This is a genomic window from Roseivivax marinus (assembly GCF_900109705.1).
GTDB classification, from domain to species: Bacteria; Pseudomonadota; Alphaproteobacteria; order Rhodobacterales; family Rhodobacteraceae; genus Roseivivax; species Roseivivax marinus.
Window position 1 is genome coordinate 108,003 of record NZ_FOAI01000009.1, and the last position, 54,675, is coordinate 162,677.

Consider the following 54,675-nt stretch of genomic DNA (forward strand, 5'->3'; position numbering starts at 1 on the left):
AGGTCATCGACGACCTGCGGATCTGCGAGCGTCGATGTGTCGCCGAGCGAGCCGTAATCGTCCTCGGCGATCTTGCGCAGGATGCGGCGCATGATCTTGCCCGAGCGGGTCTTGGGAAGGCCCGGCGCCCACTGGATCAGGTCTGGCTTGGCGATCGGGCCGATCTCCTGCCGCACCCAGGTCTGGAGTTCCTTCTTCAGGTCGTCCGATGGCTCGACCCCGTTCATCAGGGTCACGTAGCAGTAGATGCCCTGACCCTTCACGTCGTGGGGATAGCCGACCACCGCGGCCTCGGCGACCTTCTCGTGCGCGACAAGGGCCGATTCGACCTCTGCGGTGCCCATGCGGTGGCCCGATACGTTGATGACGTCGTCCACGCGGCCGGTGATCCAGTAGTCGCCGTCCGCGTCGCGCCGGCAGCCGTCACCCGAGAAGTAGTAGCCCTTGTACTGCTGGAAGTATGTGTTCTCGAACCGTTCGTGGTCGCCCCAGACGGTCCGCATCTGGCCGGGCCAGCTGTCCTTGAACGCGAGGACGCCGGAGGTCTCGGTTTCCTCGATCTCCTTGCCGCTTTCGGCCTCAAGCACCACCGGCTGGACGCCGAAGAACGGCTTCATCGCCGCGCCGGGCTTGGTCGCGTGGGCGCCGGGCAGGGGGGTCAAAAGGTGGCCGCCCGTTTCGGTCTGCCAGTAGGTATCGACGATCGGGCAGCGTCCGTCGCCCACGACCTCGTTGTACCAGGCCCAGGCCTCGGGGTTGATGGGTTCGCCCACCGTTCCGAGGATGCGGAGGCTGGACAGGTCGGATCCCTTCACGGGGTCCTCGCCCTGGCCCATGAGCGCGCGGATCGCGGTCGGCGCGGTGTAGAACTGCGCGACCTTGTGCTTTTCGCAGACCTGCCAGAAGCGGCCGGCGTCGGGATAGGTCGGCACGCCCTCGAACATCAGGGTCGTCGCGCCGTTCGCGAGCGGCCCGTAGACGATGTAGCTGTGTCCGGTGACCCAGCCCACGTCCGCGGTGCACCAGTAGACCTCGCCGTCATGGTAGTCGAACGTGATCTGATGCGTGATCGCCGCGTAGACGAGGTAGCCGCCCGAGGTGTGCACCACACCCTTGGGCTGGCCCGTGGAGCCCGAGGTGTAGAGAATGAACAGCGGGTCCTCGGCATTCACTTCGGCGGCAGGGCAGTCGGTGTCGGCCTCGGCCATCGCCGCCGTCAGGTCGACGTCGCGATCCTCGTACCAGGTGGTCTGACCACCGGTGCGCTTGACCACCAGACACTTCACGCGGTCATCGCAGTGCAGCAACGCCTTGTCGGTGTTCGACTTCAGTGCCGTCTTGCGGCCGCCGCGCGGGGCCTCGTCGGCGGTGATGACGACCTTGGCCGAGCAGCCGTTGATCCGCTGGCCGAGCGCGTCGGGCGAGAAGCCCGCGAACACCACGGAGTGGATCGCGCCGATCCGCGCGCAGGCCAGCATCGCGTAGGCCGCTTCGGGGATCATCGGCAGGTAGAGCACCACCCGGTCGCCTTTGCCGACACCCTGATCGCGCAGGACGTTGGCCATGCGGCAGACGTTCTCGTGAAGTTCGCGGTACGAGATGTGCTTGGCCTCGTCGCCCGGCTCGTCCGGCTCCCAGATGATCGCGGTCTGGTCGCCGCGGGTCTCGAGGTGACGGTCGACGCAGTTTTCGGCCACGTTGAGCGTGCCATCCTCGAACCACTTGATCGACACCGAGCCGTGCTGAAAGTTCACGTCCTTGATCTTGGTGGGCGCCTTTTTCCAGTCGATACGGCCGGCCTCGTCGCGCCAGAAGCCCTCGGGGTCGTCGACCGACCTCTGGTACATCTCGGCGTAGCGGTCGGCATCGACATGCGCCTTGGACGCCAGCGCGTCGCTCGGGGGGAATACGGTATCCTTCATGTGTGCCTCCTCCTGATTGTATCGAAACGCTGCTTTCTCGCGCCGCGTTCCTCTGTTCGGGGTCAGACAACGATCGGCCCGCGCGTCGCGCCACCCGACCGTCGCTCGGTCAGATGGCGAGGTATTCGGCGCGCAGCTCCGCGTTCTGGAGAACCTCCTCGGCGCTACCGTCGTAGACCACGGACCCGGTGTCCAGAATGATCGCGCGGTCGGCGAGTTGCAGCGCACGTACGGCGTTCTGCTCGACGAGGATCGTGGTCATGCCCTGTTCCTTGATGTGGCGCAGGGTTTTCTCGATCTCGTCGACGATCACCGGGGCCAGTCCCTCGTAAGGCTCGTCGAGCAGCAAGACCTTGATATCGCGGGCCAATGCCCGTGCGATGGCCAGCATCTGCTGTTCCCCGCCCGAGAGCGTCACGCCTTCCTGCCTGCGGCGTTCGCCGAGGCGGGGAAAGAGGTCGTACAACCGCTCGATCGACCAGCCGATGGGCGGCTGGATCTGGGCGAGCTGAAGATTTTCCTCGACCGTCAGGCCGGGAATGATGCGCCGGTCCTCGGGCACGAGGCCCAGCCCCGCCTGCGCCGCCTCGTAGCTCTTCATGCGGTGCAGCGGCTGGTGGTCGAGCCAGATCTCGCCCTTCTGGACCTGCGGGTTGTCGAGCCTCGCGATCGAGCGCAGCGTCGTCGTCTTGCCGGCGCCGTTGCGCCCGAGCAGCGCGAGGATCTCGCCCTCGTGCACGTTGAAGCTGATGCCCTGCACGATGTAGCTCTCGCCGTAATAGGCGTGCATGTCCCACACCGAAAGGAACGCGGGCGCGGTCTCGGCCTGGTTGGCGTTTTTGGAAAAGTCGGGACGGACGTTCATGTCTTGGTCTCCTTACGCCGCTTCGCCGAGATAGGCTTCTTTCACCTTCGGGTGGCCCTTGATGTTCTCGGGCGTGTCCTCGACCAGCGGGGTGCCCTGCGCGAGCACCGTGATCCGGTCCGCGAGCGAGAACACCACGTGCATGTCATGCTCGATGATGCACATGGTGATGTCGCGCTTGGCCTTGATCGTCTTGAGCAGGTCGATGGTGTTGTTGGTGTCCGCGCGCGCCATGCCGGCGGTCGGCTCGTCCAGCAGCAACAGGCGTGGGCGCTGGATAAGGCACATCGCCATCTCGAGCCGCCGCTTGTCCCCGCGCGACAGGGCGCCGGCGTGGAAGTCGCGCTTCTCGAGCATGTTGACTTCGTCGAGCATCGCCTCGGCCTCCTGCGTCAGGCCCCGCTCCGAGCCGACGCCCTCGAAGGCGTGAAGCCGGAACGACCCGTCGCGCTTGGCGAAGAGCGGGATCATCATGTTCTCGAACACCGAGAGATCGGCGAAGATCTCGGGAGTCTGGAACACGCGGGAGATGCCCATCTGGTTGATCTCGTAGGGCTTGCGGCCCAGCACCGACTGGCCGTCGAACATGACCGAGCCGGTGTCGGGGATGAGCTTGCCTACGAGGCAGTTCAGCAGCGTCGACTTGCCCGCCCCGTTCGGCCCGATGATCGCGTGGACGGTGTTCTCCCTGACGGAGAGGTTCACGTCGCCGAGCGCCTGCAGACCGCCGAAGCGCTTGTTCACGTCCTTGACTTCGAGAATGCCCATGGCTTGCGTCCTCACTCGGCGGGGGTGTGTTGATGCGCGCGCTCGGTGTCGGGCGCGGGCTTGCGGCGGAAGAGGCGCGCGATGCGCTGGCCGCCCTCGACGAGGCCGCCGGGCAGGAAGATCACCACGGCCACGAACAGCAGGCCCAGCGTCAGGTGCCAGCCCTTGCCGATGAACGGGTGGACGACCGCGACCAGCGCATCCTCGATCCCGTCGGGCAGGAAGGCGAACCAGCCGTGCAGGACGTTGTCGTTGATTTTCGAGAAAATGTTCTCGAAATACTTGATGAAGCCTGCCCCGAGGACCGGGCCGATCAAGGTGCCGGCGCCGCCGAGGATGGTCATCAGGACGACCTCGCCCGAGGCGGTCCATTGCATCCGCTCGGCCCCCGCGAGCGGGTCCATCGCCGCGAGGAGGCCACCGGCGAGGCCCGCGTACATCCCCGAGATCACGAAGGCCGCCAGGGTGTAGGGCCGTGCGTTCAGGCCGGTGTAGTAGAGCCGCTGCTGGTTCGACTTCACCGCGCGCAGCATCATCCCGAAGGGCGAGCGGAAGATGCGGATCGCCAGGTAGAAGGCGATCAGCATGAGCAGCGCGCACAGGTAGTACCCGGCCGAGAACTGGAACTGCCACGGCCCCATGTTGACCACCTCGGTCGCGCGCATCTCGAGGCCGAAGAGGTGTGTGACCGGGATCGAGCCGTCGGCGGTCTGCGACACGCCGAGAATGCGCGGATCGTCGAGCGCGATCTGAAGCCCGGTCTCGCCGTTGGTGATCGGCGTCAGCACCGAGTAGGCCAGCGCGAAGGACATCTGCGCGAAGGCGAGCGTCAGGATCGAGAAGTAGATGCCCGAGCGCCGAAGCGAGATGTACCCGATCAGCAACGAGAACACCCCGGCGATGAGCACCGACAGGATGATCGCCGGGATCACGTTCATGGTCAGCAGCTTGAACATCCACACCGCCGCGTAGGAGCCGACGCCGAGGAACGCGGCGTGGCCGAACGAGAGGTAGCCGGTCAGGCCGAACAGGATGTTGAAGCCGATGGCGAAGATCCCGAAGATCACGAACCGCTGCATCAGGTCGGGGTAGCCCGCGTTGAACTGCGCGAGGCTGGAATCCGACGGGAACGGGTTGAGGATGAACGGGGCGAGCAGCGTCAGCAGCGCCACGATGACCAGAAGGCCGAAGTCTTTGCGTCCGAGTCCGAGCATTGGCTTATTCCTCCATCACGCCCTTGCGGCCCATGAGCCCGCGCGGACGGGTCAGCAGCACGATGATGGCGACGACGTAGATGATGATCTGGTTGATGCCGGGGATCAGGTTGATGACCTGCGTCATCGACGCGAAGCTCTCGAGTATGCCCAGCAGGAAGCCCGCGAGCACCGCGCCCGGCAGCGATCCCATGCCGCCCACGACGACCACGACAAAGGACAGAACGAGGAAGTCCATGCCCATGTGGTAGTTGGGCGAGTTGATCGGGGCGTACATCACCCCGGCCAGCCCCGCGACGCAGGCGGCGAGGCCGAACATGATGGTGAAGCGCTTGTCGATGTTGATGCCCAGAAGGCCCACGGTCTCGCGGTCGGCCATGCCTGCGCGGACGACCATGCCGAAGGTGGTGAACTGCAGGAAGGCGAAGACCGCACCGATCACGAGGGCCGCGAAGGCGAAGTAGACCAGGCGCCAGTAGGGATAGATGATGACGTTGGGGTCCATGCCGAGCAGCGCGCCGAAGTCGAACGATCCGGTCAGCGCGTCGGGCGCAGGTGTCGGGATCGGGTTGGCGCCGTAGAAATACTTGATGATCTCCTGCAGCACGATGGCGAGGCCGAAGGTCACGAGGATCTGGTCCGCGTGCGGGCGCTTGTAGAAGTGCTTGATGAGCCCGCGCTCCATCGCGAAGCCGATCAGCATCATCACCGGGATCGAGAACAGGATCGCCAGCGGGACCGACCATTCGATGATCCCGGCGCCCACATCGGGGCCGAACCATGCCTCCACGTAGGGGGTCTCGATCTTGGCGGGATTGCCGAGGAAGTCGGTGCGGGTCTCGTCTAGGGTGGTGTAGCTCGCCGACAGCAGCCGCTGCAGCGTCACCGCGCAGAAGGCGCCGATCATGAACAGCGCGCCGTGCGCGAAGTTCACGACGCCCAGGGTGCCGAAGATCAGCGTCAGGCCGAGGGCGATCAGCGCGTAGGCCGATCCCTTGTCGAGCCCGTTCAGGGTTTGAAGAATGATGGCGTCCATGATCCGGCCCGATCCGTTGATGCAGGGAAGGGGTAGGCCCGACGCGCGGGAGAAGTCGCGCGCCGGACCGTTGTAGGAACAGGCCTCAGTGGGTGCGGGCCGGTCCCGTCTCGGTGGTCAGGCGATCAGGCGCCCGGGTTGCACGAGCCCAGCGAGCCGCCCGAGAACATCGGGTGATCGGGCTCGTAGGTAACCGCGTCGGCCGGCGTGACCTCGACGATCTCCACGAGGTCGAACTCGTTCTCCGGGTTCTCCTTGCCGCGCACCACGACCACGTCCTTGAAGCACTGGTGATCGGCGCCGCGATAGGTGGTCGGGCCGTTGCCCAGCCCGTCGAACTCGAAGTCCTGCAGCGCCTCGGCGACGGCGCAGGGGTTGAACGAGCCCGCGCGGGTCACCGCATCGGCATAGAGCAGCGTCTGCGCGTAGCAGGTGTGCGCCGCCTGGCTCGGCGGGAAGCCGTACTTCTCGCCGAAGGACTGCACGAAGGCGTTGGTGCCGGTGTAGCGCTCGCCCAGCTGGTTCTCGAGTTTCCAGTCCCAGTTCTGGGAGCCGGGGATGCCGGCGATGTTTTCGCCCGCGCCCCGTGCCATCAGCTCGGAGTAGAGCGGCACGACGATCTGGAAGTCCTTGCCGTTGGCCTGGGCCTCGCGCAGACCGAACTGCACGGCGTTGGTCAGCGAGTTGACCATGTTGCCGCCGTAGTGGTTCAGGACGAGGACGTCCGCACCCGACTGCAGGACCGGCGCGATGTAGGACGAGAAGTCGGTCGCCGCGAGCGGAGTGAGCACGTTCTCGACAGTCTCCCAGCCGAGCGCCTCGGTCGCGGCCTGGATCGACTCCTGCTGGGTCCAGCCCCAGGTGTAGTCGGCGGTCAGGTGATAGGCCTTGCGGTCCGCGCCGTAGAGGCTTTCGAGCACCGGCGCGAGCGCCGCGGCGGACATGTAGGCGTTGAAGAAGTGACGGAAACCGTTGGCCTTCTTGTCCTTGCCGGTGGTGTCGTTCGAGTGCGTCAGGCCGGCCATGAAAATGACGCCCGCCTCCTGGCAGAGGCCCTGCACGGCCACCGCGACGCCCGACGACGATCCGCCCGAGATCATCACCGCGCCGTCCTTCTCGATCATCGAGCGGGCCGAGGCGCGGGCGGCGTCGGACTTGGTCTGGGTGTCGCCGGTGACGTACTCGACCTTCTTGCCGAGGATGCCGGTGCCGTCGAGGTTCTTCTCGGAGAAGGTCTGCAGCATGCCGCCGTCGCCGCCACCGTTCAGGTGCTCGACCGCCAGCTCGAACGCGCGCAGCTCGTCCGCGCCCTCGTCGGCATAGGGGCCGGTCTGCGGCACGTTGAAGCCGAGCGTCACCGTGTCCCCGGTGGGTGCGTTGGTGAAGCCTTCGTGCTGTGCGGCGCGCAGATAGGTCGGCAGCGCCAGGCCCGCGCCGGCAACCGCACCGGTCCGGAGCACGCCGCGGCGCGTCACGTTGGTCTTGGTCATGGTATCCTCCCTCAGGATGTCTGGCGACCGGCGGAACTCCTCCCTCCGCGTGGCCGCGGCACGCAGAACGTGCAAAGCCACTATGGCGAGTGGCTGGAAAATCACGCAACAACGTGCTTGCGGCGAATGATTTTTTTGTAAATGAATGCACAGAGGTGCATCGGTTTTGGTAAACAAATTATTCTGCGCCGCGGAAAGCGCCTGATTTGACGGGAGAAAGCCCATGCCACGGGACACGCTGACCGGCAGTCGCATCCGCGAGCGGCGGATCATGGCGGGCATGAAGCAGGCCGAGCTCGCCCGTGAGGCGAATATCTCGGCCTCGTATCTCAACCTCATCGAGCACAACCGTCGCAGAATCGGCGGGAAACTGCTGGTCGATCTTGCGCGGATCCTGGACGTCGAACCTACCGTCCTGACCGAGGGCGCCGAGGCCACGCTCATCGCCGCGCTGCGCGAAGCCGCCGCGGCACGCAGCGCGCTCGGTCCCGAGCTTGACCGCATCGACGAGTTCGCCGGGCGCTTTCCCGGATGGGCCGGCGTTCTCGCGGATGCCTACAGGCGCACGGTCACGCTAGAACGGACGGTCGAGACCCTGTCCGACCGGTTGACCCACGATCCTCACCTTGCGGCGGCCTTGCACGAGATGCTGTCGACAGTGACAGCGATACGCTCCACCGCCGCGATCCTCGCCGAGCCGGGCGACATCCCCGCCGACTGGCAGCGCCGCTTTCACCGCAACGTCCACGAGGACAGTGCGCGGCTTGCGGAATCCAGCCAGGCGCTGGTGCGATTCCTCGACACGGCGGCAGAGACCGGGGATGCCGCCGCCGCCCCGCAGGAGCAGGTGGACGCGGTGCTGGCGGAGGCCGGGCACGCCTTCGCCGCGCTCGAGCAGCCGGGGGTGGAGCCGGCCTCGCTGGCGGCCGAGGTCGGCGCGGATTTGTCGGCGCCCGCGCGCACCGTGCTGGAAGCGATCTTTGGCCGCCACGCCCGCGACGCGGCGGCGTTGCCGCTCGACCGGATCGAGGCGGCACTGGGAGAGGGAGCGCCGGACCCGTTCGCGCTGGCCGCCGCGCTCGATGCCTCGCCCGCACGGGTGATGCGGCGGCTGGCCACGTTGCCCGAGGGGATACTGCCTGCACCCGCCGGCCTCGCGATCTGCGACCGCGCCGGGGCGCTGGTCTATCGCAAGCCGCTGCCGGATTTCCCGCTGCCGCTTTTCGACGCGGGGTGCCCGCTCTGGCCGCTCTACGCGGCGCTGGGCCAGCCCATGCGACCGGTCTCCGAGACAGTCGTGCCAGCGGGCCGGACCCGGCGGACGTTCCGCGCCCATGCCGTCGCGGAACCGGCGGCGCCGCTCGTGCCGGGGCGGCCCGCGCTTTTCGAGGCGCACATGTTGCTGGTCCCGGTGGAGGCCGCCGCGCCGGACATGCCGGCGCTCGACGTGGGCACGAGCTGCCGCATCTGCCCGCGCGAGACTTGCCCGGCGCGGCGCGAACCCTCGATTCTCGGGCCCGCCTCGTCCGGAGCGCAGCCGCCGGAGGCCCCGGCGGGTGCGGCGGACTGACCCCACCCGGCCAACGCTTTTGACAGCCGGTGCCCGATTGCCCATAACTTTTCCATTCACGCGGCCGGCGGCGCCCGCCGCGGACCGAAGCGACCAGGGGAGGAGAGTCGCGGATGGGGCGGGAGTTGCTGCTGATCGAGGATGAGCCCAACATCATCGAGGCGATCAGCTTTCTGTTGTCGCGCGAGGGCTGGCGCGTGCGGAGCCATTCCAACGGGCTCGACGCGGTGGACAAGGTGCGCGCGGTCCGCCCCGACGCGGTGATCCTCGACGTCATGCTGCCGGGCCGCTCGGGCTACGAGATCCTCGCCGAGCTGCGCGCCGAGCCGGACTTCCGCGACCTGCCGGTCATGATGCTCACCGCGCGCGGCCAGAACCGCGACCGCGAGCTGGCAGAACAGTCGGGCGTCAGCCGCTTCATGACCAAGCCCTTCGCCAATTCCGAGATGCTCGAGGCGGTGCGGGCGCTCGTCGCCGCGCCATGAGCGGGCCGGACGGCACCGGTCCGGGCCGGGGCACGCCGCCCGGTGATCCGGCGACGCCGCCAATCTTCCTGGAGCGCCGCAGCTATCGCCGCCGCCGGGTGCGCGACGCCGCGCGGCTGCTGCCGGTGCTGGGCCTCCTGGGGTGGACCGTGCCGCTGCTCTGGCCACTGGGCGCGGCGGCGCCGCAGGTGTCCTCGGCTCTGGTCTACCTGTTCGTCGTCTGGGCCGTCCTGGTCGCCGCCGGCGCGGCGCTTTCGGTGCTGCTGGCTCGAGGCGAGGTCGAGGAGGACCGCGATCGCGCGGCCCGGCGGGCGCCATGACCACCCTCAACGCGCTGATCGCGGTCTGCCTCGTCTACGTGCTGTTCCTCTTCGCGATCGCCTTCGTGGCCGAGCGGCGTGCCCGCCTCGGTCATGTGCGCTGGTTGCGCTCCCCGGTGGTCTACACGCTGTCGCTGTCGATCTACTGCACAGCCTGGACGTTCTACGGCGCGGTCGGCTCGGCGGCGCGGTCGGGGCTGGAATATCTCGCCATCTATCTCGGCCCGAGCATCGTGATGATCGGCTGGTGGTGGGTGGTCCGCAAGCTGGTGCGGATCGGCCGGGCGCAGCGCGTGACGTCGATCGCCGACCTCGTCTCGGCCCGCTATGGCAAGTCCAACCTGATCGCCATCGGCGTCACCGTCCTCGCGGTCGTGGGCACCACGCCCTATATCGCGCTGCAGCTCCAGTCAGTGACGCTGAGCTTCGAGGTCTTCGCCAGCGCCGATGGCGGCATCGAGCTGAACCCCGCGGTGAACCCCGACAACACCACGGCGTTCTGGGTCGCCGTGGGCCTCAGCCTCTTCACCGTCGTCTTCGGGACCCGCAATCTAGATGCCAACGAACGCCACCACGGCGTCGTCATGGCCATCGCCGTGGAGGCGGTGGTGAAGCTGGTGGCGCTCCTGTCGGTGGGCATCTTCGTTGTCTGGGGCATCTCGGGAGGTCTGGGCGAGACCCTGGCACGCATCGACGCCTCAGGCCTCGGGCAGTGGCAGGTGGATCGGGGGCGCTGGGCAGGCATCGTGATCCTGTCGGCGGCGGCGTTCCTCTGCTTGCCGCGCATCTTCCAGGTGCTGGTGGTCGAGGCCGGAGACGAAAGCCAGCTGCGCACGGCGAGCTGGGCGTTCCCGGGCTACCTCATGCTCATGTCGCTCTTCGTTGTCCCGATCGCGGTCGTGGGCCTCGATCTCCTGCCAGAGGGCGCGAACCCCGACCTTTTCGTTCTGACGGTGCCGCTGTCGGAAGGGCAGAACGGCCTCGCGGCTTTGTCCTTCCTGGGCGGCTTTTCCTCGGCCACGTCGATGGTGATCGTCGCGGCCATCGCACTGTCGACCATGGTGTCGAACCATATCGTCATGCCGATCTGGCTGCGTCTCACCGGCGGCGGGGCGAGCGTGTCGGGCGACGTGCGCCACGTCGTGCTGACCGCGCGGCGGGCCTCGATCGCGGGCGTGGTGATGCTGGGGTACCTCTACTACTCGCTCTCGGGCGGCGGCAGCGCGCTGTCGGCCATCGGCCTCGTGTCCTTCGCGGGTGTGGCGCAGGTGCTGCCGGCGCTTCTGGGCGGCATCTTCTGGCGCGGCGCGACCCGCTCGGGCGCGGTGGCGGGGCTGAGCCTCGGCTTTTCCGTCTGGCTCTACACGCTCTTCCTGCCGTCTATCGGTGGCGGCGGGGTGCTGTCCGACGCCGTGCTGGCGGCCGGGCCGGGCGGGATCGCGTGGCTCCGGCCGCAGGCGCTTTTCGGCATCGCGGGTATGGATCCGCTTCTGCACGCGCTGTTCTGGTCGCTGGCGCTGAACGCCACCGCCTTCCTCGTGGTCTCGCTCTCCAGCTTCCCCGGCCCGATCGAGCGGCTGCAGGGCGCGCAGTTCGTCAACGTCTTCCAGCACGCGCCGGGACCGCGCAGCTGGGCCGGCGGGGCGGCGCAGGTCGAGGACCTGATGATCATGGCGCAGCGCCTGCTTGGCGCGCCCGAATCGCAGGCGCTGTTCCGGCGCGAGGCGCGCCGGCAGGGCCTGCGCGGCGACCTGCCAGAGCCCACCCCCACCTTCCTCGAGGCGCTGGAGCGCGAACTCGCGGGCTCGGTCGGCGCGGCCACCGCGCACGCGATGGTCGGCCAGATTGTCGGCGGCATGTCGGTTTCGGTCGAGGACCTGATGGCCGTGGCCGACGAAAGCGCGCAGCTCATGGAATATTCCGCCCGGCTCGAGACACAGTCGGCCGAGCTGTCGCGCACCGCCCGCCAGCTGCGCGAGGCCAACCGCAAGCTGACGCGGCTTTCCGTGCAGAAGGACGCCTTCCTCAGCCAGATCAGCCACGAGCTGCGTACCCCGATGACCTCGATCCGGGCCTTCTCGGAGATCATGCGCGACGCGGGGACCCTCGCGCCCGAGGAACAGGTCCGCTTCGCCTCGATCATCCACGACGAGGCCGTGCGCCTGACCCGGCTGCTCGACGACCTGCTGGATCTGAGCGTGCTCGAGAACGGGCAGGTCAGCCTGAACCGGCGACCGGGCAGCGTGGGCGAGGTTCTGGACCGGGCGGTGGCCGCCGCGGGGGCGGGGACCGCGGGCCGGCTTGACATCGTGCGTGACCCGACCCGCGAGGAGGTGGTCGTGGATACCGACCTAGACCGGCTGTCGCAGGTCTTCATCAACCTGATCTCCAACGCCGCGAAGTACTGCGACGCGGCAGAGCCGCGGCTGGAGATCTCGGTGTCGGTGGACGGGGCGCAGGTGGTGGTGGACTTCGTCGACAACGGCAGCGGCATCGCGCCCGAGGCCCGTGACACGATCTTCGAGAAGTTCAGCCGTGTGGCCGAGCACAAGGCCGGCGGGGCCGGGTTGGGGCTGGCCATCTGTCGCCAGATCATGACCAGGCTGGGCGGCTCCATCGGCTACCTGCCGGGGCGGCGCGGCGCGGCGTTCCGGGTCGAGCTGGCCCACGCCGCGCGCCTCGCCGCGCAGTGAAGCGGGGCGGATTTCTGCCCGACCCGAAAGCCCTTGGTAACCTAATTCGCCGATAACCCCGAGGCGTGGGGGCACAGCGACGATTCCGGGCGAGGCATGGCGGACACCGCGGCTGAAAAGGTTCTGAGCCGCAAGGCAAGCGCGGCGCGTCGCGCCGTGGAGGCGCACGGAATGTCTGTGGAGAAGGCCTTTCGCCGCGCGCTCGCCCGCACCGCCGAAGAGGCCTGGAATCTCGCCCTGATCGCGCGCAACGCCCGACAGGCCCGCCGCGATCAGGACGAGACCGCCGCGCTTCTGGACAGCGGCGAGATGATCCTGCTGCTCGATGGTCCAGACGAGATGACCGGCTTCGCGCTGCTCGACCGCCAGACCGTCACGGCACTGGTCGAGGTGCAGACGCTGGGGCTCGTCACCGACCTCGATCCCGACGACCGGCGGCTCACGCCGACCGATGCCGCGATATCGGCGCCGCTGGTCGACGGCGCGCTCGAGCGGCTGGCCGATTACCTCGTCGACGATCCTGCCGGTGCACAGGTCGCGGGCTACGCTTTCGGAGCGATGATCGACAGTGCGCGGATCGCGGCCAACCTGCTCACGGCCCCGTCCTACCGGGTGTTCGAGGCAGAGCTGGAGCTTGCGGGCGGCCTGCGCCGCGGCCGTATCGCGTTGCTTCTGCCCGAACGCGCGCCGGCGCGGCGCAGTGCCCCCGCGGCCGGCCCCGCGCGTCACGAGGACCTGATGCTGACGCTGCCCGCGCGGGTGGACGTGGTGCTGGCGCGGGTGAAGATGTCCTTCGCCGCAGCCTGCGAACTGGCGCCGGGCAGCCTGATCCCGCTGCCGGCGGAGGCACTTACCGGGGCCGAGATCGTGGCCGGCGGCCGCCACCGCGTGCTGACGGGAACGCTCGGGCAGATGAACGGCCAACGTGCCTTCCGCGTCGGAGAGCGGACCGGCGCCGGGACGTCCGAGACCGCGCCCGGCACCGCAGAGCCCGGGCCGGACCGGGCCGCGGATGCCTCCGCGCCCGACCCCGCCACGCCTTCGCCCGCACCGATGGACTGGCCGACGGACGAGATCGCCGCCGGGCCTTCGCCAGAGCCGGCCACCGCCACGCCCTCCGTCGCGATGGATTTCCCCGATCTGCCACCGCTCGACTTCGACGAGGCGAACGTCGCCGACGAGGATGCCGACCCGCTTGCAGGCTTCGCGAGCCCGCTCGACGATCTCGACCTGTCGCAGGATTGACAGGCGGACGCCTTGGGCTGCGGGGCCTCACGACCCTCGGAATCGCATTGGCAAAATCCGTGCCGGTGGCATCCGACACCGCGGTGCGTGGACCGCCGACCGGTCGGGCAACCGCGTCAGCTAACGGCGTGCGCGCGCAGGATCACGGCGGCAGCACCGCTCGCCGGACGTTGAGAAGGTTCCCGCCCTACGGCTCACTGGCCGTTGGCGCGGGCCTCCAGCGCCGGGCGCAGGCCCGCGAGGTCGTAGCCGGCTTCGGCCGCAGTCGCGAGGATCTCGTCCACCGGGCGTGTGCCCGCCTGACCGAGCGCCCAGACCACCGTGCAGCGGGTGCCCGATGCGCAGTACGCCAGGACCGGACCGTCGGCTGCGTCCACCAGTTCGCCCTGCCGCGCGACGTTCTCGGGCGTCATGGTCTGGTGGGTGAGGGGCAGCACCTCGAAGTCCAGTCCCTCGGCCTCCACCGCCTGGCGGATCGCGTCGGCCTGAAGCTGTGGCGGCACCTCTCCGTCGGGGCGGTTGCAGACCACGCGGCGGAAGCCCGCCTCGCGCAGGGCGGCGGCATCCTCGGGCGCGATCTGCGGCGAGACGTGGTAGCGGTCGGTGATCTGGCGAATGTCCATGTGCGTTCGATAGCCCTCCGATCGGGCAGTGTCGAGAGCCGGGCGGCCTCGGGGCGCCGGGAGGGGCGGTTGCGCTTGATCGGTGGTCGGGGCCGGGGCAGGATCCGAGTCGCGCATAAGGCGAGTCGTTCGCGGTCGTCTCGTGCGCCTGTCGCCGCGTCCGCCCGACGGCCGCGGCCGCCTTTGGGGAGGAGGCTGCCATGACGACACGTTTCGACACCGATATCGACTCCGAACTCCGCGCGCGTCTCGACGCGCTCGGTCACGACCTGGCCACTTTGCAACCGCATGTTCGCAACGCCGCACTGGCGCGCGTCTGTCGCGTCGCCGGGGCGGTCAGCCCGTTGCGTCCGGTCGGGGCGGCCCGCGCCGGCGACGACGGCGACGAGTCCGCCTTCGACAACGTCCCGGTCTGAGGGCGCCGCACGCAGGCCACGCCCCGGCTCCCTTCGCTGCCCGACGCCTTGCCTGACCGGTTCGGCTCGTATCCAATGTGCGCCACGCGCCCGCGAGAGGCGCGCGGGTCAAGCGCAGAGCGGTCGGGGACGGGCAGATGGCGGGGCAGGTGCACCTGAGCGTGACGGGGCGCATTGCGCTGGTGGAGATCGACAATCCGCCGGTGAACGCGCTGACGCCGACGATCCGCGCGTCACTGGCCGACCGGCTGGACGAGATCGAGACTGGACCGCAGTCGGACCACATCGACGGCATCGTCCTGACGGGCCGGGGGCGCATCTTCTCGGCCGGGGTCGAACCGTCCGAGCACGACGCCCCGGTCGCCGCCAGCGCCCCGGACCTTGCCGCGCTTTGCCGCCGGATCGGGGACAGCCCGCGCCCGGTAATCGCCGCCCTGCACGGCACCACGCTGGGCGGCGGTGCCGAGATCGCGCTGGCCGCGCACGACCGCATTGCCACGCCCGAGGCCCGGGTGGTCTTTCCCGACATTCGTCTGGGCTTGCCACCGCAGGGCGGGGCGACCCAGCGCCTGCCGCGTCTCATCGGGGCGGAGGCGGCGCTGGACCTCCTGCTGACCGGCGCGCCCCGCGCCGCGGTGCCGCTTCTGGCGACCGAGGCCGAGGGCCCGCTCGTCGCCGCGGCGATAGCGGCGTGTGAGGCACGCGTCGCGTCGGGCGCTCCGGCGGAGGAGGCGCTGCCGCCCGGTCTCTCCGACCCGCAAGCCTTCCAGGAGGCCCTGGCGCGCGCCCGAGCCAAGCTCGGCGCGGGCATAGCGGGCGTCGCCGGCCGCATCGTCGAGGCGGTGGAGGCCGCGCAACTCCTGCCGCTCGAGGCCGGTCTTGCGCTGGAGCGCGAGGCCTTCGACGAGGCCCGCGCTAGCGATCGGTCGATCGCGCTGCGCCACGTGTTCACCGCGGAGACGCGCGCCCGGGATTTCGGCGAAGATGCCGGACCCGGCTCCGCCCCCCGGATCGACACTCTCGCGGTGCTGGGCGGGGGGCTACTGGCCGCCCACGTCACCATCGCCGCGCTCGATGCCGGGCGCCACGTGCGCTGGGGCACCCGCGATCCCGCGGCGCTGCGCGACGGGGTGGAGCGCATCCGGGCCGAGTACGAGCGGCGCGTCGCGCGCGGTGCACTGAGCGAGGCGGCGGTGGGGGCGCGGCTCGACCGGCTGGAGGTCGGCGATCGTTCTGCCATGGTCGAGGGGGCCGACGTTGTGCTTCAGGCCGCGCGCGGCCAGGCCGACCTGCGGCTGCCCGAGGGCGTCGTGCGCCTGAGCGCCGTGCCGGGCTGGGTCGAGACGGTCGGCCTGCGGTTCTCGGCGCCGGCCACGACGCATCCGCTGGTCGAGATCATCCTGGGCCCGCTGGCCGATCCGGTCGAGGTCGCAACCGCGCGGACGCTCGTTCTGGCCCTGCGGAAGGTTCCTCTGCGCGTGGTCACCGAAGGACCGAGCGCGACCGGTCGCCTGACCGCGGCGCTGCACCGGGCTGCCGACGCGATGGTCGATCTCGGTGCGGCGCCGCACGAGGTGGACGCGGCGATCCGGGCCTGGGGCTGGACCCGCCCGCCGTTCGAGCTGCGCGACGCCACCGGCCTCAAGACGCTGGCCGGGGCGCCGCGGGCCGAGGGTGCGATGAACTGGTCCGACCGGATGATCGACGCGGGCCGGGGCGGACGCGCCGAGGGACGCGGCTTCTACGACTATCCCGACAACGGAGGCGCGCCGCGCCGCTCCGAGGCCGCCGACGCGCTGATCGACGGCCTGCGCCCGCGCGCCGCGCTCGACCCCGAGGACATCGTGTGGTGGAGCCTCGTCGCGCTCGCCAACGAGGGCGCGCGGATGATCGAGGACGGCACCCTGCGTCGCCCGCTCGAGGTCGACGTGGCCGCCGTGCTGGGCCTGGGGATGCCGCGATGGCGAGGCGGACCGCTGCTGGCCGCGGACCGCGCCGGGCCGCTCGCCGTCAAGCGCACGCTCGAGCGCATGGCCCACCCCGACGCCGCGTTCTGGGAGCCGCGACCCGTGTGGACAGAATTTTCGAAGAACGGTCGGCGCTTCCGCGACCTGAACGGCTAGGCGTCGGCCGGCACCGGATCGACAGGCACTCAGCCGAGGAAGATCCCCACGATCACGATCATCAGGCCGATCATCGACAGGAACAGCGCGGCCATGTTCAGCGGCACGACCTTGCGCACCGCCTCGCGCAGCGCTTCGTCGCCAAGATTGGCGCGGCGCGCGCGTGTGACCTTGAGGATGCACAGCACAAGGCCCACGAGACCCGCCACCGACAGGATTGCCCCGCCCCAGACCAGAAGCTCTGCCATCACCCGTCCTCCGTGCTGATCGGCGGACCGGCGGTAATCCATCGCCGGTCGCCGGACAACCCCTTGATGGTCGCGCCCGACCCGGAGTATCGGGGGGCTTCTCCGAGGGCGAGGGACGACAGACATGCAAGACAGTGCACCCGATTCCGACAGCTACGGCATCGCGGCGGGCGAGCTGCGCCAGTTCATCGAGCGGTTCGAACGGCTGGAACAGGAAAAGCAGGAAATCGCGGACCAGCAAAAGGAGGTCATGGCCGAAGCCAAGGGGCGCGGCTACGACACCAAGGTCATGCGCAAGGTGATCGCGCTGCGCAAGCGCGAGCCCGACGACATCGCCGAGGAAGAGGCGGTGCTCGAGATGTACAAGTCCGCGCTCGGCATGGGCTGACGGACCAGGGGCGCCCGGATCGGTCCGGGCGCCCCTTTTTCGTTGCGCGATCAGGCCGCGCCGGTCTCGGCGGTGATCTCGTAGACGAAGTCCTGCGGGGACAGGGAGTCGAGGCGCGTGCCGTCGATCTCGGCCTGCGGATACATCAGGAACGGCACCACCCCGTCGCCTTCCTCGGCGCCCGGCAGCGGCACGTCGTGGGCGTCGTTGTAGGCGATCCAGTTGCCTTCCCACGCGCCGAAGAGGCCCGCGCGGGCATCGACGACCTTCGGGTTGTCGAGCGACAGGTCCTTCGGCGGCTCTTCCAGCATGACCTTGCGGACATCCGCGGGATCGACCGGGACCCAGCCGTAGTCCGACAGGAACACCTCCGCGCGGCAGTGCTGCGCCTTGGTCACGTCGGACGATCCGGCGCCGAGGCTCTTGTAGCCGAACTCGGACGGGGCCACGCGCAGGCCGTAGAGATCGCGCGCGGGCAGGCCCGCAGCGCGGGCAAGGCCCACGTAGAGCGCGTTGAGATCGGCGCACTTGCCTGTCAGGTCGCGCAGCTTCAGCATCGAGGCCACGTCGCCCAGGCCGCAACCGCGGGTCTCGGGGTTGCGGGCGGTGTTCTCGACGATCCAGTCGTAGATCGCGCGCGCCTTCTCCAGTTCGCCGTCGATGCCCGCGACGATCTGGTCCGCGGTGTCCTTCACGATGCCATCGGTGGGCACGAGTTCGGTTGCGGCAAGATATCGGGTGCGATCCGCTTCGCTCAGCTGCGCGTCGTCGCGCGGGGCCGAGAGATCGACCGCGCGGTCGCGTGTCGCGACGCGGGTGCTCAGTTCCAGCGTCCGGGGCGTGTCGCCGGCCTGCCAGGTGGCGTGCAGGAACTGCGCCCCCGAGTACGGGTCGGTCTTCAGCTCGGCGGTGTCGGCGGTGGTGGTCCACTCCGGTGCCTCGGGGCGCTGCCAGTCGTCCGCCTCGAGCGCGGCGACCGGCACCCAAACCTGCGCGGCAGGGCCGGTTTCGGACAGTCGGATACGGGTGGTCAGGACGTGCTCGGCCCAGTCGCCCGGCTGCGGGGCAAAGGCCGCGCGCCCGACGCGCGGCATCGCCGCGACGGCGGCGGCAGCGGCCGACAGGCTCAGCACGGTTCTGCGGGTGAGGCTCATCTGCGATCTCCGTTTGTGGCGCCCCGCTGTAGGACCAGTCGGGATGCGGATCAAGCGCGTGGGTCCGCACCGCAGCGTCGCGCTCCGACGTAAATTATGCAAGAATTTGCGGTTACGTGCCGGTTGGTTGATCGGTGGCAGGGGGAGAATCGATACGATTTCCCTTGAAATCTCTGCAACCCCGCGCATTCTCCGACACAAGAGGACGTCAGAAGGGCCGGAAATTTTGCAAGACATGGGAGAAGCCCTCGCGCTCGCGATTTCGCTGGTGGCCTCCGGCGACGCCGATCTTGCCGAGATCGTCGCCCTGTCCCTGCGCGTCAGTCTCAGCGCGACGCTGCTCGCCGCGGCCATCGGTCTGCCGCTCGGCGCCCTCGTCGCGGTTGGGCGCTTCCCCGGGCGCGGCGCGGTCCTTGTCGCGATGAACGCGCTCATGGGGCTGCCGCCGGTCGTGGTGGGCCTCGTGGTCTACCTGCACCTGTCGCGCGCCGGGCCGTTGGGGTTTCTCGGGCTGCTCTACACGCCGTGGGCGATGATCCTTGCCCAGACCATCCTGATCGCACCCATCGTCGCGGCGCTGGCACGGCAGGTGATCGAGGACCTGCACGCCGAGTATCGCGACCAGTTCCGGTCGCTTTGCCTGAGCCGGGGGCAGGTGATCGGGGCGCTTCTGTGGGATGCGCGCCTGTCGCTGATGACCGTGGGGCTCGCGGGCTTTGGCCGGGCGGTGGCCGAGGTCGGCGCGGTGATGATCGTGGGCGGTAACATCGATCACCTGACCCGGGTGATGACCACCGCCATCGCGCTCGAGACTTCGCGCGGAGATCTTCCACTGGCACTGGCGCTCGGCATCGTGTTGCTGGTGATCGCTCTGGGCGTGAATGCCGCCGTGCAGACGCTCCACACCCGCGCGGCGCGGAGCGGCGCTCATGTCTGACGTTGCGACCTCCGCCTTTACCCGCCGCCCCCGCGCCGAGGCGCAGGAGGCACCCGCCACCCTGCTGCCGTTCCGGGCCGAGGGCGTCGCGCTGACCCTCGGCGGTGCGCGCGTGCTGGACGGGGTTGACCTGACGCTGGCGCCGGGCGGCTGCACGGTGCTGATGGGACCGAACGGCGCCGGCAAGTCGCTGCTTCTGAAGCTGATGCACGGGCTGACCGCGCCGGACGCCGGCACGCTGTCGTGGAACGGGCTCGGCGCGCAGGCCGCCACTGCCCGCCAGGCGCTGGTGTTCCAGCGCCCGGTCCTCCTGCGGCGCAGCGTGAAGGCCAATCTCGACTTCGTTCTGAAGGCGCGCGGCGGTGATCGCGGCAGGGTGGCCGAGTTGCTGGAGCACGTGGGCCTTGCCGACCGCGCCCGCACGCCTGCGCGGCGCCTTTCAGGCGGTGAACAGCAACGTCTCGCACTGGCGCGCGCGCTCGCCACCGATCCCGAGGTGCTTCTGCTCGACGAGCCGACCGCCAGCCTCGACCCCGGCGCCACGCAGGCGATCGAGCGCATCGTCGCCCGCGCCGCCGCCGCCGGAACCCGCGTGATCTTCGTCACCCACGATGTCGGGCAGGCGCGCCGCCTCGCCGAGGACGTGGTGTTCCTGCACCGCGGCCGGGTCGTCGATCACGCCCCCGCGGCCCGCTTCTTCGACGCGCCCGGCGATCCTGCCGCGCGCGCCTATCTCGACGGCCGCCTGGTCGTCTGAGCCCCGCAGACCGGCCCCCCAAGGAAGGACACCATGCCCAACACGTTCGCACGCACCGCCGCCATTGCCGCGCTTCTCGCCGGAGCGGCCTCCGGGGCCCTCGCGCAGGAGGACAACGGCTCGATCCTCGTGCAGTCGACCACCTCGACCGCGAATTCCGGTCTATATGACTATCTTCTGCCGCTCTTCGAGGACGAGACCGGCATCACCGTGAACGTGGTCGCCGTGGGCACCGGGCAAGCCATCGAAAACGCCCGCAACTGCGACGGCGACGTGTTGCTGGTCCATGCCAAGCCCGCCGAGGAGAAATTCGTCGAGGATGGTTTCGGCACCGAGCGCACCGACCTGATGTACAACGACTTCGTCATCGTCGGCCCCGAGGCGGACCCGGCGGGACTCGACGGCATGGCGGTGGTCGAGGACGCGCTGGCGCTGCTGGCCGAGCGTTCGGCGACCTTCGCATCGCGCGGGGACGACAGCGGCACCCACAAGAAAGAGCTGTCGCTCTGGTCCGAGGCCGGTATCGACCCGGCGGCGGGTTCGGGGGACTGGTATCGCGAGACCGGCTCGGGCATGGGCGCGACGCTGAACGCCGCGATCGGCATGGGCGCCTATACCATGACCGACCGTGCCACCTGGATCAGCTTCGAGAACAAGCAGGATTACGAGATCTTCGTCGAGGGCGACGATGCGCTCTTCAACCAGTACGGCGTGATCCCCGTCTCGCCCGAAGCCTGCCCGTCGGTGAACGCCGAGGGCGCGCAGACCTTCGCGAACTGGCTCCTGTCGGCCGAGGGCCAGACCGCCATCGGCGACTTCGTGGTGGACGGCCAGCAGCTGTTCTTTCCGAACGCGCCCGAGGACGACACCGCCAGCTGATCGGCGGGGCAGGGCGGCGCGGGACCTCTCGCGCGGCCCGCTCGATCGGAATGGCGTTGCCGGGCAGCCGGCCACACCGCTTCAAGCCATTGCCCGCCCCGACTTGTGAGCGTTGATCAGTCTCCGGCCGCCCGCCTGCGTTCGTCATCCATGACGCGGGGCTTGTGGCGGGCTTCTCGCAACGCGGCGTCGATCTCGCGCCCCTCGACCGCCGCGGCCGCGACTGCGGACAGCGAGAAGCTCGGAACCGTGGCAACGCCCTGCAGCGCCGCCCGTGCCAGCATCTGCACCGCAAGCGACACCGCGCGCCCGCCGAGCAGGCCGGGCCCCGGCGCCGGAATGCCCTCGGCCACCTGCCGGCAGGCCTCGGCATCGGGCGAGACATAGGCCCGGCAGACCATCGGACGGGCGTCGTAGGCGCGGCACGCGCGGGTCTCCGGATCGAGGGCGGGGCAGGCGCGGGCGGACCAGTCGCGGCCGTCCGGTTCACCGGCCAGCGGAACCAGCGCCCCGTGGAGCGCACGGGCCTCCGCCTCGAAGATCACGGCGCCGTCCTCGCCCGCGAGGATGCAGCAGAAAGCGCAGCCCGGGGCACAGGCCGCGTCGCGCAGCGCCGCGCTCGTCGCCTGCTGCTCCAGCTCGGCACCGCCGATCCTCAGTGCCGCCGTGCCGGACTTCAGTTCCCGCGCCACGTCCGCTAGCGCCAGACCGTGCGCATCCGCGGTCTCGAGATAGACGTCGAGCATCCGGCGCGCGCGGTCGGTCACGGCGCGGTCCCCGCCGGGCAGCCGGGCGCGGGCCACGCGCTGGCGCAGGTCGGAGATGGAGGCAGGTCGCTTGGAACTCATCGTAGCGGGCTCACGGCGCGATCACCGTCACGCCCCGCATCCGTTCGAGCGTGAGCATGTCGTCCTCGTAGTCCTCGGTCATCTCGTCGATCACGGCCTCGGTCCAGCCGACGGGAATCTCGAGTTCCTCCTCGATCGCCTCGTCGAGGGCGTACTTGTCGAGAAAGGCGATCATCACACGGCGTTTCTGCCGCTCGGTCATGTTGGGATGCGCCGAGAGGTAGGCGCGGAAGCGCTTCATGCCTTCCGGCACCATGATGTCGGACAGAAGGTCGAACGCACCTCGGATCTTGCGGTTCAGCTCGATTCCCGCCATCTCGCGCAGGATCTGGCCCCAGATGAGGGGCGTATCCTCGTTGCACCAGACCGTTAGCGCCACGTCCGGATGGGCCGCGCGCAGGCGCCGGACAAGATCGGACCAACGCAGCGTGCGCGGGTCGACCCCCGCGACGAAGTCGTAGAAGTCGTTCGAGGGACTTTCGGCGAACAGCGCCGGCAGGAAGGTCGCCGGGTTGCGGACCCCCATGAAGAGCTCGATCTCGTCGCCCGCGAAGAGCGCCTTGAAGGCGGCGACGCGCTCCTCGGCGCGGGCGTAGAGGACGCCGCCCTGAAGCGCGAGCTTCGGCACGCAGAAGAAGTTGCGGTTCGACAGGACCATGCGGTCCACGTGCTCGGGATCGTCGGTCAGGATCGCCTCGAGCAGCACCTCGCGTGCCTCGGGGGCGGGCGTGCCCTGGGCCAACGCGTGCACCGCGTCGGACAGAAGCTGGCGGTAGCGCGAGGGGCCGGGCACGGCGACGCCGTCGTCACGCCAGTCGGCCGCGTTGCGCGTCAATCCGCGCAGCAGCCTGTCGTCGTCGGTGGCGTGCACGCCGGTGTGAAGGATGACCTGCATCGGGGGCTTCAGATTGCTGCCACCCGGACCTATAAGGACCGCCGCGATCCGTCAAACCGCAATGGCCCGAGAGCGTATCCCCGTGACCCACGCCCCCGCCCCAGACCGTGCCGATCCTGCGGCGACCAAGGCGCCGCGCCGGGGGCTCAACCCGTGGTCCGCGGGCGCGGTTCTGATCGCCGCGCTGGTTCTGGCGCCGATCCTGTCGGTGGTGGGAATCGCTCTCTTTCCGGACGAGAACATTTGGCCGCACCTGGTGTCTACGACCCTGCCGCGCTACCTCGCCAACACCGGCGTGCTGATGGCCGGCACCGGCCTGCTGACCGCCGGGGCGGGCACCGGGGCGGCGTGGCTGATCGCGCGCTACGACTTCCCCTTCCGCGGCTGGCTCGAGTGGCTGTTGCTGCTGCCGCTGGCGATCCCGGCCTATGTCGGGGCCTACGCGCTGGTGGACTTCCTCGAATATGCCGGGCCGGTTCAGACCGGTCTGCGACAGCTTTTCGGCTGGCAGAGCGCGCGCGACTACTGGTTCCCGGAGATCCGCTCCATGGGCGCGGCGATCGTGGTGCTGTCTGCGGCGCTTTACCCTTACGTCTACCTGCTGACGCGTGCCGCCTTCCGCGAGCAATCCGGCAGCGCCGACGAGGTCGCCCGGTCGCTCGGCGCGGGCGCGCTGTCGCGGTTCTGGCGGGTCGGCCTGCCGCTGGCCCGTCCGGCCATCGCCGCGGGCGTGGCCATCGTGATGATGGAGGCGGTCAACGATTTCGGCACGGTGGACTATTTCGCGGTCCAGACGCTGACCACCGGCATCTTCTCGGTCTGGCTGCAATCGGGCAACCCGGGCGGGGCGGCGCAGATCGCCATGGTGATCCTCGCGGTGGTGGTGATCCTCGTGACGCTCGAACGCGCAAGCCGCCGGCGGATGCGCTTCTTCATGCTGTCGAAGACCCGCCGCCCGGCGGCCCGCACGCGGCTGACGGGCCTGAAGGGCGCCATGGTGACGGCGCTCTGCGCGTTTCCCTTCGCACTGGGCTTCGTGCTGCCCACGGGCGTGATCCTGTCGCACGCGCTGGCCAATGCCGAGGAGTGGGCCGACCCGGCGCTGGTCCGCGCGGCGGTGCACACGTTGACCGTGGGCGGTATCGCCGCCGTGGTGACGGTCGCGGGCGGCGTGTTCATGGTCTACGGCGTGCGGCTTTCGGGCGCGCGGCTGCCCCGGCTCCTGATGCCGGTGACGTCGATCGGCTACGCCGCGCCGGGCGCGGTGTTGGGGGTGGGGATCCTGATCCCGCTCGCCGCGCTCGACCACGTGTTGGCTGACGGCGTCGAGGCCGCGACCGGCATCGACATCGGACTGGTCCTGACCGGCTCGGCCTTCGCGCTGGTTCTGGCCTACGCGGTGCGGTTCTTCGCCATCGCGCAAGGCGCCGCGGACGCGGCGATGGGGCGGGTGTCGCCGAACCTCGCCCACGCCGCGCGGTCGCTGGGGCGCACCCGCGGGCAGGTGCTGGGCGCGGTCTACGCGCCGCTGATCCGCTCGAGCGTGGCCTCAGCGCTGTTGCTGGTGTTCGTCGATTGCGTGAAGGAACTGCCCGCGACGCTGCTCCTGCGGCCGTTCAACTACGAGACGCTGGCCACGCGGGTGCACCAGCAGGCGAGCCTCGAGAATCTCGGCGGCGCGGCCCCGGCGGCGATGCTGGTGATTCTCGTGGGGCTGGCCGCGGTCGGCCTTCTGGCGCGCGCCAACCGCTGAGCACGCCGCGAGACCGGACGACGCTCCCGCGCGAACGCGCGGATCGCCCCGCCCGCCCTCCCTGGAGCGCCGCGCGAAGGAATGGCCCCTTCTTCTCGTCGCGAAATACTCCGGGGTCCGGGGCAGCGCCCCGGTCCGGCCGGCAGGCGCGGCCGGTCGAGGTCGTTCCGCCATCGAAGAGTGCGAACTGTCCCGGGGCGCGCCTCAGCGCACAACCACCTCGTCGGCGCGCACGAGGCCCAGCACGTCGCGGGCCTGCTGGTCGAGAAGGTCGAGATCGAGATACTCGTCCGACAACCGGCGGGTGAGGTTTTCCATCCGCGCGACCTCGGTGTGAAGCTGCGACAGTTCCTCGGCCTGCTGGCGGGTCTCCACCTCGATCTCGGCGCGGCGGAAGAGGCCGTAATCCCCCTGCACCGCGGCGAAGGTGAAGTAGCCGCCGATCACCAGCGCGCCGACGAAATAGAGAAGGGCCCCCAGGGCGGGGCGGGGTCTGGAACGGGTCATGCTCTGCCTCGCATGCGCCTCTGGACGGGCGCTGTGCGCGCGACCGTGCCACAGGGACGGCGCGCAGGGAATCCCTTGCGGGCCCGGTTTCGCCTGGCGCGCACCCAAGTGGTGCGCGCCGGCGACAGGTGGGATCAGCCGAGCGCCGCCACGCCGGGCAGGGTCTTGCCTTCCATCCACTCGAGGAAGGCCCCCCCGGCGGTGGAGACGTAGGTGAAATGATCCGCCGCGCCGGCCTTGTTGAGCGCCGCGACGGTGTCGCCCCCGCCGGCCACGGACACGATCTTGCCGGCCTTCGACAGCTCGGCGGCGTGGGCCGCGGCGGCGTTCGTGGCCGCGTCGAAGGGCGCGATCTCGAAGGCGCCGAGGGGGCCGTTCCAGATCAGCGTCCTGGACCGGTCGAGCACGTCCTGCACATGCGCGACACTGTCGGGACCGGCATCGAGGATCATCGCGTCCGAGGGGCAGTCCTCCGCCTTGACGATCTCGTGCTCCGCGCCTGCCTCGAATTTGCGGGCGACAACGACGTCACGGGGCAGCAGGATCTCGCAGCCGGTGTCCGCGGCCTTCTTCGCGATCTCGCGCGCGGTCTCGGCCATGTCGTGCTCGCAAAGCGACTTGCCCACGTCGAGGCCCTGCGCCGCGAGGAACGTGTTGGCCATGCCGCCACCGATCACGAGCGTGTCGACACGCTCCACGAGGTTCGACAGCAGGTCCAGCTTGGTCGATACCTTGGCGCCGCCCACGACGGCGCAGACCGGGCGTTCCGGATCGCCGAGCGCCTTTTCCAGCGCCGACAGCTCCGCCTCCATCAGCCGTCCGGCGCAGGCGGGCAGTTCGCGGGCCAGCGCTTCGGTCGAGGCGTGGGCGCGGTGGGCGGCGGAGAAGGCATCGTTGCAATAGACGTCGCCAAGCGCGGCCATCTCCTTGGCGAGACCCGCGTCGTTCTTTTCCTCGCCGGGATGGAAGCGCGTGTTCTCGAGCAGCAGCACCTCGCCCGGCTGCAACGCGCCGACCGCGGCCTCGGCGGCCGAGCCGCGACAATCGGCAGCGAAGACGACCCGCGTGCCGAAGGCGTCCTCCAGCGCGGGCACCAGCGGCTCTAGGCTCATCCCGGGAACGACCTCGCCCTTGGGGCGGCCGAAATGCGCCAGCAGGATCGGCATCCCGCCCTTCGACAGGATGTCCTTCACCGTGGGGACGATGCGCTCGATGCGGGTGGCATCGGTGACGCGGCCGTTTTCCACCGGCACGTTGATATCGACGCGGGTCAGCACCCGCTTGCCGTCCAGGTCCATCTGGTCGAGCGTTTTCCAGGCCATGCGCGGTTCTCCCTCGTGCGTCATCGTGCGTCGCGCCCCGATCCATACCGGCTGCGGCGGGGGCGTCAACAAAGCGGTCCTTGTGGCGGGACGCGGGCGCCTCTACTTGAGTTCCCGAATATTTCCGAAAGGGAGAGGGCCGATGGCCGAGATCAAGGACCCCGAGAACACCATCCTGATGGAGCTGAAGGGCGGCACCGTCACGATCGAGCTGCTGCCCGACGTGGCGCCCAAGCATGCCGAGCGCATGAAGGAACTGGCCCGCGCCGGCGCCTACGACAACGTGGCCTTCCACCGCGTGATCGACGGCTTCATGGCGCAGACCGGCGACGTGGCGAACGGCAACATGGAGCAGGACTTCAACATCCGCATGGCGGGCACGGGCGGCTCCGAACTGCCGGACCTGCCGGCCGAGTTCTCCAAGCTGCCCCACGACCGCGGCACGCTTGGCGCGGCGCGCTCGTCGAACCCCAACAGCGCGAACTCGCAGTTCTTCATCAGCTTCAAGGACAACCACTTCCTCAACGGCCAATACACCGTCTACGGCCGTGTGATCGAGGGGATGGAGCACGTCGACGCGATCACCCGCGGCGAGCCGCCGGCCAATCCCGACCGCATGATCAGCGTGAAGGTGGCCGCCGATGCGTAATCTCCTGATCGCGGCGCTCACGCTCTCGGCCGGGCCGGCGCTGGCCACCGGGCTCGAGATCGACGTCACCGGCGAGGCGCAGGGCACCATCACCGTGGACCTGTTCGAGGACGTGGCGCCGCAGCACGTCGAGCGCATCACCACGCTGGGCGAAGAGGGCGCCTACGACAACGTGGTGTTCCACCGCGTCATCGACGGCTTCATGGCGCAGACCGGCGACGTCGAGTACGGCAAGGAAGGCGGCGACATGCGCATGGCCGGGCGCGGCGGCTCCGATCTGCCGGACCTGCCGGCCGAGTTCTCGGACCGCGCGTTCGAGCGTGGCGTGGTCGGCATGGCCCGCTCGCAGTCGCCCGACAGCGCCAACTCGCAGTTCTTCATCATGTTCGACGCGGCACCGTTCCTCGACGGTCAGTACACCGTTGTCGGTCAGGTCACCGACGGCATGGACGTGGTCGACTCGATCAAGCGCGGCACCGGCCCGAACGGCGCGGTGATCGGCCAGCCCGACAAGATGGAAGAGGTTCGCGTCATCCAGTGACGCGCCCGCCGCGGGGCGTGATCGTCCCGCGGCATCGCCATGGCGTCGCATCAGGCCGCCCAGGACAGCGGCAGCCGGCGCGCCAGCGGAGCCAGCACCTTGTGATGGCCCCACGTGCCCGAGAGCCTGTGGGGCCGGGCGCCGGTGCCCAGCTTGAACCGCGCGAGCCCGCGTCCGCCCTGCGTGTCGATCGCACCGAGATCGATCTCGCGGACACCGTCGGCTTGAGCCCACAGCATCGCCTCCCACAGAAGCGCCTGCATGGCGTGGCGCGCACGCCCCTCGGGGCGGCTGTGCGCGACGTGGTAGGTGGCCCCCGGCCCGTGCCGCAACAGGATCAGCCCCGCCACCGGACGCCCCGACACCCGCGCTTCGAACAGCACCGCCGTGCCTGGCGAGGTCACCGCCCACGCGACGACGAGCGCCGGCGGCCACGCCGCATAGCCCGCGCGGCGCGCCTGCGCGGCGTCCGCTTGCAGGAGCCAGTGATCGGCATCCGCAGGCATCGGGACGTGCCGCAGCTCCAGGCCGGTGCGCGCGGCCGCGTTCAACCGGTTGCGCCATTTCTGCGCCATCCGTGCGCGCATCGCCGCTTCGGGTCCGAGCGGCAGACGAGCGAGCGTCACCGGTGTCATCAGCGGCCAGTATCCCGCGCGGCGCAGATCGCCTGGTGAGACCCCTTCGGCATTGAGGAGGGTGACGCAGGGCTCTGCCCCCCGCGCGGCGAGCCAGTCGCGACAGCCCGGACCCCGCGACACCAGCCGCACCGGAGATGGCCACCGCGGACCGCGCCAGTGCTCGATCCAGCGCAGGCCGGCGTCCTCGCGAGCCGCGACCGGCCAGTCGAGGGCGCGGGCGGCCCGCAGGAAGGCGTCCGACTGCTGGAAGGCGATCATGCCGCCATTCACGCTTGGTTAAGTGAATGGGGCCTTAATGTCCGCGATGAAACTGCCCGAGGCCGGACCGCCTAAACCCACGCGCGCCGCCGCGCTGCTGCTGGCGCTGATCCTGTCGGTGCCCTTCGCCGTCCTCGCGCTCCTTGAGGCGGCGTGGCGGGCCGTCCGTCTGCTCTATTGACGAACGGCCCGGAAAGGCGCGTCAGGCCAGCTTGACCAGCGCGTGCCGTTTCTTGCCCGCAGACAGCTTGACCGGAGAGGCCAGGGCCGCGGCATCGAGCATCAGGCCCGGATCGTCGAGCGGACGGTCGTCCATCCGCGCGCCGTTCTCGCCGATCAGGCGCTTGGCGTCCTTGCCGGACTTGGCGAGGCCGGCCCGCACAAGAACCTGCACGATCGAGATGCCGTCGGCGACGTCTTCCGCGGCCAGTTCGAGCGTCGGCAGGTCTTCGCCCGCGCCGCCCTTCTCGAACACCTCGCGCGCGGTGGCCTCGGCGGCCCGCGCCGCGTCGGCCCCGTGGCAAAGCGTCGTGACCTCGTTGGCGAGCACCACCTTGGCCTCGTTGATCTCGGCGCCGCCGAGCGCGCCCAGCCGTTCGCACTCCTCCAGCGGAAGCTCGGTGTAGAGCCTCAGGAACCGGCCCACGTCCGCGTCGGTGGTGTTGCGCCAGAACTGCCAGAACTCGTAGGGGCTCAGCATCTCGGAGTTGAGCCACACCGCGCCACCCGCGGACTTGCCCATCTTGCGCCCGTCCGAGGTGGTCAGGAGCGGCGAGGTCAGCCCGAAGATCTCGTGGTCCAGCACCCGCCGTGTCAGGTCGATGCCGTTGACGATGTTGCCCCACTGGTCCGAACCGCCCATCTGTAGCACGCAGTCGTAACGGCGGTTCAGCTCGAGGAAATCGTAGGCCTGCAGGATCATGTAGTTGAACTCGAGGAACGACAGCGACTGCTCGCGGTCGAGCCGGGACTTCACGCTCTCGAACGACAGCATCCGGTTCACGCTGAAGTGCCGGCCGATGTCGCGCAGGAACTCCAGGTAGTTGAGCCCGTCGAGCCACTCGGCGTTGTCGAGCATCAGCGCGCCGTTCCCGGCCTCGCCGTACTCGAGATACTTTGCGAAGACCTGCTTCATGCCGTCGATGTTCTCGGCGATCTGGTCGGGGCCGAGCAGCGGCCGCTCGTCGGCGCGGAAGGACGGATCGCCCACCTTGGTGGTGCCGCCACCCATGAGCGTGATCGGCCGGTGCCCGGTCTTCTGCAGCCAGCGCAGCATCATCACGTTCAGCAGGTGGCCGACATGCAGCGACTTGGCCGTGGCGTCATAGCCGATATAGGCGGTGACCATCCCGTTCGAGAGCGCCTCGTCGAGGCCCTGGTAATCGGTGCAATCGGCCAGATAGCCGCGCTCGATCATGATGCGCAGGAAGTCCGATTTGGGATGGTAGGTCATGGTCGTCCCCTCGTAGAATGACGGCCAAGCGGCTATACCGCGCAAGGCCACAAGACAATCCGTTATCCGGCGGGCAGGGGGCAGCATGAGCGAGAAAGAGGCGGTCCGAAGCGTCGGCGCCATGTCGGGCACGTCGCTCGACGGGGTGGACGCCGCGATGATCCGCACCGATGGCGAGCGCGTGTTCGAGTTCGGCGCGACGGAGTACCGGCCCTACACGGCCGAGGAGGCCGCCACCCTGCGCGCCGCGCTCGGACGCTGGCCCGGCGACGACCTCGCCGACGCGGACCGTGTGGTTTTCGACGCCCACGCCGAGGTTCTGTCACGGTTCGACGGGGCCGAGCTCGTCGGCTTCCACGGTCAGACACTGGCGCACGAGCCGCGTGGCCGCGGCACGCACCAGTTGGGCGACGGCGCCGCACTGGCCGAGGCGCTGGGCGTGCCGGTGGTGTGGGACTTCCGCTCCTCGGACGTGCGGCTCGGGGGCGAGGGCGCACCGCTCGCGCCGTTCTTCCACTTCGCCTGTGCCAAGGCTCTCGGGACCGAGGCACCGCTCGGCATCCTCAACCTCGGGGGCGTCGGAAACCTCACCTGGATCGACCCGACCAGGGCGCGACCCGAGGACGAGGGCGCGCTTCTCGCCTTCGACACCGGCCCGGCCAATGCGCCGATCAACGACCTGATGATGCAGCGCCGGGGCGAGCCCTGCGACCGTGACGGCGCGCTGGCGGTGCAGGGGGCGGTCGTCGACGGGGCGCTCGAGCTCTTCCTCGACGAGGGTTACTTCCTCAAGATGCCGCCCAAGTCGCTAGATCGTGACGACTTCTCGGTGATGCTCGACCTCGTCCGGGAACTGGACGATGCCGACGCCGCCGCCACGATGACGGCGATGTCCGCGGCCGCCGTCATGCGCGGCATCGAACACTGCCCGCGCCCACCGGAACGCCTGCTGGTCACCGGCGGCGGGCGCCACAACCCCGTGATGATGGCGATGCTGGCCGCCGGTCTCGACTGTCCGGTGGAGCCTGTGGAGGCCGTGGGTCTCGACGGCGACATGCTGGAGGCGCAGGCCTTCGCCTTCCTCGCGGTGCGGGTCATGCGTGGCCTGCCCACCTCGGGCCCCTCCACGACCGGAGTCCGCGCGGCCGTGGGTGGCGGCGAGATCAGTCGTCCGCGCGGGTATCCCCGACGCAGGAGCGGGTAAGCTTCGTTCGGCCGCCTTCGGCGAGAGTATTTTCGACGAGAAGAAGGGCAGGGCCGCGCGCGCTGCCCTTCTTCTCGTTGCAAATACTCCGGGGAGCGCGAGGGGCTGGCCCCTCGCTGCGCGGCATCAGCCGCCGGTGTGGCTCATGTGGCGCGAAACCCGCCCGTCAACGGTCTGGCGCGAATAATCGAAATCGTGGCCCTTGGGCTTGCGCGAGATCGCCTCGCGGATCGCCTCCTCGAGCGGCGCGTCCGAGGCGGGATGGTTGCGCAGGGCCGAGCGCAGGTCTGCGTTGTCCTCCTGGCCCAGACACATGAACAGCTCGCCGGTGCAGGTCAGGCGTACACGGTTGCAGCTTTCGCAGAAATTGTGCGTGAGCGGCGTGATGAACCCGATCTTCTGGCCGGTTTCCTCGAGCCGGACATAGCGGGCCGGGCCGCCCGTGCGCTCGGGCAGATCGGTGATGGTATACCGCTCCGCCAACTGCGCGCGCAGGTCGTCGAGCTTCCAGTACTGGCCGATGCGGTCCTCGTTGCCGATATCGCCCATCGGCATCACCTCGATCCATGTCAGGTCGATGTCGCGCGAGGCGCACCACTCGGTGATCGAGAACAGCTCTTCCTCGTTGAAGCCCTTGAGTGCCACGGCGTTGATCTTCACGCGCAGTCCCGCGCGCTGGGCCGCATCGATGCCGCGCATGACCTGGGGCAGGCGCCCCCAGCGCGTGACGTCGGCAAACTTCTTTTCGTCGAGCGTGTCGAGCGAGATGTTCACCCGGCGCACGCCGGCGGCGAAGAGGTCGTCGGCAAAGCGCTCGAGCTGCGAGCCGTTGGTGGTCAGCGTAAGCTCGCGCAGGTCGCCAGCCTCGATATGCCGGGTCATCGAGCGGAAGAACGTCATGATGTCCCGCCGCACCAGCGGTTCGCCGCCGGTGATGCGCAGCTTCTGCACGCCGAGTCGCACGAAGGTCGAACACATGCGATCCAGTTCCTCGAGCGTCAGCAGTTCCTTCTTGGGCAGGAACGTCATGTTTTCGGACATGCAGTAGACGCAGCGGAAATCGCAGCGGTCCGTGACCGACACGCGCAGATAGTCGATGGGGCGGGCGAACGGGTCGATGAGCGGAGCTGTCATGCCTGCCAAGCTAGTAATTCCACCCGAAAGGGGCAAGGATCGGAAACGTGAACGCCCCGAAAGACAGCAAAGACAAAGGTCCGATATACATGCGCTTCCGCTCCGCTCTCACCCTTGGCGCTGCCGTCGCCACGCTCGCCGCCTGTGCGCAGATCAACGAGACCTTCGGCGCCCGTCCGGATACGGCGCCGACGCCCACGGCCCAGCCCGCGCAGAACCAGGCCCCGGCCGCCACCACACCGCGTCCGCCCTCGCAGGAGCGGTTCCCCTCGGCGCAGGCACGCACGGCAGACGAATTCGACACCACCACCGACGAAGAGCGGGCGGCGGCGACTGCGCCTGCGGAAACCGGCGGGGGCGGCGGCAGCCTCGGGACAACCGTGGCGTCTCTGGGTGACCCCTCGAGCCCGGGCTTCTGGCTCGAGACGCCGCTCGTCGAGACCGAGACCGAGGGCCGGGTCGTCTACACGGCGACCGGCGCGTCGGCGAACGTCACGCTGCGGCCAATCCCGGGCGAGTCGGGATCGGGCAGCCGGATCTCGCTTTCGGCGATGCGCGTGCTCGAAGCCCCGCTGACCGACCTTCCGACGCTCGAGGTCTACGCCGACGGTTGACCGCCCGCGCGGGGCGCGGGCCGGGCGGCCCGCGTCACTCCACCGTGACGGACTTGGCGAGGTTCCGCGGCTGGTCCACGTCCGTACCCTTGGCGATGGCCGCGTGGTACGCCAGCAGCTGCGCCGGCAGGGCGTAGAGCATGGGTGTCAGACGCGAAGGCGCCGCCGGCAGCGTCACGGTGCGCCAGACATCCGCACCGGCCGCCGCGGCGCCGGCCGCATCGGTGATCAGCAACACGCGTCCGCCGCGCGCCATGACCTCCTGCATGTTCGACACGGTCTTGTCGAAGAGGTGGTCGCGCGGCGCCATGACCACGACCGGCACCGACTTGTCGATCAGCGCGATGGGGCCGTGCTTGAGTTCGCCCGACGCGTAGGCCTCGGCGTGGATGTAGCTGATTTCCTTCAGCTTCAGCGCACCTTCGTGGGCCAGCGGGTACATCAGGCCGCGGCCGAGGAAGAGCACGTCGCGCGCCTCGGCCATGGCGCGGGCCGCGTCGGCCACTTCTTCGTCGCGATCGAGCGCGGCGTTGAAGAGGCCCGGCAGCGCGCGCAGCTCGTTCAGCGCCGTCCCGAGATCCGCCGCGCTCATCCGGCCACGGTCCACCGCGGCCTTGAGCGCCAGAAGGTAAAGCACGTTGAGCTGGCAGGTGAACGCCTTGGTCGACGCCACGCCGATCTCGACCCCGGCATGGATCGGCAGCGCCACGTCGGATTCCCGCGCGATCGAGCTTTCGGCCACGTTGACCACCGACAGCACCCGGTCGGCCCGGCCACGGACGTAGCGCAGGGCGGCGAGGGTGTCGGCGGTCTCGCCCGACTGGCTGACGAACAGCGCGGTGGTCCCGGCCGGGATCGGGGGTTCGCGGTAGCGGAACTCGGAGGCGATGTCGGTCTCGACAGGCAGGCCCGCGAGCGTCTCGAACCAGTACTTCGCGGTCAGGCAGGCGAAGTACGCGGTGCCGCAGGCGACCATGGTCAGCCGCTCGGTGTCGGTGAAGTCCAGCCCTTCGGGCAGCACGATCTCCGCGTCATCGAGATAGGCGTTCAGGGCATCGGCCAGCACCGTGGGCTGCTCGAATATCTCCTTCGCCATGAAGTGCTTGTAGCCCGACTTGTCCACGCGCGCGGCGTCGATCGAGACGGTCTTGGCTGGCCGTTCGACCACCGCGCCGCTCTCGTCGCGGATCTCGATGCTGGTGCGGGTGAGGATCGCGCGGTCGCCTTCCTCGAGATAGGTCACCGTGTCGGTCATCGGCGCGAGCGCGATGGCGTCCGAGCCCACGAAGACCTCGCCCTCGCCGTGTCCGATGGCCAGCGGGCTGCCCTTGCGGGCGGCAATCATCAGATCGTCCTCGCCGTCGAAGAGGAACACGAGCGCGAAGGCGCCTTCGAGCCGGGCGAGGGTACGGGCGGCCGCTTCCTGCGGGGTGCAGCCCTCGGACAGGAACCGCTCGGCCAGCATCGCGACGGTCTCGGTGTCGGTCTCGGTCGAGAAGGTCGCGCCGGTCGCGGCAAGGTCCTCCCGCAACTCCTTGTAGTTCTCGATGATTCCGTTGTGAACGACGGCCACCGGCCCGGCGCGGTGCGGGTGGGCGTTGCCCTCGGTGGGCGCGCCGTGGGTGGCCCAGCGGGTGTGGCCGATCCCGGACTTCCCGGCGAGCGGGTCGTGCACCAGCAGGTCCGAAAGGTTCACCAGCTTGCCGACCGCGCGCCGGCGGTCGAGCCGGCCGTCGTTCACGGTCGCGATGCCGGCGCTGTCGTAGCCGCGGTATTCCAGCCGCCGCAGTGCCTCGACCAGGGTGGGCGCGACTTCGTGCTTGCCGAGAACCCCTACAATTCCACACATTTCAGCCGTCCTTTTTCAGGTCCGCGCGGCGGGCCTTTAGAATTTCGAACAATTTGCGGGCACGGCCCGGCTTGGTGACCTGGGGGGCACGTCCCAGCGCCAGCGCGTCGTCCGGCACGTCCTCGGTGATGACCGACCCCGAGCCGGTGAGCGCACCGGACCCCACCCGCACGGGTGCCACGAGCATGGTGTTGGAGCCGATGAAGGCGCCTTCGCCGATCTCGGTCCGGTGCTTGAGGAACCCGTCGTAGTTGCAGGTGATCGTTCCGGCGCCGATATTCGTGCGCTCTCCGATGTCGGCGTCGCCGATATAGCTCAGGTGGTTGGCCTTCACGCCGGCCGAGAGGTGAGCATTCTTGATCTCCACGAAGTTGCCCACGTGGACGTCCTCGTCCAGTTCCGCGCCGGGGCGCAGGCGGGCATAGGGGCCGACCACGGCGCCGGTGCTCACGTGGCAGCCTTCGAGGTGCGAGAAGGCCCGGATCCGCGCGCCGTTCTCCACGGTCACGCCGGGGCCGAAGACCACGTGCGGCTCCACCTCGGTGTCGCGGCCGAGCGCGGTGTCGAAGCTGAGGAACACCGTCTCGGGCGCCTGCAGCGTCACCCCGTCGGCCATCAGCGTCTCGCGGGCGGACGCCTGGAACACGGCTTCGGCGCGGGCAAGCTCGGGGCGGGAATTGATGCCCTGCGTCTCGGCCTCGTCGCAGACCACGGCGGTGGCCGACAGACCCTCGGACACGGCGAGGGCGACCACGTCGGTCAGGTAGTATTCGCCCGAGGCGTTGTCATTGCCCACTGCCTCGATCAGGCGCAGGAGAGTCGCGCAATCGGCGGCCAGAACGCCCGAGTTGCACAGCGTTATGGCGCGCTCCTCGTCAGTGGCGTCCTTGAACTCCACGATCCGCTCGAGCCTGTCACCGTTGGTGACCAGGCGTCCGTAGCGGCCCGGATCGGCCGCTTCGAAGCCCAGCACCACAACGTCGTGACGGGCGCGGGCGCGGGCCATCTCTTCCAGCGTCTCGAAGCGGATGAAGGGGGTGTCGCCGTAAAGCACGATCACGTCCCCGTCGAACTCGGCGAGCGCCGTGCGTGCCTGTGCGACCGCGTGGGCAGTGCCGAGCTGCTCGGACTGGATCGCGACCTCGGCCTCGTCCATGTAATCCTGCGCCGCGGCACTGACCGCTTCGGCGCCGTGGCCTGCGACCACGACCACCTTTTCGGGGTCGAGTGCGGCACCCGCGGCCATCGCGTGATGCAGCATGGGGGCGTTGCCGATGCGGTGGAGGACCTTGGGCAGGTCCGATTCCATCCGGGTGCCTTTGCCGGCGGCCAGCACGACGAGGGCGATGCTCATGGACACTCTTTCTTTGTCATTCGCGCGCGCCCTGTTTAACCGTGGCGTGCGGCAGAACAAGAGCGTGTCCGTCACGTTCGGTTTCGCCGCGTGACAGGCGCCACACGGGGCGTCATCGGAACAAGGGGACTGGCGTGACGCGCACGGTGATTTTCGATCTCGACGGCACGCTGGCCGACACAAGCGGAGACCTCATCGCGGCCGCGAACCATTGCCTGGCGGGCATGGGGGCGTCCGTCCGGCTGGACCCGGTCGCCGACGCGCCGACGGCCTTCCGCGGCGGGCGAGCGATGCTGCGGCTGGGCATCGAGCGCGAGCGCGGAACGGCGGACGAGGCAGAGGTCGACCGCTGGTATCCCGAGCTGCTGGACGCCTACGGCGCGGCCATCGACGTGCACACGCGGTTCTATCCCGGTGCGCTCGACGCGGTGGAGGCGCTGCGAACCGGCGGGAGCCGCGTCGCGATCTGCACCAACAAGCCCGCCGCGCTGGCCGAGGAGCTCATGACCCGGCTCGGCGCGCGCGAGATGTTCGGCGCTCTGATCGGCGCCGACACGTTGCCAACCCGCAAGCCGGACGCGGCACCTTACCGCGCGGCGGTGGAGGGAGTGGGCGGCGATGTGGCGCGGTCGCTCATCGTGGGCGATACCGAGACCGACCGCGCCACGGCCCGCGCCGTCGGCGTGCCGTGCATCATGGTGGGCTTCGGCCCCGAGGGCGGCGAGGTGGCGCGCCACGAGCCCGAAGCGATCATCGGCCATTTCGACGAACTCGGCGCCACCGTCGACCGGCTTCTGGGCGCGGCATGAGCACGCCCGAGCGCTTCGAGGGCAGCTTCACCCAGCAGGAACCGATTCCCGAAGAGGCGATCGAGGCCGCGCTGGCCGTCCTGCATCACGGGCGGCTGCACCGCTACAATACCGTGCCGGGCGAACTGGGCGAGGCCGCACTGCTGGAACAGGACTTCGCCGCCATGACCGGCGCGCGCTACTGCCTCGCCGTGGCCTCGGGCGGCTACGCGATGGGCTGCGCGCTGCGGGCGGTGGGCGTGGGGCCGGGCGACGCCGTCCTGACCAACGCCTTCACGCTCGCCCCGGTGCCCGGCGCCATCGCCAGCCTCGGCGCGCGTCCGGTCTTCGTCGGCGTGACCGAGGAGCTGGTGATCGACCTCGACGATCTCGAGGCGCGGATCGCGGACGGCGGTGCGCGGGTGCTGCTGCTGAGCCACATGCGCGGGCACGTCTGCGACATGGACCGGCTAACGGCGATCTGCCGTGCGGCGGGCGTGACGGTGATCGAGGATTGCGCCCACACCATGGGCGCGGCGTGGCGCGGGGTGCCTTCGGGGCGGCACGGGACGGTTGGCTGCTACTCGACCCAGACCTACAAGCACGCGAACTCGGGCGAGGGCGGGTTACTTGTCACCGACGACGCCGAGCTTGCGGCCCGGATGATCCTGCTGTCGGGGTCCTACATGCTTTACGAGCGCCACATCGCCGCGCCGCCGGCCGAGGCCTTCGCGGCCCTGCGCTGGGAGGTGCCCAACGTCTCGGGCCGGATGGACAACCTGCGCGCGGCGATACTTCGCCCGCAACTCAGCCGTCTGGACGAGCGTGTCGTGCGGTGGGAGGCGCTTTACCGTGCGATGGAGTCGGGCCTCTGGGACGTGCCGGGCCTGACCCTGATCTCCCGCCCGGAGGGAGAGCGCTTCGTCGGTTCGTCGTTCCAGATGCTGATGCTCGATCAACCGCCCGAGGTGGTCTCCGCCGTGGTTGCCGGCTGCGCGGCGCGGGGCGTGGAACTCAAGTGGTTCGGCCCCGAGGAACCCGCCGGCTTCACCTCGCGCTACGGAGCCTGGCGCTATGCGCCGAGCGTGCCGATGCCGCGCACCGACCGGGTGTTGGCGGGACTTTTGGACATGAGATTGCCGCTGACGTTTTCGGAGGAGGACTGCGCCCAGATCGCCCGGATCATCGGCGACGAGATCCGGGGCGCGATGTCAGCGCAGCGTGGGCCCGCGGCCTGACGCGGGCCTCTGCGCAGCTCTGACAAGAAAACGCCCGCCCCGGGTCATCCGGCGCGGGCGTCGTCGTTCGTTGAGCGTCGCGAGGTTCAGAACGCGAGGCGGCCGTGCTCGCCGCCCTCGGCGGTGTCCTTGGTGAGGTTGGCCTTGACCACCTCGTAGAGGAACGCAGCCGAGCCTTCGGTCGCCCAGACCTCGGCGGAGTGCGGCGTCATCTTCACGAGCTGCACCGAGTCGTCGTCCTTGCCGCCTTCGAACCACGCGGCTGCGAACGCGTTCCAGACGTCGTCGAGCTTTTCGTCGCCAGCGATGTCGATCTTGCCCTCGACCACGGCATAGAGCCCGGCCTTGGGATCGGCGACGTCGAACCGGGCTTCGCCGCCCGACTGCGCGGCCCGGTCGGCCGCCGAGCCCTTGGCGGTGATGAACCAGATCGCCTTGTTGTCGCGATCGGCCTGCGGGGCCATCGGGATCGGACGCTCGCTGTCGGTCGACAGCAGGCCGGCGGTCACGTTGTCGAGGCGTTTCCAGAAGGTGTCTTTGAGGTCGCTGGCCATGAGGATATCCTTTGGTCCGTGTGTGTCTGTCGGGCTGGAAACGCAACGTGTGCGAGCGCGGTTCCGGTTGCACGCACGGGGCGCGCCCGCTAGCCCTTATGGCGGAGACGCCGCGCCCGACGCGGCGGGGGAGGTCGAAATGTTCAATGCCGTCATGCGGTTCGATCTGGGCGACGATGTCGAAGCCCTGCGCGAGACCGTGCATCGCTGGGCGCAGGAGCGGGTGAAGCCCGAGGCCGCGCGGATCGACAGCGAAAATGCCTTTCCGCCGAAGCTCTGGCGCGAGATGGGCGATCTGGGCCTCCTGGGCATCACAGTGGACGAAGAGTGGGGCGGGGCCGGCATGGGCTACCTCGCGCACACCGTCGCGGTCGAGGAGATCGCCCGCGCTTCGGCCAGCGTGTCTCTGAGCTACGGCGCGCACTCGAACCTCTGCGTGAACCAGATCAAGCTGAACGCCACCGACGCGCAGAAGTCGAAATACCTGCCTCGGCTCGTTTCGGGCGAACACGTGGGCGCGCTGGCCATGTCCGAGGCGGGGGCAGGTTCGGACGTTGTGTCGATGAGCCTCGGCGCCGAGAAGCGCAACGACCATTACCGCCTGAACGGCACCAAGTACTGGATCACCAACGGCCCCGATGCCGACACGCTCGTGGTCTACGCCAAGACCGACAAGGACGCGGGCTCCAAGGGGATCACCGCCTTCCTGATCGAGAAGGAGATGACCGGCTTCTCGACCTCGCCGCACTTCGACAAGCTCGGGATGCGGGGGTCGAACACCGCGGAGCTGGTCTTCGAGGATGTCGAGGTGCCGTTCGAGAATGTGTTGGGCGAGGAGGGTCGCGGTGTCGCCGTCCTGATGTCCGGCCTCGACTACGAGCGCGTGGTCCTCGCGGGCATCGGTCTGGGCATCATGGCCGCCTGTCTCGACGAGGTCATGCCCTACCTGTCGGAGCGCAAGCAGTTCGGCAAGCCGATCGGGACGTTCCAGCTCATGCAGGGCAAGATCGCCGACATGTATACCGCGATGAACTCGGCGCGGGCCTATGTCTACGAGGTCGCAAAGGCCTGCGACGCAGGCCGCGTGACCCGGCAGGACGCGGCGGCCTGCTGTCTCTACGCCTCGGAGCAGGCGATGGTGCAGGCGCACCAGGCGGTGCAGGCGATGGGCGGCGCGGGCTTCATGGCCGACGCGCCGGTCGCACGGCTCTTCCGCGACGCCAAGCTGATGGAGATCGGCGCAGGCACCTCCGAGATCCGGCGGATGCTGGTGGGGCGCGAACTGATGGCGGCGATGGCGTGATGCAAGGCGGCTTCGTGCGCGGCGGCGGGTCTGCTACGGTGGGGACGTTTCAGACCGTTCCTTTCCACGAAGGCCTTTGCCATGATCCGACTGCTTGCCGCCCTGTGTCTTCTTGCCCTGCCCACGACGCTCCCGGCGCAGGGCGCCCGTGCGCCCTCGCAATCCGAGGTCGGCGCCCTCGAGTCCTGCATCGCCTCGCAATCACGCGGTGGTCCGCCGGCGCAGGTGGCCAAGGCCTGCAGCGGCGTGATCGCGGACCGGTGCCCGGACGACACCACCATCGGCATCTCGCAATGCCTTCAGACCGAGACCGCGGCATGGGACACGCTGCTCAACCGTTGGTGGGGACCGATGAAGGCCAACGCGCAGCGAAACGGCACCTGGGATCGGCTGCTGGCCGACCAGCGCGCCTGGATCGCCCGCAAGGAAGCCGCCTGTGCGGCGGTCTACGAGGAGTGGAAGGACGGCTCCATCCGCACGATCATGGCGGCGACTTGTCTGCGCGACTGGACCGCCGAGAAGACGGCCGAGTTCTACGCCGCGCTTCATCGCTGACCCTGCCGGGACCGGCGGCGCCATGATGCGCGCGCTGTGGCTTCTGCCGGTCGGCCTGCTGGTGCTGCTGGCCTTCTATCTGGGCTGGCAGCAGGGCTATGCCCGAGCCACGCTGTCCGAGACCGAGGTCATCTCGGCCTATGCCGAGCGCTATCTCGCCGACCGCGCCCGCGACGGCACCGCTGACGGCGCGTCCCCCGCGCAGTGCCGCGCGCTGCCGGGCGAACAGGCGGGCGTCTGGCTGGTGGTCGTCTGCGGACCCGAACCCCATGACGAGGCGCGCCACTACACCTACTACGTGCGCCGCTCTGGCGCGTTGGCCCGCGTGGTCGGGCCGGGAGAGGGCGCCGATGCCTGAGCCCCGCCGCCGCGCCATCCCCACACCGGAGACTGCCCATGCGTGAGCCGCGCACCCTGCGTCCGAAGCCTTACGACGCGCTCGTGTCGCGGTTTCGCTGGGATCTGCCCGAGACGCTGAACATGGCCGAGCAAGTGGTCGACGGCTGGGCCGCGATCGAGCCCGACCGCATCGCGATCATCGACCTCACCGACGGCGCGCGGAGAAGCTGGACCTACGGGCAGCTCTGGGACCTGTCGCGCCGGGTCGAGGCGGCGCTGATCGAGAAGGGCGTCATGCGCGGCGACCGCGTGGGCGTGCTGCTGTCGCAATCGCCGCTGACCATTGCCGCCCACGTCGCGGCCTGGCGGCTGGGGGCGATCTCGGTGCCGCTCTTCAAGCTGTTCCAGCGCGAGGCACTGAAAAGCCGGATCGACGATTCCGGTCTCGGCGTCGTAGTCTCCGACGACGAGGGCCGCGCGGCGCTTGCCGGCATGGGGCCGGCCGTTCTGACTCGCGCCGACCTGCGCGCGCCGGGCAAGCCCAGCAACGCGGGCGTCGAGACCGGGCCGGACGATGCGGCGGTGCTGATCTACACCTCCGGCACCACCGGCAAGCCGAAGGGTGCGCTGCACGGCCACCGGGTTCTGACCGGCCATCTGCCGGGCGTCGAGATGAGCCACGATTTCCTCGGAGAGCGGGGCGACGTTCTGTGGACGCCGGCGGACTGGGCGTGGATCGGCGGGCTGTTCGACGTGGCCATGCCGGGTCTTGCGCTGGGCGTGCCCGTGGTTGCGGCCCGTTTGCCGAAGTTCACTCCCGACGAATGCCGGCGCATCTGCCGCGAGGGCGCCGTGCGCAACGTGTTCTTCCCGCCGACGGTGCTGCGGATGCTCAAGTCCGCCGACACCCGGATCGAGGGCCTGCGCACCGTCGCCTCGGGCGGCGAGCCCCTGGGCGCCGAGATGCTGGCCTGGAGCCGCGAGGCGCTGGGCGTCACGATCAACGAGTTCTACGGCCAGACCGAGTGCAACATGGTCGCCTCGTCCTGCGGCCGCCTGTTCGAGCCCCGTCCGGGCTGTATCGGCCGCGCCGTGCCCGGCCACCGCGTCGCCGTCATCGGCCCCGACGGAGACCCCTGCGACGGCGAAGGCGACGTTGCCGTCAAGCGCGGCTCGGCGGCGATGATGCTGGAATACTGGCGCAAGCCCGAAGAGACGCAGGCCAAGTTCCGGGGCCGCTGGATGCTGACCGGGGACCGCGGCGTCCTGGAGGACGGTTTCCTGCGCTTCGTGGGCCGCGAGGACGACGTCATCACGTCGTCGGGCTACCGCATCGGCCCGTCCGAGATCGAGGATTGCCTTATGACCCACGACGCCGTGGCGACCGTGGGCGTGGTCGGCAAGCCCGACCCCATGCGCACCGAGATCGTGAAGGCCTACGTGGTCCTGCGCGCGGGCGTCGAGCCCTCGGACGTACTGGCCGACGAATTGAAGACATGGGTGAAGGAGCGGCTTGCCAGCTACTCCTACCCCCGCGAGGTCGCCTTTCTCCCCGAGCTGCCGATGACCGTTTCGGGCAAGGTGATCCGCAAGGACCTGAAGGCGCGGGCCGTGGAAGAGGGCGAAGAATGAAACTGAAATCCCAGGCGATCCCCACCTCCGAGGACTTTCGCGCCAACCGCGCGGCGCATCTGGAGGCGCTTGCGGTCGTGCGCGAGGCCGCCGAGGCCGCAATGGCGGGGGGCGGCGAGCGGGCCCGCAAGCGGCATCTCGACCGCGGCAAGATGCTCCCGCGAGAGCGGGTGGCGAACCTGCTCGACCCGGGCTCGCCGTTCCTCGAGGTGGGCGCGCTGGCCGCGACCGGCATGTACGACGGCGCGGCGCCGGGGGCCGGGGCCATCGCCGGGATCGGACGGGTCCACGGGCAGGAGGTCATGGTGGTCTGCAACGACGCCACCGTGAAGGGCGGCACCTACTATCCGATGACCGTGAAGAAGCACCTGCGCGCGCAGGAGATCGCGGAGGAGAACCACCTGCCGTGCATCTACCTTGTCGACAGCGGGGGCGCGAACCTGCCCAACCAGGACGAGGTCTTTCCCGACCGCGATCACTTCGGCCGGATCTTCTACAACCAGGCGCGGATGAGCGCGAAGAACATCCCGCAGATTGCCGTGGTCATGGGCTCGTGCACCGCGGGCGGCGCCTATGTGCCCGCGATGTCGGACGTGACCATCATCGTGAAGGAGCAGGGCACGATCTTCCTCGCCGGCCCGCCGCTGGTAAAGGCCGCGACGGGCGAGGTCGTCTCGGCCGAGGAGCTGGGCGGCGGCGACGTTCACACCCGGCTGTCGGGCGTGGCCGACTACCTCGCCGAGGACGACGCCCACGCGCTGGCGCTGGCGCGGCGGGCCGTGGAGAGCCTGAACCGGACGCGCCCCGCCACGGTGGACTGGCAGAGCCCCGAGCCCCCCGCCTACGACCCCGAAGAGATTCTCGGCGTGGTTCCTGCGGACCTCCGCACCCCCTACGACATAACCGAGGTGATCGCGCGGCTGGTAGACGGCTCACGCTTCGACGCCTTCAAGCCGCGCTTCGGCGAGACGCTCGTGACGGGCTTCGCCCACGTGCACGGATGCCCGGTCGGCATCGTCGCGAACAACGGCGTGCTCTTTTCCGAAGCCGCGCAGAAGGGCGCGCATTTCATCGAGTTGTGTTCGCAGCGGGGTATCCCGCTCGTGTTCCTGCAGAACATCACCGGCTTCATGGTCGGCAAGAAGTACGAGAACGAGGGCATCGCCCGGAACGGCGCCAAGATGGTCACGGCGGTGGCGACGACGAGCGTGCCCAAGATCACCATGCTGGTCGGCGGCTCCTTCGGGGCCGGGAACTACGGCATGGCGGGCCGCGCCTACCAGCCGCGCTTCCTCTGGACGTGGCCGAACAGCCGCATCTCGGTCATGGGTGGAGAACAGGCCGCGGGAGTGCTGGCGACCGTCAAGCGCGCCTCGATGGAGAAGGCGGGCGAGGATTGGTCGGCCGAGGCGGAGGCCGAGTTTAAGCGTCCCACGGTCGAGATGTTCGAGCGCCAGTCCCACCCGCTCTACGCCTCTGCACGGCTCTGGGACGACGGCGTCATCGACCCGCGCCGGTCGCGCGACGTGCTGGCCCTGTCGTTGTCGGCGGCTCTGAACGCGCCGATCGGGGAGACACGCTTCGGCGTGTTCCGGATGTGAGCAGAGGCATGGGCGATCGCCGCGTCATACGCTTTACGCGCCATCCGCGTCGTCATCCCAAGTGGACCCTCGGAGACGCTCCGGGGCGGTCGCGGACACGACGGGGCCGCCGGCGGTCCGCTCCCAAACTGGTACTGGCCGCGGTTCTGGTTGCCACCATGGGGCCCGCGATTGCCGACCCGGTGATGGGATTTGCCAGGTCGAAAGGCAGCTGCACACCGCTTGCGCTTGTTGACGGCGACACGATGAAGGCTTTGTGCGACGGACGCGGTGTCGTCTCGGTGCGCTTCGTCGGTTTCGACACGCCGGAGATGGCGGGACGCTGCACGTCCGAGATCTGGCGTGCCTACGCGGCTACCTGGGCGTTGCGATGGTCGCTGTTCGCTCATGGGCCGCTGACGACCACCATGCAGGGCAGCGATCGATACGACCGGGTGCTTGTCCGTGCCGTGTCTGGCGGCGTGCCGGTCGCGCGTCGCATGATCGAGACCGGCCTCGCCCGAGCTTACGCCGGAGGCCCTCGGGCAGGTTGGTGCAGTTCACAAGAGCGCACCGCCGTGACGGGCGCGGGACGGGATATTTGGACCACGAAGAAGACGGGACGGAGTGCGTGATGTTCACCAGGATCCTGATCGCCAACAGGGGCGAGATCGCGGTGCGGGTGATCCGCACGGCGCGGGCCATGGGGCTGCGGACCGTGGCGGTGCATTCGGACGTCGACGCCGATGCGCTGCACGTGGCCGAGGCCGACGAGGCGGTGGCGATCGGGGGCGCCGCACCCTCCGAGAGCTACCTCCGCGCGGACGCGGTGATCGAGGCCGCGCGCGCCACTGGCGCCGAGGCGATCCATCCCGGGTACGGGTTCCTCTCGGAGAACCCCGGGTTCGTCGAGGCGGTGGAGGCGGCGGGGCTCGTCTTCGTCGGACCTTCGGCCGAGGCGATCCGCAAGACGGGTCTCAAGGACGCGGCCAAGCGGCTCATGGAAGAGGCCGGGGTGCCGGTGGTGCCCGGCTACATGGGCGAGGATCAGGATGCCGGGCGGCTTGCCGAGGAGGCGGAACGGATCGGCTTTCCGGTCCTGATCAAGGCGGTCGCGGGTGGCGGCGGCAAGGGCATGCGCCGGGTCGACGCCGCCGGTGACTTCGCCGACGCGCTCGAGGCTGCGCGCAACGAGGCGCGGGGCGCCTTCGGCAATGACGCGGTCCTGATCGAGAAGTTCGTCGCCACGCCGCGCCACATCGAGGTGCAGGTCTTTGGTGACGGAACGCGCGCCGTTCACCTCTTCGAGCGGGACTGCTCGCTTCAGCGGCGGCACCAGAAGGTGATCGAGGAAGCGCCCGCGCCGGGCATGACCGACGAGATGCGCGCGGCCATGGGCGAAGCGGCTGTGCGCGCGGCCGAGGCCATCGGCTATGCCGGGGCGGGCACGGTGGAGTTCATCGTGGACGCCAGTGACGGCCTGCGGCCGGACCGGTTCTACTTCATGGAGATGAACACCCGCCTCCAGGTCGAGCATCCGGTGACCGAACTGGTGACCGGCGTCGACCTCGTGGAGTGGCAGTTGCGCGTGGCGGCGGGCGAGCCGCTGCCGGCCCGGCAGGACGAACTGTCGCTCAGCGGGCATGCTTTCGAGGCGCGGCTCTATGCCGAGGACGTGCCGGCGGGGTTCCTGCCTGCCACGGGCCGGCTTTCGACGCTGACGTTCCCCGACGGCGTGCGCGCGGACAGTGGCGTCCGAGCGGGCGACGCGATCAGCCCGCACTACGACCCGATGATCGCCAAGCTGGTGGTGCACGGGGCGACACGAGCGGTGGCGCTGCGCAAGCTGGCGCGCGCGCTCGAGGACACGCAGGTCGCGGGCACCACCACCAATCTCGCCTTTCTCGGCGCGCTGGCCCGCCACGCGGGCTTCGCGGCGGGCGAGGTCGATACGGGGCTGATCGCACGCGACCTCGATGCGCTGGTCGCGGCGCCTGCGCCGGGGCCCGCAACGGTCGCCGAGGCGGCGCTGACGGCGGCCGGGCTCGACGGGCCGGCGGCGCCATTCCAGGGCTTCGCCTTGTGGCAGGCGCCGGTGCGCACGGTGGCGTTGCAGCGCGACGGGACCGAGATCGCCTGTCGGCTGCGCTGTCATGGCCCCGACCACATAGAGCTCGAGGCGGATGGCGCGGCGGCGGTCACGGTCGAGCGGCGCGGTGGCGGCTGGTGGATCGACGGTGCCCCCGCCCGCGGCGCGGCCCGCCACGACGGGCGTGTGACGGTCTTTGCCCACCCCGCGGCGACATTCGACGTGGTCGATCCGCTGGAACGGGCGGCGGCGGCCTCGGGCGCGCCGGTGATCGAGGCCCCGATGCCGGGCCGCGTGGTGCACGTCGCCGTGACCGCGGGCCAGGAGGTGCGCGAGGGCGAACGGCTGGCGGTCCTCGAAGCGATGAAGATGGAACATGCGCTGACCGCGTGGCGCGATGGCGTGGTGGCAGAGGTCCTGGTGGCCGAGGGCGACCAGGTGGAGGCCGGCGCGTCGCTGGTGCGGCTCGAGGACGAGGAGCCGGCCGGGGAGGGCGCGGCATGAGCGGGATCCGCCTGCACCATTGCCCGCAGAGCCGATCCATGCGGACGCTCTGGCTGTTGCACGAACTGGGGGTGGACGCCGAGGTGGTGGTCCATCCCTTCGACCGCTCGTTGCGCGCGCCGGACTACCTGGCGCTGTCGCCCGCGGGGCGGGTCCCGGCGCTCGAGATCGACGGGCGTACGCTCTTCGAGACCGGCGCGATCACGGAATACCTGTGCGAGCGGTTCCCGGACGCCGGGATGGGCTGCGCCCCGGGCGATCCGGCGCGCGCCGACTGGCTCATCTGGCTGCATTTCGCCGAAACCCTGAGCCAGCATTCGGCGGCCCTGACGCAGCAGCACGTGATGCTCTACGAGGACCACATGCGCAGTCCCGTCGTCATGAAGCTCGAGGCCGCGCGGCTGGGCAAATGCTACGCCGCGCTGGAAGCCCGCCTGTCGGAGGGCGCCGGGCGCGACTGGCTGGCGGCGGAGCGGTTCACCGCCGCCGATCTGAGCGTGGCGCAGGCGCTCTACATGGCGCGCCACTTCGCGCCGCTGGACGGGCACGCCCGGCTTGTCGACTGGTATGCCCGGGCGACCGACCGGCCGGCCTTCGCCGCGGCGCTGCCGAAGGACGGCGAGGCGCGGCTTTATGCGCAGGACTTCTACGCGGCATGGCCCATGGACACTGCGGGGACGGCATGAGCGACCGGGTGGAGATCTTCGAGGTCGGCCCACGCGACGGGCTCCAAAACGAGCCGGAGCCGATCCCGGTCGAGGCCAAGGTCGCGCTGGTGGACCTTCTGTCGCGCGCGGGCTTCCGCCGGATCGAGGCGGCGAGCTTCGTCAGCCCGAAATGGGTGCCGCAGATGGCATCCTCGGGCGAGGTCATGGCACGGATCGCGCGCGCCCCGGGGGTCTCCTACGCGGCGCTCACGCCGAACCTGAAGGGCTTCGAGGCGGCGATGGCGGCGGGCGTCGACGAGGTGGCGATCTTCGCCTCGGCCTCGGAGGGCTTCAGCCGCGCGAACCTCAACTGCTCCATCGCCGAGAGCCTCGAGCGGTTCGCGCCGGTGGCCGAGGCGGCGCGGGCGCGGGACGTGCCGGTGCGGGGCTATGTGTCCTGCGTGGTCGAGTGCCCGTTCGACGGTGCCGTGCCGCCCGAACAGACCGCCCACGTGACCGCGGCGCTCAGGGCGCTCGGGGTCTACGAGGTCAGTCTCGGCGACACGATCGGGCAGGGGACGCCCGAGGCGGTGGACGCGATGCTGGCCTCCGTGCTGGACGAGGTGCCGGCGAACGCGCTCGCCGGGCATTTCCACGACACCTCGGGGCGCGCTCTCGAGAACGTGGACGTCGCTCTCGCGCGCGGGCTGCGGGTGTTCGACGCGGCGGTCGGCGGGCTCGGCGGCTGCCCCTATGCGCCCGGGGCCCGCGGTAACGTCGCGACGGAGAAGGTCGCCGCGCACGTGGAGGCGCTGGGTCACGATACAGGACTTGACCGGGCGGTCCTGTCGGAGGCGGCGGCGCTGGCGCGGACCATGCGCGAGGGGCGGCAATGACGCGACCAAAGAGCCGGTGGACGACCTGACGCGGGACAGGACATGCATTGACGACCCCCTCGGATCGGGGGCGCCACACCCGGACCCCCGGGAATTTTTGAACCAGGAAGAAGGGCCGCATCATTATTCGAGACGCGGCTTCAGGCGAACGCGTGATTACGCCGGGAAGGAATTGAAATGAGTGACGAATTGATTCGAACGGAGATCGACGCCCGGGGCGTGGCGCGGCTGACGCTGGCGCGCGGGGCCAAGCACAACGCGCTTTCGGCCGAGATGATGAGCCAGTTGCAGGCGGCGGCCGAGGGACTGGCCGCGGATCCGGCCGTGCGCGTGGTGGTTCTGGCGGCCGAGGGGCCGACGTTCTGCGCCGGGGGCGACCTGCGCTGGATGCAGGCGCAGCGCGAGATGGATACCGCGACCCGGCGGACCGAGAGTGCGCGGATCGCGCACGTGCTGGGCGCGCTGGCCGCGCTGCCGCAGCCGTTGATCGGACGGGTTCAGGGCAATGCCTTCGGGGGCGGGGTGGGCCTTGCCTGTGTCTGCGACGTGACGCTGGCGGTCGAGGGCGTGCGTCTTGGCATGACCGAGACGCGGCTGGGACTGATCCCGGCCAATATCGGTCCCTACGTGATCGCGCGGATGGGTGCGGCGCGGGCGCGCGAGGTGTTCATGTCGGGGCGGGTGTTCTGCGCCGACGAGGCGGTGCGGCTGGGCGTGCTGACGCGGATTCTGCCGGTCGAGGAACTGGACTGTGCCGTCGAGGCCGAGGTCGCGCCCTATCTGTCCTGCGCGCCGGGCGCGGTGGCCGACGCCAAGCGCTTGCTCGGGGACCTCGCGGGCCGGGTCAGGGAAGAGGACGTGGCCCACGCCATCGACGCGCTTGCCGCACGATGGGAGACGGCCGAGGCCGAAGAGGGGCTCGCGGCCTTCTTCGACAAGCGCGCGCCGCGCTGGGCCGGTTGAGCGCGACCGGCGTCCGACGGAGGTGCTTGGGTCGTGGCGTGCCCGGCTTGAACCCGAGGGCGTTGGCCGCGTCTTACGCGTGGCGTCTGCGGCGTCTGCGACGTCCGGTGCGACAGGGGTGTGATCCCTGGCCTTATGCGCCCGGTGAGCGATATCGCGGGGACTTTACGCTGGTCACGGCGCGCGCTTCCGGCCTCGCGCGTCGCTGCGACGCCGGTCGCGACCTGTCCGCTCGGATAGGCGCGGCTATCCACCGGGGCGCCGGGCGTATCCCAGCGCGTGCAGATGCCGCACCGTGCCGGGCGGTAGGGTTCCAGGGACAGGCCTGCTGCTCGCCGGGTCTGTCCCCGAGGCGACGACGGTCCTGTACGGCCAGTGGCCGTGTGCCGCATCCCACCCCGCATGAACGGGGCCAGTCCGTCGCCTCGCGTGTGCCCATCGGCCGCCGATGCCCGCGTTTGCCTCTCCGGGGCGCGGGTGACCGGCCATCCCGCCGCGGCCCGGACAGCGCCCCTGACGTCCGGGCCGCATGGCGGGCGCTTCCCGCGAGCGCGCCGGACCTGCGATGCCTGCGTCGCACTCGACGCGCTCGTCTTCGTTCCGGGATTCACCCGACGGGACGTCGCGCCGCGCCGTTACCTGCCTTGCCCCGCATGACCTCCCGGTCCGGTCTGCCTGCTGTCCGGGCAGGGGCGGTCCCGTGCGACCATCCGGCGCGGCGCTTCGGTTGACCCGGACCGGGGCCGGGGATAGATGACGAACAAGTCGACATCGCCACGTGACGCCGCCCCGGGGTGCATTGCGCGCCGCCTGCGGCAGAAGGAGCCGAAACCCCGTGGAAGATATGCTTCGGGAATACCTCCCCATCCTCGTTTTCCTGGCCATCGCCATCGCGCTCGGCCTCGTTCTCATCCTTGCTGCCGTGGTGCTGGCCGTGCGGCGGCCCGACCCCGAGAAGGTGTCGGCCTACGAGTGCGGCTTCAACGCCTTCGACGACGCGCGGATGAAGTTCGACGTGCGGTTCTACCTCGTGTCGATTCTGTTCATCATCTTCGACCTCGAGATCGCGTTCCTGTTCCCGTGGGCCGTGGGCTTCCAGCACCTCAGCGAGTTCGCGTTCTGGTCGATGATGGTATTTCTCGGCGTGCTGACGATCGGCTTCGCCTACGAATGGAAGAAGGGGGCACTCGAATGGGAGTGATGACTGGGGCGAACACCGCCGGTCCCGACCGCGAGGTGGCCACGCAGAATCTCAATCGTGAGCTCACCGACAAGGGCTTCCTGCTGACCTCGACCGAGGACATCATCAACTGGGCGCGCACCGGCTCGCTGCACTGGATGACCTTCGGCCTGGCCTGCTGCGCCGTCGAGATGATGCACACCTCGATGCCGCGTTACGATGCAGAGCGGTTCGGCGTCGCGCCGCGCGCCTCTCCGCGCCAGGCGGACCTGATGATCGTCGCGGGCACGCTGACCAACAAGATGGCGCCGGCGCTGCGCAAGGTCTACGACCAGATGCCCGAGCCGCGTTACGTGATCTCGATGGGCTCGTGCGCCAACGGCGGCGGCTACTACCACTACAGCTATTCGGTGGTGCGTGGCTGCGACCGCGTGGTGCCGGTGGACGTCTACGTTCCGGGCTGCCCGCCGACTGCGGAGGCGCTGCTCTACGGCATCCTCGCGCTGCAGCGGAAGATCCGCCGCACCGGCACGCTGACCCGCTGAGGAGACCGAGGCCATGAGCACAGCCCTGAAAGAGCTAGGCGGCTTCATCGAAGCCAAGCGTCCCGACTGCGTGATCTCGTGGGAAGTGGAGCGCGGCGAGCTGACCGTGTCGGTCGCGCCGTCGAACATCCGCGGCCTGGTCGAGTTCCTCAAGACCGAGCCCACCTGCCGGTTCACGTCGCTCGTGGACATCACGGCGGTCGACTGGCCGCAGCGGGCCCGGCGCTTCGACGTGGTCTACCACTTCCTGTCGATGCACCAGAACCACCGCATCCGGCTGCGCGTGCCGATCCGCGAGGACGACACCGTGCCCTCGATCACCGGCGTGCATCCCTCGGCTAACTGGTTCGAGCGCGAGGTCTTCGACATGTTCGGGATCCTGTTCACCGGGCATCCCGACCTGCGCCGCATCCTCACCGATTACGGCTTCCGCGGGCACCCGCTGCGCAAGGACTTCCCGACCACCGGCTACACCGAGGTCCGCTACGACGAGGCGCAGAAGCGCGTGGTCTACGAGCCCGTGAGCCTGGTGCAGGAATACCGCCAGTTCGACTTCATGAGCCCGTGGGAAAGCGCCGAATACGTGCTTCCCGGCGACGAGAAGTCCGAAGAGGGCGCGAAGTGATCCCGGCCCGCGACGTCCGCCCGGCGACGACCGGCGGCGCGCAGGCCCAAGTCCCACACATGGGGAGGCTGACGACATGATGGACGGCTCCAACCAGTTCGGCGACGTCGAAACCGGCGAACAGAAGATCCGGAACTTTAACATCAACTTCGGCCCCCAGCACCCGGCCGCGCACGGCGTGCTGCGACTGGTGCTCGAACTCGACGGCGAGATCGTCGAGCGGTGCGACCCGCATATCGGCCTGCTGCATCGCGGCACCGAGAAGCTGATGGAAAGCCGCACCTACCTGCAGAACCTGCCGTATTTCGACCGGCTCGACTATGTCGGCACCATGAACCAGGAGCACGCCTGGTGTCTCGTCATCGAGAAGCTGACGGACACGCCGGTGCCGCGCCGCGCGCAGCTGATCCGCGTGCTCTACTGCGAAATCGGGCGCATCCTGAACCACCTGCTGAACGTGACCACGCAGGCCATGGACGTGGGCGCGCTGACGCCGCCGCTCTGGGGCTTCGAAGAGCGCGAGAAGCTGATGATCTTCTACGAGCGCGCATCGGGCGCGCGGCTTCACGCCGCGTATTTCCGCCCCGGCGGCGTGCACCAGGATCTCCCGCCCGAGCTGATCGACGACATCGACGAGTGGTCGCGGGCCTTCCCGAAGGTGCTCGACGACATCGACGAGCTCCTGACCGAGAACCGCATCTTCAAGCAGCGCAACGCCGATGTCGGCGTCGTGACGCAGGAAGAGGCGCAGGAATGGGGCTTCTCGGGCGTCATGGTGCGCGGCTCGGGCATGGCGTGGGACCTGCGGCGCGCGCAGCCCTACGAGTGCTACGACGAGTTCGACTTCAAGATCCCCGTTGGCAAGAACGGCGACTGCTACGACCGCTACCTCATCCGCATGGAAGAGATGCGCCAATCGATCCACATCATGCAGCAGGCCTGCGAAAAGCTGCGCCAGCCCGAGAACCAGGGCGATATCCTCGCCCGCGGCAAGGTCACGCCGCCGAAGCGCGGTGCGATGAAGACCTCGATGGAGGCGCTCATCCACCACTTCAAGCTGTATACCGAGGGCTTCCACGTTCCCGAGGGCGAGGTCTACTGCGCCGTCGAGGCGCCCAAGGGCGAGTTCGGCGTCTACCTCGTGGCAGACGGCACCAACAAGCCCTACCGCGCGAAGCTGCGGGCGCCGGGCTACCTGCACCTGCAGGCGATGGATCACGTCACCAAGAAGCACCAGCTCGCCGACGTGGCCGCCATCCTCGGGTCCATGGACATCGTGTTCGGCGAAGTCGACCGCTGAACCGCGCCCCCGGGCGCACCGCACGAAGAAGAAGAACTGGGGACAGACCATGATCCGCGCCATCCGACGCCCGACCATCCTCGGCCGCGCCGCCGCACCCGTCGCGCTTGCCGCCCTGGTGGCGGGCTGCACCATGCCGCCCGACGGCACCAACGAGCAGGACATCGCGGCCTACGATTCCGCCCTGGCCTCGATCGGCTGCAACCTGCGGACCGAGGGCGACTACCAGGCGATGGAATTGCAGACCGGCCTGACCCGCCAGCAGCTCGCCGACATGTCGGCCTACAAGGTCGAGACCGACGCCGTGCGGCGGCTCGAAGGCGGCGGATTCCGGCTCGTGGTGGGCCCTTGCGCGCCCGCGGCGCCCGCGCCGGCTGACGCGGCCCCGGCCGAGGCCGAAGCGGACAGCGCGGCCTGATGCGCGGTGCGCGTCGCACTCTTCCGGCCCCGGCGGCCGCCGTCCTCGAGACGGCGACGCCTCGGTGCAGGAAGAGGTGGGGCGTAGCGACATGCGCACGGTCGCGGTGCTCGTGGCAGAAGGCCACGAAAGCGTGCCCGCCTCCGGCGCCAATGCCGTCTTCGGACTGCGCGGCGACGCCGGCATCTACATGTGTTTCCTGGCCGACACGCCGGAGCTCCAGTCCGAGCGCCAGGCCAGGATACTCGCGGTCCTGTCTGGCGATGCCGAGGATCGCGAAGTTCCGAACATCCCTCTGGTCTGCGTGCTGACCGAATAGGACCCGACATGCTGAGACGACTGCACCACGAACAACCGCCGAGCTTCGAGTTCACCCCCGCCAACCGCGAGTGGGCCGAAGCGCAGATCACCAAGTTTCCCGAGGGCCGTCAGGCCAGCGCGATCATTCCGCTTCTGTGGCGCGCACAGGAGCAGGAAGGCTGGCTGACCCGCCCCGCGATCGAGCACGTCGCCGAGATGCTGGGCATGGCCTACATGCGGGCGCTCGAAGTGGCGACGTTCTACTTCATGTTCCAGCTCGAGCCCGTGGGCGACGTCGCGCACGTGCAGGTCTGCGGCACCACGTCGTGCATGATCTGCGGCGCCGAGGACCTCATGGAGGTCTGCAAGGAGAAGATCGCGGCGAAGCCGTTCGAACGCTCCGCCGACGGCAAGTTCTCCTGGGAAGAGGTCGAATGCCTCGGCGCCTGCGCCAACGCGCCGATGGCGCAGATCGGCAAGGATTACTACGAGGACCTCACCAAGGAACGGTTCGCGGAGATTCTCGATGAACTGGCCGCCGGCAAGGTGCCGACTCCGGGCTCGCAGATCGGCCGCTTCGCCTCCGAGCCCGCGGGCGGGATCACCAGCCTCGAGACCACGAAGGGCGACCGCACCGAGCACAACGCCTCGGTCGCGCTCGCGCTCGAGATCGGCGACACTGTCAAGCGCATCGACGGCACCGAGGTGCCTCTCAAGGCGCCGTGGCGCGACTTCTCGCACAGCAAGGGCGATGCCGACCCCGATCCCGATGGCCCCGTGCTGGCGGGCGATCATCCCGTGGACGAGACCGGCGCGGACAAGCGCGCGGCCCCGGTCGAGGGCGAGGGGCATCCCGAGACCTTCGAGCCGGCCGAGGAAGCAACCCCCGGCAGCAAGCCGCAACTGATGGATCAGCCGCGTGACGGCGGGGCCGACGACCTCAAGAAGATCAAGGGGATCGGTCCCAAGATCGAGGAGCTGTGCCACAGCCTCGGCATCTTCCACTACGACCAGATCGCGTCGTGGACCGACGAGGAAGTGGCGTGGGTCGATTCGAACCTCGAAGG

The 54,675-nt window shown here is 69.5% G+C and carries 55 protein-coding genes (2 of these 55 running past the window's edge); 36 read left to right on the top strand and 19 right to left on the bottom strand.

Annotated features, from left to right (window positions below; all coding sequences use genetic code 11):
- The 6 genes from acs to BMX29_RS12720 all read right to left on the bottom strand — a co-directional run.
- On the bottom strand, positions 1 to 1,922 hold the 5' portion of the coding sequence (acs, locus tag BMX29_RS12695) for an acetate--CoA ligase (protein ID WP_043845857.1). The gene continues 28 nt to the left of window position 1, outside the view; 1,922 of the gene's 1,950 nt are visible here — the first part of the coding sequence; its start codon is at positions 1,920 to 1,922; its stop codon lies off the left edge, out of view.
- Between the two features lie 109 nt (positions 1,923 to 2,031).
- Entirely contained in the window at positions 2,032 to 2,787 is a 756-nt protein-coding gene (locus BMX29_RS12700) for an ABC transporter ATP-binding protein (protein ID WP_092813355.1), read from the bottom strand.
- Positions 2,788 to 2,799: 12 nt separating this feature from the next.
- The gene (locus BMX29_RS12705; protein ID WP_092813356.1) at positions 2,800 to 3,555 is read right to left on the bottom strand and encodes an ABC transporter ATP-binding protein; all 756 of its coding nucleotides are present in this window, start codon (positions 3,553 to 3,555) and stop codon (positions 2,800 to 2,802) included.
- 11 nt (positions 3,556 to 3,566) lie between these two features.
- A complete protein-coding gene (locus BMX29_RS12710; protein ID WP_092813358.1) occupies positions 3,567 to 4,769 on the bottom strand; it encodes a branched-chain amino acid ABC transporter permease in 1,203 nt (400 codons plus the stop codon).
- A gap of 4 nt (positions 4,770 to 4,773) precedes the next feature.
- Positions 4,774 to 5,805, bottom strand: a complete 1,032-nt coding sequence (locus BMX29_RS12715) for a branched-chain amino acid ABC transporter permease (protein WP_043845863.1) — start codon at positions 5,803 to 5,805, stop codon at positions 4,774 to 4,776.
- 125 nt (positions 5,806 to 5,930) lie between these two features.
- Complete coding sequence (locus BMX29_RS12720) at positions 5,931 to 7,295, bottom strand: substrate-binding protein (RefSeq protein WP_043845865.1); 1,365 nt, start codon at positions 7,293 to 7,295, stop codon at positions 5,931 to 5,933.
- Positions 7,296 to 7,518: 223 nt separating this feature from the next.
- Here BMX29_RS12720 and BMX29_RS12725 point away from each other — a divergent pair, with 223 nt between their 5' ends.
- The 5 genes from BMX29_RS12725 (at position 7,519) to BMX29_RS12745 (ending at position 13,608) form a co-directional block, all read left to right on the top strand.
- A complete protein-coding gene (locus BMX29_RS12725) occupies positions 7,519 to 8,865 on the top strand; it encodes a helix-turn-helix transcriptional regulator (protein WP_092813360.1) in 1,347 nt (448 codons plus the stop codon).
- Positions 8,866 to 8,978: 113 nt separating this feature from the next.
- Positions 8,979 to 9,350, top strand: a complete 372-nt coding sequence (locus BMX29_RS12730) for a response regulator transcription factor (protein WP_043845869.1) — start codon at positions 8,979 to 8,981, stop codon at positions 9,348 to 9,350.
- A complete protein-coding gene (locus BMX29_RS12735; RefSeq protein ID WP_092813361.1) occupies positions 9,347 to 9,670 on the top strand; it encodes a hypothetical protein in 324 nt (107 codons plus the stop codon). The genes BMX29_RS12730 and BMX29_RS12735 overlap by 4 nt, the downstream gene beginning before the upstream one ends.
- Positions 9,667 to 12,363, top strand: coding sequence for an ATP-binding protein (locus tag BMX29_RS12740; protein ID WP_092813363.1), 2,697 nt, complete (start codon positions 9,667 to 9,669; stop codon positions 12,361 to 12,363). Before BMX29_RS12735 ends, BMX29_RS12740 begins: the two co-directional genes overlap by 4 nt.
- Before the next feature lie 171 nt (positions 12,364 to 12,534).
- Positions 12,535 to 13,608: a FliM/FliN family flagellar motor switch protein gene (locus BMX29_RS12745; protein WP_175471185.1), complete on the top strand. Its 1,074-nt coding sequence runs from the start codon at positions 12,535 to 12,537 to the stop codon at positions 13,606 to 13,608.
- A 194-nt stretch (positions 13,609 to 13,802) separates the two neighbouring features.
- Here the strand turns inward: BMX29_RS12745 and BMX29_RS12750 are convergent, their stop codons facing one another.
- Entirely contained in the window at positions 13,803 to 14,231 is a 429-nt protein-coding gene (locus BMX29_RS12750; protein ID WP_043845873.1) for a protein tyrosine phosphatase family protein, read from the bottom strand.
- Between the two features lie 200 nt (positions 14,232 to 14,431).
- On the opposite strand from BMX29_RS12750, the gene BMX29_RS12755 reads away from it, so the two are divergent.
- Positions 14,432 to 14,647: a hypothetical protein gene (locus BMX29_RS12755; RefSeq protein WP_092813367.1), complete on the top strand. Its 216-nt coding sequence runs from the start codon at positions 14,432 to 14,434 to the stop codon at positions 14,645 to 14,647.
- A gap of 137 nt (positions 14,648 to 14,784) precedes the next feature.
- The gene (locus tag BMX29_RS12760) at positions 14,785 to 16,770 is read left to right on the top strand and encodes an enoyl-CoA hydratase-related protein (RefSeq protein WP_092813369.1); all 1,986 of its coding nucleotides are present in this window, start codon (positions 14,785 to 14,787) and stop codon (positions 16,768 to 16,770) included.
- A gap of 29 nt (positions 16,771 to 16,799) precedes the next feature.
- On the opposite strand, the gene BMX29_RS12765 is transcribed toward BMX29_RS12760, so the two are convergent.
- Complete coding sequence (locus tag BMX29_RS12765; protein ID WP_043845877.1) at positions 16,800 to 17,018, bottom strand: hypothetical protein; 219 nt, start codon at positions 17,016 to 17,018, stop codon at positions 16,800 to 16,802.
- 124 nt (positions 17,019 to 17,142) lie between these two features.
- On the opposite strand from BMX29_RS12765, the gene BMX29_RS12770 reads away from it, so the two are divergent.
- Positions 17,143 to 17,406, top strand: coding sequence for a DUF2312 domain-containing protein (locus tag BMX29_RS12770; protein ID WP_043845878.1), 264 nt, complete (start codon positions 17,143 to 17,145; stop codon positions 17,404 to 17,406).
- A gap of 50 nt (positions 17,407 to 17,456) precedes the next feature.
- Here BMX29_RS12770 and BMX29_RS12775 read toward each other — a convergent pair whose 3' ends face one another.
- The gene (locus BMX29_RS12775; RefSeq protein WP_092813371.1) at positions 17,457 to 18,560 is read right to left on the bottom strand and encodes a transglutaminase-like domain-containing protein; all 1,104 of its coding nucleotides are present in this window, start codon (positions 18,558 to 18,560) and stop codon (positions 17,457 to 17,459) included.
- A gap of 226 nt (positions 18,561 to 18,786) precedes the next feature.
- Between BMX29_RS12775 and BMX29_RS12780 the strand changes: the two genes are divergently transcribed.
- The 3 genes from BMX29_RS12780 to BMX29_RS12790 are packed head-to-tail and all read left to right on the top strand — an operon-like array spanning position 18,787 to position 21,133.
- On the top strand, positions 18,787 to 19,497 hold the full coding sequence (locus BMX29_RS12780) for an ABC transporter permease (RefSeq protein ID WP_092813372.1): 711 nt from the start codon (positions 18,787 to 18,789) through the stop codon (positions 19,495 to 19,497).
- Positions 19,490 to 20,254 (top strand): ATP-binding cassette domain-containing protein, encoded by a 765-nt coding sequence (locus tag BMX29_RS12785; protein WP_092813374.1) that lies wholly within the window; start codon positions 19,490 to 19,492, stop codon positions 20,252 to 20,254. Before BMX29_RS12780 ends, BMX29_RS12785 begins: the two co-directional genes overlap by 8 nt.
- Before the next feature lie 33 nt (positions 20,255 to 20,287).
- Positions 20,288 to 21,133, top strand: coding sequence for an ABC transporter substrate-binding protein (locus tag BMX29_RS12790; RefSeq protein WP_092813376.1), 846 nt, complete (start codon positions 20,288 to 20,290; stop codon positions 21,131 to 21,133).
- Positions 21,134 to 21,249: 116 nt separating this feature from the next.
- Here BMX29_RS12790 and BMX29_RS12795 read toward each other — a convergent pair whose 3' ends face one another.
- Both BMX29_RS12795 and BMX29_RS12800 read right to left on the bottom strand, forming a co-directional pair.
- Positions 21,250 to 21,981, bottom strand: coding sequence for a YkgJ family cysteine cluster protein (locus BMX29_RS12795; protein ID WP_092813378.1), 732 nt, complete (start codon positions 21,979 to 21,981; stop codon positions 21,250 to 21,252).
- A gap of 10 nt (positions 21,982 to 21,991) precedes the next feature.
- Positions 21,992 to 22,876 (bottom strand): hypothetical protein, encoded by an 885-nt coding sequence (locus BMX29_RS12800; RefSeq protein WP_092813380.1) that lies wholly within the window; start codon positions 22,874 to 22,876, stop codon positions 21,992 to 21,994.
- An 82-nt stretch (positions 22,877 to 22,958) separates the two neighbouring features.
- On the opposite strand from BMX29_RS12800, the gene BMX29_RS12805 reads away from it, so the two are divergent.
- Positions 22,959 to 24,629 (top strand): ABC transporter permease, encoded by a 1,671-nt coding sequence (locus BMX29_RS12805; RefSeq protein WP_425314278.1) that lies wholly within the window; start codon positions 22,959 to 22,961, stop codon positions 24,627 to 24,629.
- Between the two features lie 204 nt (positions 24,630 to 24,833).
- Here BMX29_RS12805 and BMX29_RS12810 read toward each other — a convergent pair whose 3' ends face one another.
- Both BMX29_RS12810 and BMX29_RS12815 read right to left on the bottom strand, forming a co-directional pair.
- Positions 24,834 to 25,136 (bottom strand): FtsB family cell division protein, encoded by a 303-nt coding sequence (locus BMX29_RS12810; RefSeq protein WP_043845889.1) that lies wholly within the window; start codon positions 25,134 to 25,136, stop codon positions 24,834 to 24,836.
- A gap of 134 nt (positions 25,137 to 25,270) precedes the next feature.
- The gene (locus BMX29_RS12815; protein WP_092813385.1) at positions 25,271 to 26,458 is read right to left on the bottom strand and encodes a phosphoglycerate kinase; all 1,188 of its coding nucleotides are present in this window, start codon (positions 26,456 to 26,458) and stop codon (positions 25,271 to 25,273) included.
- A gap of 142 nt (positions 26,459 to 26,600) precedes the next feature.
- Here BMX29_RS12815 and BMX29_RS12820 point away from each other — a divergent pair, with 142 nt between their 5' ends.
- Positions 26,601 to 27,107 carry a peptidylprolyl isomerase gene (locus BMX29_RS12820; protein WP_043845891.1) on the top strand — a complete coding sequence of 169 codons (507 nt, stop codon included), beginning with the start codon at positions 26,601 to 26,603 and terminating at the stop codon, positions 27,105 to 27,107.
- A complete protein-coding gene (locus BMX29_RS12825) occupies positions 27,100 to 27,648 on the top strand; it encodes a peptidylprolyl isomerase (protein ID WP_092813387.1) in 549 nt (182 codons plus the stop codon). Before BMX29_RS12820 ends, BMX29_RS12825 begins: the two co-directional genes overlap by 8 nt.
- 50 nt (positions 27,649 to 27,698) lie before the next feature.
- Here BMX29_RS12825 and BMX29_RS12830 read toward each other — a convergent pair whose 3' ends face one another.
- A complete protein-coding gene (locus tag BMX29_RS12830; RefSeq protein ID WP_092813388.1) occupies positions 27,699 to 28,544 on the bottom strand; it encodes a GNAT family N-acetyltransferase in 846 nt (281 codons plus the stop codon).
- A 37-nt stretch (positions 28,545 to 28,581) separates the two neighbouring features.
- Between BMX29_RS12830 and BMX29_RS19240 the strand changes: the two genes are divergently transcribed.
- A complete protein-coding gene (locus BMX29_RS19240; RefSeq protein WP_175471186.1) occupies positions 28,582 to 28,725 on the top strand; it encodes a hypothetical protein in 144 nt (47 codons plus the stop codon).
- A gap of 21 nt (positions 28,726 to 28,746) precedes the next feature.
- Here the strand turns inward: BMX29_RS19240 and tyrS are convergent, their stop codons facing one another.
- Positions 28,747 to 29,997, bottom strand: coding sequence for a tyrosine--tRNA ligase (gene tyrS / locus BMX29_RS12835; protein WP_092813390.1), 1,251 nt, complete (start codon positions 29,995 to 29,997; stop codon positions 28,747 to 28,749).
- Between the two features lie 85 nt (positions 29,998 to 30,082).
- Between tyrS and BMX29_RS12840 the strand changes: the two genes are divergently transcribed.
- Positions 30,083 to 31,201 (top strand): anhydro-N-acetylmuramic acid kinase, encoded by a 1,119-nt coding sequence (locus tag BMX29_RS12840; RefSeq protein ID WP_092813391.1) that lies wholly within the window; start codon positions 30,083 to 30,085, stop codon positions 31,199 to 31,201.
- A 126-nt stretch (positions 31,202 to 31,327) separates the two neighbouring features.
- Here the strand turns inward: BMX29_RS12840 and moaA are convergent, their stop codons facing one another.
- Positions 31,328 to 32,335: a GTP 3',8-cyclase MoaA gene (gene moaA / locus BMX29_RS12845; protein WP_043845899.1), complete on the bottom strand. Its 1,008-nt coding sequence runs from the start codon at positions 32,333 to 32,335 to the stop codon at positions 31,328 to 31,330.
- Between the two features lie 89 nt (positions 32,336 to 32,424).
- Here moaA and BMX29_RS12850 point away from each other — a divergent pair, with 89 nt between their 5' ends.
- The gene (locus BMX29_RS12850) at positions 32,425 to 32,949 is read left to right on the top strand and encodes a hypothetical protein (RefSeq protein WP_175471187.1); all 525 of its coding nucleotides are present in this window, start codon (positions 32,425 to 32,427) and stop codon (positions 32,947 to 32,949) included.
- A 34-nt stretch (positions 32,950 to 32,983) separates the two neighbouring features.
- Here the strand turns inward: BMX29_RS12850 and glmS are convergent, their stop codons facing one another.
- Together glmS and glmU are read right to left on the bottom strand one after the other, a co-directional pair.
- Positions 32,984 to 34,798, bottom strand: a complete 1,815-nt coding sequence (gene glmS / locus BMX29_RS12855) for a glutamine--fructose-6-phosphate transaminase (isomerizing) (RefSeq protein WP_092813393.1) — start codon at positions 34,796 to 34,798, stop codon at positions 32,984 to 32,986.
- Between the two features lies 1 nt (position 34,799).
- On the bottom strand, positions 34,800 to 36,152 hold the full coding sequence (gene glmU, locus BMX29_RS12860) for a bifunctional UDP-N-acetylglucosamine diphosphorylase/glucosamine-1-phosphate N-acetyltransferase GlmU (protein ID WP_092813395.1): 1,353 nt from the start codon (positions 36,150 to 36,152) through the stop codon (positions 34,800 to 34,802).
- 134 nt (positions 36,153 to 36,286) lie between these two features.
- Between glmU and BMX29_RS12865 the strand changes: the two genes are divergently transcribed.
- A complete protein-coding gene (locus BMX29_RS12865; RefSeq protein WP_092813397.1) occupies positions 36,287 to 36,961 on the top strand; it encodes an HAD-IA family hydrolase in 675 nt (224 codons plus the stop codon).
- Positions 36,958 to 38,178, top strand: coding sequence for a DegT/DnrJ/EryC1/StrS family aminotransferase (locus BMX29_RS12870; protein ID WP_092813399.1), 1,221 nt, complete (start codon positions 36,958 to 36,960; stop codon positions 38,176 to 38,178). The genes BMX29_RS12865 and BMX29_RS12870 overlap by 4 nt, the downstream gene beginning before the upstream one ends.
- 86 nt (positions 38,179 to 38,264) lie before the next feature.
- Here BMX29_RS12870 and BMX29_RS12875 read toward each other — a convergent pair whose 3' ends face one another.
- Complete coding sequence (locus BMX29_RS12875; protein ID WP_043845906.1) at positions 38,265 to 38,732, bottom strand: pyridoxamine 5'-phosphate oxidase family protein; 468 nt, start codon at positions 38,730 to 38,732, stop codon at positions 38,265 to 38,267.
- Between the two features lie 139 nt (positions 38,733 to 38,871).
- Between BMX29_RS12875 and BMX29_RS12880 the strand changes: the two genes are divergently transcribed.
- The 17 genes from BMX29_RS12880 to BMX29_RS12960 all read left to right on the top strand — a co-directional run.
- Positions 38,872 to 40,035 carry an isovaleryl-CoA dehydrogenase gene (locus tag BMX29_RS12880; RefSeq protein WP_092813401.1) on the top strand — a complete coding sequence of 388 codons (1,164 nt, stop codon included), beginning with the start codon at positions 38,872 to 38,874 and terminating at the stop codon, positions 40,033 to 40,035.
- An 81-nt stretch (positions 40,036 to 40,116) separates the two neighbouring features.
- Positions 40,117 to 40,590 (top strand): lysozyme inhibitor LprI family protein, encoded by a 474-nt coding sequence (locus BMX29_RS12885; RefSeq protein ID WP_092813403.1) that lies wholly within the window; start codon positions 40,117 to 40,119, stop codon positions 40,588 to 40,590.
- A gap of 22 nt (positions 40,591 to 40,612) precedes the next feature.
- Complete coding sequence (locus tag BMX29_RS12890) at positions 40,613 to 40,948, top strand: hypothetical protein (RefSeq protein WP_092813405.1); 336 nt, start codon at positions 40,613 to 40,615, stop codon at positions 40,946 to 40,948.
- A 38-nt stretch (positions 40,949 to 40,986) separates the two neighbouring features.
- Positions 40,987 to 42,561, top strand: a complete 1,575-nt coding sequence (locus BMX29_RS12895; RefSeq protein WP_092813407.1) for an AMP-binding protein — start codon at positions 40,987 to 40,989, stop codon at positions 42,559 to 42,561.
- Positions 42,558 to 44,162, top strand: coding sequence for a carboxyl transferase domain-containing protein (locus BMX29_RS12900; protein WP_092813409.1), 1,605 nt, complete (start codon positions 42,558 to 42,560; stop codon positions 44,160 to 44,162). The genes BMX29_RS12895 and BMX29_RS12900 overlap by 4 nt, the downstream gene beginning before the upstream one ends.
- A 158-nt stretch (positions 44,163 to 44,320) precedes the next feature.
- Entirely contained in the window at positions 44,321 to 44,776 is a 456-nt protein-coding gene (locus BMX29_RS18845; protein WP_175471188.1) for a thermonuclease family protein, read from the top strand.
- Positions 44,776 to 46,734, top strand: a complete 1,959-nt coding sequence (locus tag BMX29_RS12910) for an acetyl/propionyl/methylcrotonyl-CoA carboxylase subunit alpha (RefSeq protein WP_092813413.1) — start codon at positions 44,776 to 44,778, stop codon at positions 46,732 to 46,734. The genes BMX29_RS18845 and BMX29_RS12910 overlap by 1 nt, the downstream gene beginning before the upstream one ends.
- Positions 46,731 to 47,420, top strand: a complete 690-nt coding sequence (locus BMX29_RS12915) for a glutathione S-transferase family protein (protein ID WP_092813416.1) — start codon at positions 46,731 to 46,733, stop codon at positions 47,418 to 47,420. Before BMX29_RS12910 ends, BMX29_RS12915 begins: the two co-directional genes overlap by 4 nt.
- Positions 47,417 to 48,277 carry a hydroxymethylglutaryl-CoA lyase gene (locus tag BMX29_RS12920; RefSeq protein WP_092813479.1) on the top strand — a complete coding sequence of 287 codons (861 nt, stop codon included), beginning with the start codon at positions 47,417 to 47,419 and terminating at the stop codon, positions 48,275 to 48,277. The genes BMX29_RS12915 and BMX29_RS12920 overlap by 4 nt, the downstream gene beginning before the upstream one ends.
- Before the next feature lie 177 nt (positions 48,278 to 48,454).
- Positions 48,455 to 49,240 (top strand): crotonase/enoyl-CoA hydratase family protein, encoded by a 786-nt coding sequence (locus BMX29_RS12925; RefSeq protein ID WP_092813419.1) that lies wholly within the window; start codon positions 48,455 to 48,457, stop codon positions 49,238 to 49,240.
- Positions 49,241 to 50,075: 835 nt separating this feature from the next.
- Positions 50,076 to 50,441, top strand: a complete 366-nt coding sequence (locus BMX29_RS12930) for an NADH-quinone oxidoreductase subunit A (protein ID WP_043845923.1) — start codon at positions 50,076 to 50,078, stop codon at positions 50,439 to 50,441.
- On the top strand, positions 50,441 to 50,965 hold the full coding sequence (locus tag BMX29_RS12935) for a NuoB/complex I 20 kDa subunit family protein (protein ID WP_043845925.1): 525 nt from the start codon (positions 50,441 to 50,443) through the stop codon (positions 50,963 to 50,965). Before BMX29_RS12930 ends, BMX29_RS12935 begins: the two co-directional genes overlap by 1 nt.
- 13 nt (positions 50,966 to 50,978) lie before the next feature.
- Positions 50,979 to 51,590 carry an NADH-quinone oxidoreductase subunit C gene (locus BMX29_RS12940; protein ID WP_043845927.1) on the top strand — a complete coding sequence of 204 codons (612 nt, stop codon included), beginning with the start codon at positions 50,979 to 50,981 and terminating at the stop codon, positions 51,588 to 51,590.
- Positions 51,591 to 51,669: 79 nt separating this feature from the next.
- Complete coding sequence (locus BMX29_RS12945; protein ID WP_092813482.1) at positions 51,670 to 52,890, top strand: NADH-quinone oxidoreductase subunit D; 1,221 nt, start codon at positions 51,670 to 51,672, stop codon at positions 52,888 to 52,890.
- A 49-nt stretch (positions 52,891 to 52,939) separates the two neighbouring features.
- Positions 52,940 to 53,308, top strand: coding sequence for a hypothetical protein (locus tag BMX29_RS12950; RefSeq protein ID WP_051487825.1), 369 nt, complete (start codon positions 52,940 to 52,942; stop codon positions 53,306 to 53,308).
- Between the two features lie 91 nt (positions 53,309 to 53,399).
- On the top strand, positions 53,400 to 53,627 hold the full coding sequence (locus BMX29_RS12955) for a hypothetical protein (RefSeq protein ID WP_043845929.1): 228 nt from the start codon (positions 53,400 to 53,402) through the stop codon (positions 53,625 to 53,627).
- Between the two features lie 8 nt (positions 53,628 to 53,635).
- Positions 53,636 to 54,675, top strand: partial view of an NADH-quinone oxidoreductase subunit E gene (locus BMX29_RS12960; protein ID WP_092813422.1) — the 5' portion only. 67 nt of this gene lie beyond the right edge of the window; the window shows 1,040 of its 1,107 coding nt (coding positions 1-1,040); the start codon lies at positions 53,636 to 53,638; the stop codon falls past the right edge of the window.

Coding starts and splice junctions, on each gene's coding strand:
- BMX29_RS12700 (WP_092813355.1), bottom strand. CDS start 2,787: ATGAACGTCCGTCCCGACTTTTCCAAAAACGCCAACCAGGCCGAGACC.
- BMX29_RS12705 (WP_092813356.1), bottom strand. CDS start 3,555: ATGGGCATTCTCGAAGTCAAGGACGTGAACAAGCGCTTCGGCGGTCTG.
- BMX29_RS12710 (WP_092813358.1), bottom strand. CDS start 4,769: ATGCTCGGACTCGGACGCAAAGACTTCGGCCTTCTGGTCATCGTGGCG.
- BMX29_RS12715 (WP_043845863.1), bottom strand. CDS start 5,805: ATGGACGCCATCATTCTTCAAACCCTGAACGGGCTCGACAAGGGATCG.
- BMX29_RS12720 (WP_043845865.1), bottom strand. CDS start 7,295: ATGACCAAGACCAACGTGACGCGCCGCGGCGTGCTCCGGACCGGTGCG.
- BMX29_RS12725 (WP_092813360.1), top strand. CDS start 7,519: ATGCCACGGGACACGCTGACCGGCAGTCGCATCCGCGAGCGGCGGATC.
- BMX29_RS12730 (WP_043845869.1), top strand. CDS start 8,979: ATGGGGCGGGAGTTGCTGCTGATCGAGGATGAGCCCAACATCATCGAG.
- BMX29_RS12735 (WP_092813361.1), top strand. CDS start 9,347: ATGAGCGGGCCGGACGGCACCGGTCCGGGCCGGGGCACGCCGCCCGGT.
- BMX29_RS12740 (WP_092813363.1), top strand. CDS start 9,667: ATGACCACCCTCAACGCGCTGATCGCGGTCTGCCTCGTCTACGTGCTG.
- BMX29_RS12745 (WP_175471185.1), top strand. CDS start 12,535: ATGTCTGTGGAGAAGGCCTTTCGCCGCGCGCTCGCCCGCACCGCCGAA.
- BMX29_RS12750 (WP_043845873.1), bottom strand. CDS start 14,231: ATGGACATTCGCCAGATCACCGACCGCTACCACGTCTCGCCGCAGATC.
- BMX29_RS12755 (WP_092813367.1), top strand. CDS start 14,432: ATGACGACACGTTTCGACACCGATATCGACTCCGAACTCCGCGCGCGT.
- BMX29_RS12760 (WP_092813369.1), top strand. CDS start 14,785: ATGGCGGGGCAGGTGCACCTGAGCGTGACGGGGCGCATTGCGCTGGTG.
- BMX29_RS12765 (WP_043845877.1), bottom strand. CDS start 17,018: ATGGCAGAGCTTCTGGTCTGGGGCGGGGCAATCCTGTCGGTGGCGGGT.
- BMX29_RS12770 (WP_043845878.1), top strand. CDS start 17,143: ATGCAAGACAGTGCACCCGATTCCGACAGCTACGGCATCGCGGCGGGC.
- BMX29_RS12775 (WP_092813371.1), bottom strand. CDS start 18,560: ATGAGCCTCACCCGCAGAACCGTGCTGAGCCTGTCGGCCGCTGCCGCC.
- BMX29_RS12785 (WP_092813374.1), top strand. CDS start 19,490: ATGTCTGACGTTGCGACCTCCGCCTTTACCCGCCGCCCCCGCGCCGAG.
- BMX29_RS12790 (WP_092813376.1), top strand. CDS start 20,288: ATGCCCAACACGTTCGCACGCACCGCCGCCATTGCCGCGCTTCTCGCC.
- BMX29_RS12795 (WP_092813378.1), bottom strand. CDS start 21,981: ATGAGTTCCAAGCGACCTGCCTCCATCTCCGACCTGCGCCAGCGCGTG.
- BMX29_RS12800 (WP_092813380.1), bottom strand. CDS start 22,876: ATGCAGGTCATCCTTCACACCGGCGTGCACGCCACCGACGACGACAGG.
- BMX29_RS12810 (WP_043845889.1), bottom strand. CDS start 25,136: ATGACCCGTTCCAGACCCCGCCCCGCCCTGGGGGCCCTTCTCTATTTC.
- BMX29_RS12815 (WP_092813385.1), bottom strand. CDS start 26,458: ATGGCCTGGAAAACGCTCGACCAGATGGACCTGGACGGCAAGCGGGTG.
- BMX29_RS12820 (WP_043845891.1), top strand. CDS start 26,601: ATGGCCGAGATCAAGGACCCCGAGAACACCATCCTGATGGAGCTGAAG.
- BMX29_RS12825 (WP_092813387.1), top strand. CDS start 27,100: ATGCGTAATCTCCTGATCGCGGCGCTCACGCTCTCGGCCGGGCCGGCG.
- BMX29_RS12830 (WP_092813388.1), bottom strand. CDS start 28,544: ATGATCGCCTTCCAGCAGTCGGACGCCTTCCTGCGGGCCGCCCGCGCC.
- BMX29_RS19240 (WP_175471186.1), top strand. CDS start 28,582: ATGTCCGCGATGAAACTGCCCGAGGCCGGACCGCCTAAACCCACGCGC.
- tyrS (WP_092813390.1), bottom strand. CDS start 29,997: ATGACCTACCATCCCAAATCGGACTTCCTGCGCATCATGATCGAGCGC.
- BMX29_RS12840 (WP_092813391.1), top strand. CDS start 30,083: ATGAGCGAGAAAGAGGCGGTCCGAAGCGTCGGCGCCATGTCGGGCACG.
- moaA (WP_043845899.1), bottom strand. CDS start 32,335: ATGACAGCTCCGCTCATCGACCCGTTCGCCCGCCCCATCGACTATCTG.
- BMX29_RS12850 (WP_175471187.1), top strand. CDS start 32,425: ATGCGCTTCCGCTCCGCTCTCACCCTTGGCGCTGCCGTCGCCACGCTC.
- glmS (WP_092813393.1), bottom strand. CDS start 34,798: ATGTGTGGAATTGTAGGGGTTCTCGGCAAGCACGAAGTCGCGCCCACC.
- glmU (WP_092813395.1), bottom strand. CDS start 36,152: ATGAGCATCGCCCTCGTCGTGCTGGCCGCCGGCAAAGGCACCCGGATG.
- BMX29_RS12870 (WP_092813399.1), top strand. CDS start 36,958: ATGAGCACGCCCGAGCGCTTCGAGGGCAGCTTCACCCAGCAGGAACCG.
- BMX29_RS12875 (WP_043845906.1), bottom strand. CDS start 38,732: ATGGCCAGCGACCTCAAAGACACCTTCTGGAAACGCCTCGACAACGTG.
- BMX29_RS12880 (WP_092813401.1), top strand. CDS start 38,872: ATGTTCAATGCCGTCATGCGGTTCGATCTGGGCGACGATGTCGAAGCC.
- BMX29_RS12885 (WP_092813403.1), top strand. CDS start 40,117: ATGATCCGACTGCTTGCCGCCCTGTGTCTTCTTGCCCTGCCCACGACG.
- BMX29_RS12890 (WP_092813405.1), top strand. CDS start 40,613: ATGATGCGCGCGCTGTGGCTTCTGCCGGTCGGCCTGCTGGTGCTGCTG.
- BMX29_RS12895 (WP_092813407.1), top strand. CDS start 40,987: ATGCGTGAGCCGCGCACCCTGCGTCCGAAGCCTTACGACGCGCTCGTG.
- BMX29_RS12900 (WP_092813409.1), top strand. CDS start 42,558: ATGAAACTGAAATCCCAGGCGATCCCCACCTCCGAGGACTTTCGCGCC.
- BMX29_RS18845 (WP_175471188.1), top strand. CDS start 44,321: ATGGGGCCCGCGATTGCCGACCCGGTGATGGGATTTGCCAGGTCGAAA.
- BMX29_RS12910 (WP_092813413.1), top strand. CDS start 44,776: ATGTTCACCAGGATCCTGATCGCCAACAGGGGCGAGATCGCGGTGCGG.
- BMX29_RS12915 (WP_092813416.1), top strand. CDS start 46,731: ATGAGCGGGATCCGCCTGCACCATTGCCCGCAGAGCCGATCCATGCGG.
- BMX29_RS12920 (WP_092813479.1), top strand. CDS start 47,417: ATGAGCGACCGGGTGGAGATCTTCGAGGTCGGCCCACGCGACGGGCTC.
- BMX29_RS12925 (WP_092813419.1), top strand. CDS start 48,455: ATGAGTGACGAATTGATTCGAACGGAGATCGACGCCCGGGGCGTGGCG.
- BMX29_RS12935 (WP_043845925.1), top strand. CDS start 50,441: ATGACTGGGGCGAACACCGCCGGTCCCGACCGCGAGGTGGCCACGCAG.
- BMX29_RS12940 (WP_043845927.1), top strand. CDS start 50,979: ATGAGCACAGCCCTGAAAGAGCTAGGCGGCTTCATCGAAGCCAAGCGT.
- BMX29_RS12945 (WP_092813482.1), top strand. CDS start 51,670: ATGGACGGCTCCAACCAGTTCGGCGACGTCGAAACCGGCGAACAGAAG.
- BMX29_RS12950 (WP_051487825.1), top strand. CDS start 52,940: ATGATCCGCGCCATCCGACGCCCGACCATCCTCGGCCGCGCCGCCGCA.
- BMX29_RS12955 (WP_043845929.1), top strand. CDS start 53,400: ATGCGCACGGTCGCGGTGCTCGTGGCAGAAGGCCACGAAAGCGTGCCC.